We start from the raw sequence: 45,740 nt of genomic DNA, 5'->3' as shown, positions 1-45,740 counted from the left end.
CTCGGCCGCTTGCGGCCGAGACGCACGACCCCGCTCGTTTCACCTCGTCTTGCTTCACTCCCGACAGTCGATTGACCGCCGTGAGGAATGACAAATCAAGACACCCCCGTGCCCATAGCACTGCGGAACCACCCCACTCCATGCCGAACTGGGTCGTGAAACGCAGCCGCGCCAATGATACTCGGACCGCAGGGTCCCGGAAAAGTCGGTCAGCGCGGGGGTTTTTTCTATATCACCACCGCAACCCACGGGTTGCGTGCACAGACCGCGCCGCTTGCGGCGCGACCTGCGGGAGTAGCTCAGCTGGTAGAGCACTACCTTGCCAAGGTAGATGTCGCGAGTTCGAATCTCGTCTCCCGCTCCACATTCACCCCCCACCTCGAAAGGAGTGGGGGGCTTTTTCTTGCCGGCACCAAAAAGGGCCGCCACCTGGATCACAGGCGGCGGCCCTCCTTCTTTGGGGGGACGTTACTTGATCTCCACTTCCAGCGGATCAAAGGAAACGTGTGGGTACTGCGGATCCATGCTCTTCAGGGTATTCAGCAGGATGCGCGTGATCAGCAGATTGCGGTACCACTTGCGGTCCGCTGGGATCACGTACCACGGGGCGGCCGATGTGCTGGTGCCCAGGGCGGACTCGTACGCCTCGGTGTAGGCGTCCCACTTGGCGCGGGCTTCCAGGTCGCCGGGGTTGAACTTCCAGTGCTTGCTCGGATCGGTCAGTCGGTCCTGTAGGCGTTGACGCTGCTCGTCGGGGCTGACATGCAGATAGAACTTCAGGATCTGCGTCCCACTGTCCGTCAGCAGCGACTCGAAATTCTCGATGTGTTTCAGGCGGGCCTTGGCGGTCTTGTTGTCGATGATGCCGTCCACCCGCGTCACCAGGACGTCCTCGTAGTGGCTGCGGTTGAACACCACGACCTGCCCGGCGCGGGGCGCCTGCGCGTGCACCCGCCACAGGAAGTCGTGCGCGCGTTCCTCGTCGGTGGGCACCTTGAAGTTCGAGATGCGCACCCCGTTCGGATTCAACGCGCCAAGGACGTGCTTGACCGTGCCGTCCTTCCCTCCGGCGTCGCGGGCCTGCAGCACGATCAGGAGCGACTGTTTGCTCTCGGCGTACAGTCGCTCCTGCCACTCGGCGAGGCCTTCCAGCAGCTCGTCGGTGAGTTCCCTGCCCTCGTCCTTGCTGAGGCCGCCGTCGTCGTCGGTGTTCCAGTCCTTTAATCGGACGCTCTTGCCGGGTTTGACGCGGTACTGGTCAGGGTTCATACCCCGGAGCGTACCACCGGGCCCCCCGCGCTCAGCTTGAGGGCTCGTTCAGCAATCTCCTCCCACTCGACGGCGGTCTGGCGGCCCGCGTCGAACTCGGCGGTCAGGAACTCATTCAGGGCGCGCAGGCCCGCGTGGTCCTTGCCCAGTTCGGTGCCGGTGTGCTGGCGGATCAGGAAGATCAGGCCCGCCACGCCGCTGTCCTTCGTCAGGGACAGGTCGAGCGGGCGGCCCAGCAGGGCGGGCACGTTGAACGGCGCGTACATCGGCCAGAACTTGTTCAGTCCGTCCGCGTGGATACCCGCGCGGGTGCGGTGCGCGTCCCGACCGAACAGCGGGTACTTGGCGGGCACGCCCTGCCCCAGCTCCTCGTACAGGTCGTTCAGGTCGTTCAGCACCGTGAAGTCCGCGTCGCCGGTCAGGCCCAGGCCGCTCAGGTGCAGCAGCATGCCTTCCAGCGGGGCGTTCCCGGTGCGTTCCCCCTTGCCGAGCAGCGTCCCGTTGATCGCGGCGCATCCGGCCAGGACCGCCGCGAGGCTGTTCGCCACGACCAGATGCGTGTCGTTGTGCGGGTGGAACTCCAGCGACTGAGCACTCAGCCCGGCGGCGCGCAGTTCGCGGATCATGCGCGGCACGCTGCGCGGCCACGCCGCCCCCTCCAGCGGGAGGCCGACCCCCATCGTGTCGCACACCCGGAACTTCGGCGCCTGCGAGGCGGGGAAGGGCGCGGCTAGGGTCTGCACGGCCTCCACGAACGGGAGGATGAACTCGCGGGGCGCGCGGGTGGCGTCCTCCAGGTGCAGCCTCGGGCGCAGCCCCGCGTCGAGCACGGCCTGCACGGCGTCCAGGTACGTGCGGGCCGCCTGGGCACGGCCGCCCGGCGTGAACTTGTGGAAGGTGTGGTAATCGCTGGCACTGGCCAGCATGCCGGTCTCGCGCACGCCCAGCCCGGCGACCAGATCAGCGTCTCTGCGGGTGGCGCGGATCCAGGTGGTCGGCTCGACCGGGTGCCCGCCCCGCCAGTGGTCGAGTGCGCCTTCCAGCATGGCGCGGTCGGCGGGGCGGTAGACGAAGAACTCCGCCTGCCGCAGCGCGCCGCTGCCCCCCGTGAAGCGGCCCATCAGGTCGTAGATTCGCAGGCCATCCGCGGTGGTCAGGGGCAGGCCGCCCTGCTGCCCGTCCCGGTGGGTGGTCTCGGTCGTCCAGGCCTGCGCGGGCAGCGAGGCGGGCTGCTCGCCGTCCTCCCAGATCACCTGTGGGAAGGTGTCTGCCGGGAACGCGGTGGGGAAGAGGTCGGGCGTCGGCACGTCACGCACAGCGGGGGCGTCCTGGGTCATGCCTGCACGCTAGTCCCGCGCCATCAATGTCGTCAATCTTGATTCTGGAATCAATGTTAGGCTGGATGAAGTGAACACCTCCCTCACCACGTCGCAGGCCTGCGAGCAGCTGGGTGTGAAACCCGCCACGCTGTACGCCTACGTCTCCCGCGGCCTGATCCGCAGCGTCCCCGGCCCCGTCGGCACCCGGCAGCGACGCTACGACGCGGGCGACGTGCAGGCCCTCGCCGGGCGGCAGGCCACCCGCCGCGACCCGCAGGCGGGCGTGCAGGCCGCCGTGCAGGGCAGCCTCGACGGGCTGCGCGCCGGGGGAACCGGGGGCGTGACGCCCATCCTCGACAGCGCCCTGACCCGCATTGGGGACGGCACCCTGGCCTACCGGGGCGTGGACGCGCTGAGCCTCGCCGATGCGGCCACCGTCGAGGACGTCGCCGCGCTGCTGTGGACCGGCGACCCCGGCACGCGGCCCACGCTGCCGCTGCGCGCCCGGCTGAACCTCAGCCACCACCCCCGCGCCGACACGCCCCTGGAAGCCCTGGGCTACGCCCTGACGTACGCGGGCGCGCACGACCCGGACGCCCTCGACACCCGCCCGGAAACCGGCCCCCGTCAGGCCGCGCGCATCCTGACGCTGCTGCACGCCACCGCCGAACGGCACGCCCGCCTGCCCCCCGCGCCGGACCTGCCGCTGCACGCCCGGCTGGCCCGCACCTGGGGCCGCCCCGACGGCGCGGACCTGCTGCGCCGCGCGCTGATCCTCCTGGCCGACCACGAACTGAACGTCAGCGCCTTCACCGCCCGCGTCACGGCGAGTGGCGGCGCCAGCCTCGCCCACTGCACCCTGGCGGCGCTGAGCGCCCTGCAGGGACCCCGGCACGGCCTGGGCGCCCTGCACGCCCACGACCTCCTGAGTGCGGCCCTGAACGGCGACACCCGCGCGGCCATGCGCGACGCCACCCGCCGCGCCGGGCACGCACCCGGCTTCGGCCACCCCCTCTACCCGCACGGCGACCCGCGCGCCCGCGCGCTGCTGGACGCCCTGGAGGCGCAGTTCCACGGGCATCCCGTCACGCGCGCCACGCACGCGGTCATCCACGCGCACGCGGGGGACACCGCCGAGCCGCCCAACGTGGACCTGGCGCTGGCCGCGCTGACCCTCGTGCTGGGCCGCCCCGCCGGGGACGCCGTCACGCTGTTCGCGCTGGCGCGCACGACCGGCTGGCTGGCCCACGCCCTGGAAACCCGCGCCGGGGGGCAGTTCATCCGCCCCCGCGCCCGCTACGTCGGCCCGGCCTGAAGTCCGCGTTACCGGCGGATCAGGGCGAAGGCCCGCCCGCCGAGCAGGGTGATCAGCGCGGCGCTACCCAGCGCGATGCCCAGCGCCCAGCCGAGGCCGACGTGGTCGGCGACGAAGCCGATGGCGGGCGGTCCGAGGAGGAACCCGCCGTATCCGATGGCGGCGACGGCGGCGATGCCGCGCCCGGCGAGGGCGTGCCCGGCGGTGCCGTACATGACGGGGACGACGTTGCTCAGGCCCAGGCCCGAGAGGGCGAAGCCGAGGGTGGCGGGCACCGGGTCGCGCCACAGCAGGGCCACGGCGAGGCCGACGGCGGTGACCAGGGAGCCGATGCGGACGATCTGTTCGTCGCCGAGGCGGGCGCGGCCCAGGTCGCCGAACCAGCGGCCTAGGGTCATGGTGGCGACGAACGCGGCGTAGCCGAGTCCGGCGGCGCCGCCGGGGACGTTCAGGACGTCGCGGAAGTACAGCGCGGCCCAGTCGTAGTTGGCGCCCTCGGCGAGCATGCCCAGGAAGCACAGCAGGCCCAGCAGTAGGACCGGGAGGGTCAGCAGCGGGCCGGCGGGGGTGGAGGCGGTCTGGGGATCGTCCTGCGGGGTGTCCCCGGCGGGGTCGGGGATCAGGAGGCGCAGCGTGACGGCGGCCAGCAGGAGGGTCGCGGCGACGATCAGCCCGGCGTGCAGGGGGATGGACACGCGGCCGATCAGGAGGCTGCCGGCCCCGGCGCCGAGCAGGCTGCCGAGGCTGAAGTAGGCGTGCAGGCGGCTCATGATCGGGCGGCCCAGGGTGCGTTCGACCGTGACGCCCTGGGCGTTCATGGCGACGTCCATGACGCCGTTCGTGGCGCCCAGGATGGCCAGCGCGGCGATCAGGGCGGGGAGGCTGGGCGCGAGGACGGGCAGCAGCAGGCTGAGGAGGAACAGCACGGTGGCGACGCGGGTGACGGGCGCGCTGCCCCAGCGGGCGATCCAGCGGCCCACGAGGCTCATGCTGATCACGGCGCCGATGCCGCTGGCGAGCAGGGCCACGCCGATCTGCGCGGGGGTGAGGCCCAGTTGGTCGCGCACGCCGGGGATGTTCACGGCCCAGGTGGCGAACACGGCGCCGTTCACCATGAAGACGGTGTTCAGGGCGCGGCGGGCGGCTTCCGCGCGGGGCTGGGGGGTGGTGGCGGGGGCGGCGGTGGTCATGGGTGGGACCTCGGGGGGTGGGGGAGGTGCGGGTCGGATCTGAATCGTTTCAGATCAGGTGTCCATACGCTACCATTCAGGCATGCCCCCCGCCAAGCCAGTCCCCACCGGGCCGCGCGCCGCCAGCCGACCCACCCTGCGGGACGTGGCACGCACGCTGGGCGTCAGCGTCGCCACCGTCAGCAACGCCTACAACCGCCCCGACCAGCTCAGCGAGGACCTGCGCGACCGCATCCTGGCCGCCGCCCGTGACCTGGGCTACCAGGGCCCCGACCCCCTGGCGCGCAGCCTGCGCCGGGGCCGCACCGGTGTGCTCGGCGTCGTGTACGACGCGCCGCTGGACTACGCCTTCGCCGACCCGGCCGCCGCGCTGTTCCTCGGCAGCGTCACCCGCGCCGTGCAGGACCGCGACCTGAACGTCCTGCTGCTGGCCGCGCCGCACGACCCGCAGGCCGACGCGACCCTGGCCGTCCGGAACGCCAGCGTGGACGGCTTCATCGTGTACTGCGCCGCCGAGGGCAGCCCGCTGCTGCGCGCCGTGCTGGACCGCGCCCTGCCCACCGTGCTCGTCGATCAGGACCCGCAGGGGGGCAGCGCCCACGTCGGCATTGACGACGCCGGGGGCGCGCAGGCCGCCGCCGCGCACCTGCTGGACCTCGGGCACCGGCAGGTGGGCGCGCTGTGCCTGGAACTCGCCGGGGACCGCCACCCCGGCCCGGTCAGCCCCGCCCGTGAAGCGCAGGTCGCGTACCGCACCACCGCGCAGCGCATCCGGGGCTACCGCGCCGCCACGGCCGAGCACCCGGACGCCACGCTGCACCTGATGGAAGCCGGGCAGAACACCCCCGCCGACGGCGAGGCCCTGACCCTGGACCTGCTGCGCGCCCACCCGGAGGTCACGGGCGTCGTGTGCATGAGCGACGTTCTCGCGCAGGGCGCCCTGCGGGCCGCCGCCACCCTCGGCCTGAGCGTTCCCGGCGACCTGAGCGTGATCGGCTACGACGACCTGCCCAGCTCCGGCGCGCTGAATCTCACGACCGTCTGGCAGCCCACCCCCGACAAGGGCGCGGCGGTCGGCGCGGCCATCCTCGCCCTGCTGGACGGGCAGGAGCCTGCCCCGGTCACCCTCCCGACCCGGCTGGTCGTGCGCGGCAGCACAGCCCCACCCAGACCGCCCGCCGCCCCGACCCGCTGAAGCGCGCTACGCTGGCGCCCATGAAGATTCTGGTCGTGGGCGGAGCAGGGTACATCGGGTCACACACGGTACGGCAACTGCGCCGCGCCGGGCACGAGGTCGTCGTGTTCGACAACCTGTCGAGCGGGCACGCCGAGGCCCTCCCCGCCGACGTGCCCCTGGTGCGCGGCGACCTGCTGGACGCGGAGGCCGTGCGCGCCGCGCTGAACGCCCACCAGCCCGACGCCGTCATCCACTTCGCCGCGCTGATCGAGGTGGGCGAGAGCATGCGCGCCCCGGCCCGCTACTACCGCAACAACGTGGTGGGCAGCCTGAACCTGCTGCAGGGCATCGTGGAGACCCGCAAGATCCCGCTGGTGTTCTCCTCCACGGCCGCCGTGTATGGCACCACCGACCTCGTCCCCATCCCCGAGACGGCCGCCATGCAGCCCGAGAGCGTGTACGGCGAGACGAAACTCATGACCGAGAACATGATCCACGCCTTCCACACCGCGCACGGCCTGCCGTACACGATCCTGCGGTACTTCAACGTGTGCGGCGCCGCGCCCGAGGGTGATATCGGCGAGGCGCACGCCAGCAAGAGCCACCTGATCGAGATGGCCGCCCTGACCGCCCTGGGCCAGCGCGAGAAGATGCTGATCTTCGGGGACGACTACCCCACCCCGGACGGCACCTGCATCCGCGACTACGTGCACGTGCAGGACCTCGCCGACGCGCACGTCCTCGCCGTGGAGGCCCTGCTGGGCGGCAAACGCCAGGACGGCACTTTCAACGTGGGCCTCGGGCACGGCTTCAGCGTCAAGGAAGTCCTCGACACCGTGGACGAGGTCGTCGGCACGCCCCTGAACCGCGAACTGGCCCCCCGCCGCGCCGGGGACCCGCCCCGCCTCGTGGCGGACGCCACCCGCATCCGCGAGGAACTCGGCTTCACCCCGCAGTTCACGGACCTGAAGGACATCGTGCAGACCGCCTGGAACTGGCATAAAGGCCACCCGCACGACTTCAGGAAGTGAACTGAAGGGTCAGGGGGAGGCGTGGAGCCTCTCCCTTTTTCACGCCTCCTGTTCGGCACTCAGGCCGGTGATCAGGGCGGTCAGGGCGTCGGGCAGCGCGGTGTCCAGGCTGAGGTGCAGCGCGCCCAGCGGGGAGTCGCGCAGGGCCTCGCGCACGGCGGGCGAGGGGTCGCTCATGGGTTGCAGGCCCGCGATGAGCGCCTGGGTGTACGTCAGCAGGCGGACGGGGGCGTCGCCGCGCAGGCCAGGCAGCGCGCGCTGGAGCCGGGGCGCGGTGGCGTTCAGGTGCGCCGCGACGCGGGTCTTGTGGGCGTGGGCGCGTTCGGCGCTGACGTTGTGTTCCAGGATGCCCGCCAGGAGTGGGATCAGCCGCGCGAGGTCCGGGTGCGCCAGGGTGAGGCTGCCCAGGGTGCGGGCGAGGGTGGCGGGGGTGTGGGTGCCGCCCAGGTCGAGGTGGCGGTTCAGGTCGTGGAAGAACTCGTCGAGCAGCTCCTCGTACAGGCTGAGGAAGAGGTCTTCCTTGCTGGGGAAGTACGCGAAGAGGGCGGCCTTGGTGAGGTGGACCTGTTCGGCGATGGCGTTCAGGGTGAGGTCGGGGTAGCGGTGGGTGTGCCACAGGGTGCGGGCGGCGGTGAGGATCTGCGCGCGGCGTTCCTGTTTGGCGGTGTCGCTGCGGGCGCGCGTCGGGGTGACCATGGGTTAATTATATCCGATGGCGTGATCGATGGTGTTCTGGCTGATGTGATCGGGTGTGTTGATAAACTAACCGCCGGTAACTAATCTCTATTTACCGGCGGTCGCTTAGGCGTTCCGCCAGAGGAGCCCCCATGACCCAGCCCGCCCCCACAAACCGGCCTGCCCCCAGCACCGCGCTGATCACCGGCGCCAGCAGCGGCATCGGCGAACAGATCGCCCACGAACTCGCCGCGCGCGGCAGCCACCTGATCCTCGTCGCCCGCAGCGAAGGCCCCCTGCACGCCCTGGCCGACACCCTCCGCGCCCGGCACGGCGTGCAGGTCCACGTCCTCCCGCAGGACCTCACCCGGCCCCACGCCGCCCACGACCTCCTGACCCGCACCCAGGCCCTGAACCTGAACGTGGACATCCTCGTGAACAACGCGGGCTTCGCCGACTACGGCGAATTCAGCGAACTGGACGTCCAGAAGCAACTCGACATGATCCAGGTGAACATCACCGCCCTGACCGAACTCACCCACGCTTACCTGGGCGGCATGCGCGCCCGGGGCCGGGGCCGCGTGCTGAACATCGCCAGCACCGCCGCGTTCCTCCCGGGACCCCTCATGGCCGTCTACTACGCCACCAAGGCCTACGTCCTGAGCTTCAGCGAGGCCCTGAACGAGGAACTGCGCGGCACCGGCGTCAGCGTCACCGCCGCCTGCCCCGGCCCGGTCGAGACCGGCTTCCAGGCCGCCGCGAACATGGGCGGCAGCCGCCTGCTGCGCGACCAGTTGACCCGCGCCGCGATCCTCCCCGCCCGCGAGGTCGCCGCGCAGGCCGTCACCGCCATGCTGCGCGGCGAGGCCGTGCACGTCATCGGCACCGTCAACCGACTCCAGACGCTGCTGCCCCGCCTGCTCCCCCGCCGCGTCCTGCCCCCGCTGATCCGCCGCATCCAGGGCCAGCACTGAGCCCGTATTGACCCATACTGGCCGCCCCGCCCTCACGGAATCAGGAGGGGCGGGGCGGTCCGTATGTCATTCACAGCGGTTTTCAGTTTCATTGAAGGGCCAACAGCACGCCCCTGGGTTCCACGTCCAACCGCTGTTTTCCTCAGGTGCTCGCTTCGCTCGATTCAGAGGTATCGAGGGACACCCTCAATACCTATGAACTCTGCTGTCAGTACGTGGTGGCTTCCAGTTTGCCCAGGTTCACCCCGGCGCTGTTCGCGGTGAGGGTCACGGTCTTCGTCCCGGCGCCCACCCCGGCGAAGTCCACGGGGATCGTCTGCCCGGCGCCGATGGACAGCGGGACGCTCGTGCCGTTGAAGGTCACGGTGAACGCGCTGCTGCTGGCGCTGCTGGCGTTCGTGATGAGCAGGCGCACGTTGCGGGTCGCGCTCAGGCTCAGGTCGTACGAGCGGCTGGCCCCGCTGGCGATCACGCCGACGCCCGTGGTCACCACGCCGGGCACGGCCGTCGCGCCGCTCGACGTGGTGACGCTCAGGTCGCCCGTGAACGCGCCGACGTTCCCGGCGGTGTCCTTCGCGCGCACCTTGAAGGTGTAGGCGGTGTTCGCGCTCAGGCCGCTGACCGCGGCGCTCGTGCCGGTCACGGTGGCCTTCAGCGTGCCGTTCTGGTAGACCTCGTAGCTGCCGACGCCGCAGTTGTCGGTCGCGGCGCCCCAGGTGAGGGTCACGCTGGAACTCGTCTTGGAGGGGCTGGTCAGGGTGCCGGGCGTGCCGGGTGTGGTCGTGTCCGCCGCGCAGGGATCGGTGGGCGCGCTGAGGTTCGCGCCGCTGATCGCGCCCAGGGTCACGCCGTCGCTCTTGGCGGTAACCGTGATGCTCTTCGCGCCGGTCGTGACGTTCGGGAAGTCCGCGATCACCGTCTTGCCCGCGTCCACCGCCAGATCGTAGTTCGTCCCATTGAAGGCCACGTTGATCAGGCGGCTGTTCAGGCTGCTGGTGCTCGCGACCGACAGGCGGTACGTCCCGGCGGACGTGACGTTCACCGGGAACGCCCGGCTGGTGCCGTTGGCGATCGCGCCGCCACTGCTCGTCACGGTGCCCGGCAGGGTCGCGGCGGTGCTGGCCGCCTGGGTGGTGACGCTCAGGTCGCCCGTGAACGCACCCGCGTTCCCGGCGGCGTCCCTGGCGCGCACCCTGAAGGTGTACGCGGTGCTGGCACTCAGGCCGCTGACGGCCGCGCTCGTGCCGGTCACGGTGGCCTTCAGCGCGCCGTTCTGGAACACCTCGTAGCTGCTCACGCCGCAGTTGTCGCTCGCCGCGCCCCAGGACAGCGTCACGCTGCTGCTCGTGACGCCACTGCCGCTCAGGGCGCCGGGCACGCCGGGCGCGGTCGTGTCCGCAGAGCACGTGGGCGGCGGGGTGGTGCCTCCTCCCTGCGAGGACACCACCTGCCGCGCCGGAACGTTGAGGGTCTTCCCGTCCGAGAACGTCACCGTGATCGCGCTCGCCGTGGGGTTGAACGCTACATACGTGCGGGCCGAGCCCTTCCTGAACACCGCGTAGTTCGGAATGTCCGCCGTGACGCCCGTGTCCACCTGCCCCATGGCGTTCAGGCTGTGCAGGTACTGGTACGTGTGCGCCTTCGTCTCGCCGTCCTCCGGGGTGTACGCGCCACTGCCGAACTTCGCCAGGGCACCCGCCGCGTCATAGAACGCGTAGGTGCTCCAGAAGATGTCCTTCCAGCTGTTCGGTTCGCGGCCCAGGAAGTCGTAGTTCGTCTTCAGGTACGCCGGGTTACGCCCCAGGTACGCGCTGGCCGCCGTGATGGGCAGCAGGTTGATGCCCTGGATGGCCTCCTTCTCCCCGCTGAACCACGTGGAGTACGCGCCGCCGTCCCCCCACACCATGCCCACGGCGGGCTTGCCGAAACCAGCCGGGAACACCTGGGCGCTCTGGTTGAACCAGTACTGCTCGATGGCGGTCGTCTCGGTCGTGTACAGGTAGATGCCCAGGTCACGCACGGCGCTGTTCCCCGTCAGTGCGCCCCAGTTGACCAGCGCGGCGGCGAAGTTCATGTCCTCGCTGCTGGACTCCTGGTTGTTCCCGGCGGCGAAGCCCGCGTGCCCGGCCGCCCAGGAGTGCCCGGCGTACGGGTCGAAATTCCGGATGCGCGGAAACTGACCCGTGTTGGTCGTCGGGTTCGCGGCGTCCATGATCAGGTCGTTGATGCTCGCGCCCCAGGTGCGGCCCTGCGGGGTGGCGCCGCTCACCCAGGTCGGGCGGTACTGCGCGAGGGTCGCGGCGGCCTTGATGAAGTACCCCCAGTGGAAGTGGTGGTCGTTCAGTTCCTCCTCGCTGCCGTACCCCTGCGGGTAGCCGATGAGGGTGCCCCACGCCGAGTTGTACGCGAAGTAGTTGCTGCCCTGTCCGTCCAGCCAGTCCTGCAGGGTGCGCTGGATGGCGTCCAGGAACGCCGTCTGCGCCGCCGAGTTCCCAACCTGAGCGGCCAGCGGCACCAGTTCGGCCAGTTTGCCCAGGCCCTTGCCCACCCAGTACGAGTCCCCGGTGGGGTTCAGGGTGGCGCTGGTGTTCGCCTCGTTCACGTACGCCGCCAGTTGCGTCTTGTTCAGGGTGTTCGCCGCGCCGTTGTCCGGGAAGTAAGGCAGGACGCCCTGGAACTTCTGGGTGGTCGTGAAGCTGCTGACCCCCCTGGCGACCTTCATCTGCCCGCGCGGCGACACGTACGTGTAGGCGGTGTTCACGCTGCCGGAATTCATCCACTGGTGCGGGTACAGCGCCATGACCGACCCGCTGGCCGCGCCCTCCTTCGCGGCGGTGGTCAGGGCGTACGTGCTCGTCAGGGTGGCGTTGGCGGCGTTGTACGCCCAGCTGACCTGACTGCCCGTCACGAAGGTGTAGGCGTACGTCCTGAAGTCGTTCAGCGTGGCGACCGAGTTGTCCGGCAGCGCCGCCACTGAGTAGTAGTCCTTCCCGGCCAGCGTGCTCGTGGCGGTCGTGCCGCTCACCGTCCAGGTCGCGCCGGTGGGGGCGAACACGCCGTAGTGGTGGCCGTTCACGGTGACGCCCAGCACGTTGCCCTGGTTCGACCAGACGGTCGGCGCGGCGATGAACGTCACCTGCGCGTTCCCGCCGGTCTTCGTGGCGTACACGAACGGCAGGCCGTGCCCGAAGGTGGCTTTCAGGCTGCGGGTGCCGTCGCTCCAGGCGGCGGTGATCGTCCAGTCGCCCCAGTCGTCGGTCTTCGTGTCGGGCGAGTTCAGGCCAGAGACGCCCAGCGTGAAGTCCGGCGCGAACGGATACTGGTACTTCTCCAGGCCCGGCGCGCCCACGATCTGCATGGCCGTGGGATACCCGACCTCCAGCCCGCCCGCAGTGGCGTGCAGCGTGAGGGGATGGGCGAACATGTTCTCGCTGTACGCGTTCCCGGCGTTGCGTTTGAAGATGATCGACGACCAGAACTCGTTGGTGGGCGGTTTGCCCTTCGCGGCGGCGTTCGCCGTCCAGGCGGGGCTCAGCAGCGCGCCACTGGTGTTGGTGGGGCCGCCCTTGCTGCCCGGAGGGGCGCTCGTGCCGTAGTCCAGGGCGCCCAGCGTGGGCGGGGCCGCGGCGGGCGTGGAGTCGGGGGCGCGGCCGCAGGCGCTCAGGAAGGCGGTCAGGCACAGCAGGGCGGGAAGGGGAGAACGGACGTGCGACATGACAGACCTCCGGACGGCAGCGCAGGGCAGGCCGTCAGTAGAAAACGTTTGCAGGATGTGAGGAACCAGTCGGGTACGAAGCTCAGGGCATGGGCAGTCAGGGCTCCAGGGGACGTGATCCGGGACCGTGATCCGGGATCAGGGAGAACGGGCGAAGCGCACGGACTCCCGCACACTCAGCGTGATCGGCAGGTGTGGCAGCTCCACCGCGGCGTCCGGATCATTCAGGCGTGCCAGCAGGTGCCGGGCCGCCAGCTCCCCCATCTCCCGCGCCGGGTGATGCACGGACGTCAGGGGCGGCAGCGTGAACTGCGACCCCGGCAGGTCGTCGAAGCCCACCAGTGACACGTCCTCCGGGACGCGCAGGCCCCGCCGGTACAGGCCCAGCCCCACCCCGTACGCCATCTGATCGTTCGCCGCGAACACCGCCGTGAAGGGTGCGGCGCGCCCCAGCCAGTGCTCGACCGCCAGGATGCCGCTCCCCTCGTGGAAGTCTCCCTCGAACACCAGGGCCGGATCGAACGGCAGCCCCGCCGCCGCCAGCGCCAGCCGGTAGCCTTCCAGGCGGTCCACCGCGTCCCGCTGAGACGGAATGCCCGCCACGTGCGCGATCCGCCGGTGCCCCAGCTGGATCAGATGCGTGGTCGCCAGGAACGCGCCCTGCACGTTGTCCACGCTCAGGCACGCGCCGTCGAGGCCCGGCACCTGCCGACCCACCACGACCAGCGGCATGCGGGCGTGCAGGTCCCGCAGCTGACTGGCCTCCAGGCGGCCGCCCAGCACGATCAGGGCGTCCACCTGCCGCCGCGTCAGGGCCGTGATGGCCGCCGCCTCGTCCTGAATCTCCCAGTGGCCGTTCACGAAGATCGGCTGGTAGCCGCTGCCCGCCAGTTCCACGTCGATCCCGCGTGAGACCTCGCTGTAGAACGGACTGGCGATGTCCTGCGTCAGGATCCCGACGGTCATGGAGCGGCCCCGCACCAGCCCCTGCGCGGCGGCGTTCGGTTCGTACCCCAGGCGGCGGGTGGCGTCCAGCACGCGCTGACGCTTGTCCGGCGCGACCGGCACCTGCCCGTTCAGGGCGCGGGAGACGGTGCTGATCGACACCCCGGCCTCGCGGGCGATATCTCGGATGGTGACGTTGCGGGTCATGACGTGAGGCTCCTTGCGCTCAGGATACGGCCTGGGCCGCGCCCCCCGCACGGCTGCGGAGGAAGCTCAGAAACAGGTGTGGGGCTGTACCCGATACTTAACCCCTTCTTGAAAACGTTGTCAATAGCTGACCCGCACACCACCATCCCCGACCCTCCTCACGTCACCACCCCGCATCCCGTACGCTGCCAGGGATGACCCAACCCGACCTCACGGCCCACATCGAGCGCGGCCTGCGTGACCTCGCCGACCTCGTCGCCATTCCCAGCGTCTCCGCCCAGGGCCGCCATCTCCCGGACGCCGCCCAGGCCGTGCAGACCCTGCTCGAAGCCGAGGGCTTCACCGTCCGCCAGTACCCCGGACAGGTCGCCCCGATCCTCCTGGCAGAAGCGGGCGAGGGGCCCTTCACGCTGCTGATCTACAACCACTACGACGTGCAGCCCGAGGACCCCGCCGAACTCTGGGACACCCCACCCTTCACGCTGACCGAACGGGACAGCCGCCTGTACGGGCGCGGCGCGAGCGACGACAAGGGCGAACTCGTCTCCCGCCTCGCCGGACTGCGCGCCCTGAAAGAGCAGCGCGGCGGCCTGCCCCTGAAGGTCAAATGGCTCATCGAGGGTGAGGAGGAGGTCGGCAGCCCCAGCCTCGAAGCGTTCATTGAGGCGCACGCCGCCGAACTGAAAGCCGACGGCGTCTGGTGGGAATTCGGCAGCATCACCCCCGAGGGCCGCCCCGTGCTGTACGCGGGCCTGAAAGGCATCATCTGCGTGGAACTCCGCTGCCGCGTCGCCGCGAGCGACCTGCACAGCAGCAACGGCGCCGTCGTGGACAATCCCCTGTGGCGCCTCGCCGCCGCCGTCGCCTCCCTGCGCGGCCCCGACGGCACCGTCCTGATCCCCGGCTTCCACGACGACGTCCGCCCCCCCAGCCAGGCCGACCTGGACGCCATCGCCGCTCTGCCCGGCACCGGCGAGGCGCTGCGGGACACCTACGACGTGACCCGCACCCTGGGGGAGAGGAGCGAGTACCACACCCGCCTGAACCTCAAACCCGTCGTGAACGTCAACGGCTTCCACGGCGGGTACGACGGCCAGGGCAGCAAGACCGTCCTGCCCGCTGCGGGCATGGTGAAACTCGACTTCCGCCTCGTCCCCGACCAGCACCCCGACCGCATCGTGGAACTCCTGCGCGCCCACCTCGACCAGCAGGGCTTCAGCGACATCGAGATCGTCGAACTCGAAAGCCACCAGCACCCCGCCCGCAGCGACCTGAACCACCCCTTCGTGAAAACCGCCGTGCAGGTCGCCCGCGACGTCCACGGACACGACCCCATCCTCAACCCCAGCAGCGGCGGCAGCGGCCCCATGCACCCCTTCATGCAGCACGTCGGCGCGCCCGTCATCGCCCTCGGCATCGGCAACATCGGCGGCCGCGTCCACGCCCCCAACGAGAACATCCTCCGCCGCGACTTCGAAAACGGCGTCCGCTACGCCGCCGCCCTCATGGCCGCCCTCGCCGACGGATGAATGACGCCGTGACGCGCTGAACGGAAGGCTCAGCGCGTCACGGCCGTCCGGACTCAGGCGTCCGGCTCTCAGGTATCGGGGTAGACCTTGATCTCGGTGATGTGCGCCCGGTCGGGGCGGGTCAGGGCGTGGGCGACGCTCTTGGCGAGGCCGCGCGGGTCGATCATGCTGTCCCACGCCATCCCGGCGTCGCGGTTGCTGGGCGTGTCGATGGCACCCATGGGGTACAGGACCATGCCGCGCACCCCTTTGGCTTTCAGTTCGTCGTGCAGGCTCAGGACGTAGGAGGCGACGGCAGATTTGCTGGCGGTGTACAGCGCGGCCTTGGGGCCGCTGAGGTGCGCGGCCTGCCCGGCGCTGACGCCCATGATCAGGCCGTCCTTCTGCTTGAGCATGTTCGGCAGGACGCCCTGCACGGCGTGGAAGAGGGTGCGCATGTTCGCGTCGAACATGGCGTTGTAGTCGTCCTCGCTGGCCTTGTGGGCGTCCTGCATGGCCCAGGCGCCGACGGTGTGGATCAGGGTGTCGACCTTGACCTTGCGGAGCGCCTCGATGCTGGAGGGGTCGCGCAGGTCCAGGTCAAGGACCTCGGTGGCGGGGAAGCGGTCCGCGGCGCGCGCGAGGCTGTCGCCGCGGCCGACGAGGACCATCTGCGCGCCGGCGTCGTCGAGTTCCTGTGCGATGGCGGTGGCCAGCGCGCCGCCTGCACCCGTGAGCATGATCGTGGAGGAGCCGAGGTTCGCCATGCCCCCAGGGTAGCGGTTCAGGTGTGGGGGGCACGCGCAACCCTGAGCGAAGCTTTAAGGCCGACTCATGCGGCAGATGTGATTCAGTCCTGTCCGTACGCGCGGGCGCGGACCTGCGCCCAGTCCCCTTCGCCGAGGATGAACGGCGCGGCCTGCGTGTGCGGCGTGACGCGCGGCCCGGTCTGCGGGTCGAGGTACACGTCAATCTCGCTGCGGATGCCGAAGCCCTGCGCGGCGGGGTACGTGCCGGGTTCGATGGTCACGGCCAGTCCGGGCGTGAGGGTGCGGGTGTCGCGCGTCTCGTAGTCGTCGAGGTTCGCGCCCGCCCCGTGGATGCTGACGCCCAGGTCGTGCCCGGTGCGGTGCAGGAAGAACGGCTCCCATTCGGGGCCCATGGCGTCGCGCGCGGCACGGTCGGCCATCCAGCCCTGCACCTCGCCCCAGCCCGCGCGGGCGTACCCGTCCTGGATGGTGCGCAGCGCGGCGTCGCGCGCGGCGACCACGGCCGCCCAGGCGCTCTGGTACGCGGGCGTGGGTTGCCCGGCGAACCCCACCCAGGTGACGTCCGCGAAGGGGCGGCCCGGTTCCTGCGCCCACAGGTCGATCAGGACGCACTCGCCGCCCCTCAGCGTGGCGTGGCGTTCGGGGCTGGGTTCGTAGTGGCTGTCGGCGGCGTTCACGCCGAAACTCACGTTCACCGGGTGGCCGGCCTGCATGCCCGCCGCGTCAATCTGCCGCATGATCACCGCCTGTGCGTCCAGTTCCGTCACGGGCTGCCCGGCCCGCAGGCGGTCGTGAATCAGGCGGAACGCGTCGTCCTTCGCCTGCATCAGCACCGCCACGGCCCGCTCGTGCGCGGCCAGATCGTCGGCACTCCACGCCAGGAACGACTGCAGCAGATCGGCACTCGTGTGGATCTCGGCGGCCCCGGCGGCCCGCACCCGCTCGACGGTTCCGGCGTCCACGCGGCTCACGTACGGCACGGCGCCACTGGGGCTGTACTCCATGGCGATGGTCCGCCCGGCGATCACGGCGCGCAGCGCGGCGTCCAGTTCCGCGTGCGACCCGAACGCCTGCCGCTCGGCGTTCCAGCCGCGCGTGATCTCACCCCAGGTGCCGCCCTCGATGTGGTTGTGCAGCACGACCGCCTGCCCGCTGCGCGGCACCCACACGAAGAACCGCCGCGTCAGGAACGCCTCTTTCGGGAGGTTCAGCACGGTGCGGGCGTGCGGGTTGAGGCCCTGGAAGTCGTACACCAGCCAGCCGTCCAAGCTGGTCGCGGCGAGGGCCTGCTGCATGCGCGTGATCGGCGAGGTCATGCCGCCCAGGGTACCGCCCGCTGCGGGTCAGGCAGTCGGCTGGCGCGGACACCCGCGTGGGCAGTCGCGCGCCGCCCCTCCGGGAACAGGAGGCGCGGCGCTGAAAGGACCGAAGAGAAAGCGGGGTTGGGGTCTGGCTCGCGGTGGGGGATCACCCACCTGCCACCCGATACGCACTGTGCCCGGGAAAGGTTTCCGGCGTGTCAGCCCGTCGCCCCTCCCTTCGTGGTTACCGGTAGCGGGTGAAGGCGTCGCGGCTGGCGTAGTTCTGCCGCCCGCTGCCGTCCGTGAACTGCGTCAGCGACTGCACGTCCAGGCGGCCCCTGCCGAAGTTCAGGACCAGCGTGGTCGTCGCGAAGCCCTTGGCGTACACGGCGGTCGCCGTGAAGTGATTGCTGTCACTGACGGTCGTGCCGTACGTGATCAGGGGCGCGCTGCCCCAGTCGCAGTCGTTCGGGTGGCAGCGCCCGAAGACCTTCACGGTCATCTGCCCGCCGGCCGCGCGGGTCACGTTCACGCGGGTGATGCCGCTGGTCGTGACGTTGCTGTTCACCCAGGTGCCCGTCATGTCCGCCGGGGCGGCCAGCGCCCGCTGCGGGGCGATCAGCGCGCCCAGGCTCAGGGTCGCCAGGGCCAGCGCACTCAGGGAACGGGGGGCGAGGGAGCCGGAGGCGGCGGCGGTCAGGGTGCGGGTGGTCATGATCGGATCTCCTGTGGGTCGTGAGCGGGGCGGGTGACCGGGGGCGGGCAATCGAGGGTGAACAGGCGCGGGTGGATGGCCAGTCGGTCTCACCTCCTGCGGGTGGGGGTTCTGGCGTCTGGGACGCCTTCCCGTCTGGTGTCCCCACCGTACGCGCCCCCCCGTGAGCGGGCCATGATCGCCGCGCATCAGCCGGGCGTCAGGCATGATCGACACGTAAAACGCCCGCCTGGAGGCAACATCCAGGCGGGCCGGGGCAGGGGAGAGGCTCAGCCGGGCTGAGGTTCCGGCTGCATGTCCTGCATGGCGCGCAGCACCCGCGTCATGTGCTCGTCCAGGTCCACGCCCAGTTCCCGCGCGCCCTGCTCGACCTCCTCCCGGTTCACGCCCGCCGCAAAAGCGCGGTTCTTGAAGCGCTTCTTCAGGCTGCTCAGTTCCACCAGCCGCACATCCCGGTCCGGGCGGACGAGCGCGGCGGCCTGCACCAGCCCGGTCAGTTCATCCACCGCGAACAGCGTCCGCGACAGCCGCGACTCGCGGGGCGTCCCGGTGTACGCCGCGTGCCCCATGATCGCGTCCAGCACGGCAGGCGGCGTATCCGTGGTGTCTCGCAGGAACGTCACGCCCCAGGTCGGGTGCTCGTCCGGGTGCAGCTCGTAATCGAAGTCATGCAGCAGCCCCGCCACCGCGTACAGCTCCTCGTCCTCACCCCAGTGGCGGGCGTAGGCGCGCATCGCGGCCTCCACGTTCAGCATGTGCCGCTGCAACGACACGCTCGGCGTATGCGCCACCATCAACTCAAAGGCCTGATCCCGGTTCATGCCGCAGTTTATGGCGTATCAGCCAGGTTCACGGGTCAAACTGAAGTGTGCGCACCCATGACCACGATCTGGTTTTCCAAGGCGAACGGCCTGATTTTGCCGGGAAGGTCTTAGAACAGCTCGTAGGACAGGAGTACAGGACGCACGATCAGGTCTACTCGCCACATCAGGTCTTCGCGCGAGTGGAGGGACAGTGGTGGCGGATGTTTGCCGATGGCCCCATGCTGTACATCCAACGCTGGGAGAGGGGACCTGAAGCGTTCGCAGTTCCTGAGGACGGGATGTTCTGGCCGCTGCGTGATCTTGCCCGCGAACTGGATCTCTGGGGCGAGGTCCTTCACGGGTGGTCATACGGGGTGAGAAACGCGGTTCCCTGCCTCACACTCACTCTCGAAAGCGGACTTCAGATCACCTTCTTCTCCGGTAATGACCATGCTTGGTCAGATTTCGACGTCACCCGGTGGACCTTTTCCACGTTGCCACAGCGCACGGCGGGAGTTCCTGACACCACCTCGGCCGACACACCCTAGCGAGTCGAAGAGTCTGAACGTCTGAGGCAGTGCGCCTCTCAGACCCTCGACCCTCGTACCCCGCTTCAGCCGCCCAGGTAGCGGGTCCACTGGGGTTGCCAGTGGGCGAACTGTCCGTGGGCGTACACGCCGAAGGTGGGGGCGCGGGGGCGGGTGCGCAGGGGCATGGCGGCTTCCTCGGGGGTGCGGTTGCCCTTGCGCTGGTTGCAGGCGCGGCACGCGGTGACGACGTTCTCCCAGGTGTGCCGCCCGCCGCGCGAGCGGGGCAGGACGTGGTCCATGGTGAGTTCCTCCGGCGAGCCGCAGTACTGGCAGGTGAAGGTGTCGCGGCGCAGCACGTTGCGGCGGTTGAACGGCACGGGGTGCACGCGGGGGCGGCGGACGTAGCGGCGCAGGCGGATCACGCTGGGGACTGGCATGACCGTGCTGGGCGAGCGGACGACGTCGGTGCTGTCTTCCAGGATTTCCGCCACGCCGTACTGCACGAGCGTGATGGCCCGCTTGGCGCTGGTGACGTGCAGCGGCTCGTAGGACGCGTTCAGCACCAGCACCCGCGGCGCGTTCAGGTCAGCGGCGACCCGAGGTGTTCGGTTGGTGTCCGGCACGTCCTTTCTGGAAGTCATGCCCGGATTCTAAAACGTGGGGGTCAGAGGATTGTTGCGCTGACACGCTTAGTTTTCCCTGGGGATCGGGTGCGGCGAATGGCGTAGCGCCCCCGCGAGCGTCAGGCCAGTCCGGTGGCGCGCAGCAGGCCGAGGCCGGTCTTCAGGCCGCCTCGCAGCAGTTCCAGGACGCCGTCCGCGACGTACTGCACCGCCAGCGCGCCCAGCAGCACGCCCAGCACGCGCGTGACGACGTGCACGCCGGTCAGGCCGATCACGCGGGCGATCTGCCCGGACAGGCGCAGCGCGAGGTAACACAGCAGCAGCACCACGCCCGTCACCAGGAACACCGCCGACAGCAGCAGCGGCGAGCCGTGCGCGTCCCCCGCGAGGATCATGATGCTTGCTAGCGTTCCCGGGCCCGCGATCAGCGGAATCGCCAAGGGGAAGACGCTGATGTCCTGCCGTTCCTGCGCCTCCTGTTCCTCCTCGGCGGTTTCCTTGCTGCCGCTGGGGCGCGCGAACACCATGTCCAGCGCGATCAGGAACAGCAGGATGCCGCCCGCGATCCGGAACGAACTGAGGCTGATGCCCAGGTGCTCCAGCAGCGCCCGGCCGAACAGGCCGAACAGCAGGATGATGATCCCCGCGATCAGGCTGGCACGCAGCGCCATGCGCCGCCGCTCGAAGCTGGGGCGGTTCCCGGCCAGCCCGATGAAGATCGGCGCCAGACCGATCGGGTCCATCACCACGAGCATGGTCAGGAACGTCTGTAAAGCAATACTGGAGAGTTCCGCCACGTTCACCGTCCGAGCGTACCACCCGCCCCCCGCCGCGCACGCCCCCCGGCTGGACGGTCACCGCCCGCCGGGAGGGCCGCCCCTCAGGGCTGGCGGGGACGGACGTTCAGTTCCAGCGTGCCACTGGCTGGGATGCGCTTCCCGCCCTGCGTGATCACGGCATTCACGCCCGCCGTGTACGAGTTCACGGGCGTGTTCGGCAGAACCCGCACCGTCACCGTGAAGTCCTCACCCGCATGCACCTCCGTGCGGGAGGTCGTGACGACCACGCCGGGCGTGCTGGCCGCGCCACTCACCGTGAACAGCCCGGGGTGCGTCTGGCGGGTGTAGCCGCCCACGCGGGCCGTCAGGGTCCGCTCGGTCCCCGCCGCGAGGGCCAGCGTGCTGATGCTCTCGCCCCGCTGGCCGCTGACCACCTCGGAGATCACCACGTACCCCCCGGCGCAGCCGGTGCGGCGCAGGCCGCCGATGTCCTGCGCGCCCACGAACAGCGCGGGCATCAGGGACGCCACGACCAGCCCCAGGCCCAGCGCCGCGCGGGCCGGGCGCCGCCAGTGCAGCGCCGTGAACGCCAGCCCGCCCGGCCCCAGCAGCAGCGGCACCAGCAGTGCCAGGATCGTGTGCCCCTCGCACGGGTCGCTCAGCAGGGCGCCGCCCAGCCCCCGCACCGCGAACGTCAGCGCCGCGCCCAGCCCCCACCCCAGCAGGAACGTCGGCAGGAACGAACGGGCGGTGTACACCGGAAACTCCGGAGCGTCAGGCTGGGTGGGCGGCACGGTCACCCGCGCAGCCTACCGCCCGCCCCCCAGGCAAGGCGTCCCGCAACCCAGCGCAATGCTCCCCCTCGGCCTGCACGGAGCAGGGGAGGGGGGGCCGATCCAGTTCTTCAGTTCTGCGTCTGGCAGGCGGGGCAGACGCCCATGAATTCCAGGCGGACGTCCGTCACCTGGAACCCGGCGGGCAGCGCCGAGGCGGGCACGGCGGGCACGTCCCCGGCGTCCACGTCGAAGATCGCGCCGCAGCTGCGGCACACGGCGTGGTGGTGGGCGTCGCCCTCGCGCCAGTCGTAACGGGTGGCCTGCCCGGCGCGTTCCAGCGTCACGACCACCCCGTCACGCACCAGGGCGTCCAGCGTGCGGTACACGGTCCCCAGGCTCACGCTGGGCAGCTGCTCGCGCACCTGCGCGTGAATCCACGCGGCGTCCGGATGGGACCGGGCCGAGCGCAGCACGTCGATCACCGCTGCCCGCTGCTTGGTCTGCCGCACCATCGTCATGCGCGCAGTCTACCAAACGCCGCCTGACGCGCCGATGACGGGCGTGACAAAGGGGGTCGTGGGAAGTAGGCAGTGGGCTGAAGGGTGTCGGTCGGAAGCGGTTCTCTGGAGGCGAGCCTGGCCACCCGTCGGCGTGCCGGGTGAGGCCGCCGACCCACTTCCCACAACCCACTCCCTACTCCCCGTCGTCCCGTCATGCGGGTCGCTTCCTTGAACCGGGTTCATTGCTTTCGTTCAGTCAGGCGCGTACAACACTGAACGACCATGCCCGAGCGCCTCCTGCCCCTCCTGACCACGCAGCCCCAGACCGGGGACGCGCTGGGCGCGCGACTGGGCGTGAACCGCGTGACGGTCAACACCCTGGCCCGCCGCCTGCAGGAGGACGGGGTTCCCGTGCAGGTCAGCCGCGCCGGGTATGCCCTGCACCCCGACGCCCCCGCGCCCGCGCAGGTCACGCCGACCGGGCTGATGGGGGCCGCGCTCCGCTACCACGGCACCGTGACGAGCACCCAGGACGCCCTGCGCGCCTGGGCGGACGAGGCCCACGATCCCGCCCCGCACGGCGCGGTCCTGACCGCCGAACGGCAGACCGCCGGGCGCGGGCGGCGCGGGCGCGCCTGGGACACCACGCACGGCACGCTGGTGTTCAGCGTCCTGCTGCGGCACGGTCCCGGCGGCGGCCCGCTCAGCCTCCCGCACCTGGCGCTGCTGCCCCTGGCGGCGGGCGTCGCGCTGGCCCGCGCGGCGGGCATGGGGGGCCTGAAGTGGCCGAACGACCTGCTCGCCCCGGACCGCCGCAAACTGGCGGGCATCCTGCTGGAAGCCGACCTGCGCGGCGAGGAGGCCCGCCGGGCGGTGCTGGGCATCGGCGTGAACGTCAGCGCCGCGCCGGACGGGGCCGCGCACCTGCGCGAGTTCCGCCCCGACCTGACCCGCGCGGACCTCCTGACGGACCTGCTGCGGGAACTGCACACCTGGCTGGACGCCCCGCCGCACGAGGTGCTGCGCGCGTGGCGTGAGGCCAGCGTCACCCTCGGGCAGCCCGTGCGTGTGCAGACCCCGCACGGCCCCGTGGACGGCACCGCCCTCGACCTCGACCCCAGCGGCAGCCTGATCGTGCAGACGCCCGCCGGACCCCTCACCGTCGGTGCGGGCGACGTGCAGCTCATCGGCACCCTCACCTGACGCCCCCCACCCCCACACCGGAGGACCCCATGACCCTGACCCACCCCACCCTCGCCCGCCAGCTCGCCCCCACCCCCAGCCTCCTGCGCGACGTGCTGCTCGTCGTGGGCGGCGCCGCGTTCGTCGCCGTGCTCGCCCAGGCCGAGGTGCCCCTCAAGCCCGTGCCGCTGACCCTGCAGACGCTCGGCGTGCTGCTCGTCGGCGCGGCCCTCGGCTGGAAACGCGCGCTGGCGGCGCTGGCCGTGTACGTCGCCGCCGGGGCCGCCGGACTGCCCGTCCTGGCAGGCGGGTCCGCCGGACTGATGAACGCCGCCGGGACCGGCCTGCGCGCCAGCATCGGCTACCTGTTCAGCTACCCGCTGGCCGCCGCCCTCGTCGGCTTCCTGGTGGAACGCTACGCACTGGACCGCAAGTTCCTCGGCACCTGCCTCGCCATGCTCGCGGGCAGCGCCCTCATCTACGCCGTGGGCCTCCCGGTGCTGGGCGCGCTGACCGGCCTGAAGGGCGGCGCGCTCCTGACCGCCGGCCTGACCCCCTTCATCATCGGGGACACCATCAAACTGCTGCTGGCCGCGCTGCTGCTGCCCACCGCCTGGAAATTCATCCGCAAATAAACGGCAGTCCGGACACGGCCCCCACCTTCACCCGGGTGGGGGCCGTCACCATGCCGCGCGGGGCGCGTGGCGTGTCTCCCGTGCGGAGACCCGTGAGGCTGGCGTGCCTCCACTCTGCCGGGCGCGGGCCTGTGCGGGCATCCGCCGAAAGTGGCATCCGCGCGTAGGCCGGGCGGCGTACGCTGGAGCCGTGCGAAGGACGACGGTGGCGGTGTGGGCGGCCCTCCTGACCGGGGTGGTGGGCGCGCAGCCTGCCGCGCCGGTGCTGCGCGGCGTGGTGCCCGGCTGGGCGGACGGGGCGGGTTCGGTGGGGCTGCTGCTGGAGTTCCCCGGCGGGGACGACCGCCGGATTCAGGCGGCGCGCGGGACGCTCGGCGCGGCGGGGGACCTGACGCTGCCTCTGCCCGACCCGGCGCGGCTGGCGGGCTCGCTGGTGCCGCTCGCGGAGTGGCTGAACTTGGAGCCGCTGGGCTGCGTGACCCGCAGCGGGAAGATCACGCTGGGCGACCCGGCGGCGCAGGTGTTCCCACTGAACGAACTGCGGGTGGCCGCGGCCGGGCGGACGTTCCCCAGCGTGGGCAGCATCGTGGGTGAGGACCTGTGGCAACCCGCGATGGTCCTGAACACCGAGGCGAACCTGCTGGACGGCCAGCCGGACATGGACGGCCGCCTGCGGTTCCAGCGGGTGGTATTCAGCGCGGCGGACGTGACGGTCAACGGCGAGACCCGCTGCGTGCCAGAGCAGGCGATGCCCGAACGGCTCAGCGTCGAGTTGCCCCTGAAGACTGGGTGGAACGTCGTGCAGGAGGACGTGAACTACCCCGGGGAGGACGCGGAGCGCAGCCTGACGCTCGCCCCGGCGGACACCATCACCGTCTGGCAGACCCGCTAGGCGCATGGAAGAGGGGAGACCCGCAGGCCTCCCCCCTCCATTACCCATCAACTTTCAACGATCGACCTTACTCCGCGACGGTGGGCACGGCGGCCAGCGGGTCGCGGCCGTCCTTGATCGCGCCGAGGACGCGGGTGCGGATCTCGGCTTCCATCTCGGGGCGCTCGGCGATGTACGCGATGGCCTTCTCCTTGCCCTGGCCGATGCGTTCGTCGTTGTAGGAGTAGAACGATCCGGCCTTCTTGATGATCTCCATGTCGCTGGCGAGCGTCACGAGGTCTGAAAGTTGGTCGAAGCCCTTGCCGTACATCAGGGTCAGTTCGACTTCCTTGAAGGGCGGCGCGACCTTGTTCTTGACGGTCTTGACCTTGACGGTGTTGCCGATGGCGTCGTTGCCCATCTTGACGGGCTGGCCGATCTTGCGGACGTCCAGGCGGACGCTGGAGTAGAACTTCAGGGCGCGGCCGCCGGTGGTGGTTTCGGGGTTGCCGTACATCACGCCGATCTTCTCGCGGACCTGGTTGATGAAGATGGCGGCGGTGCCGGTCTTGCTGAGGATTGCGGTGAGTTTGCGCAGCGCCTGGCTCATCAGGCGGGCTTGCAGGCCGGGGAGGCTGTCGCCCATCTCCCCCTCGATTTCCGCGCGGGGTGTCAGGGCGGCCACGGAGTCCACGACGACGACGTCCACGGCGCCGCTGCGCACGAGGAGCTCCATGATTTCCAGCGCCTGCTCGCCGTTGTCGGGCTGCGAGACGAGCAGTTCGTCGGTGTTCACGCCCAGCGCGCGGGCGTACACGGGGTCCAGGGCGTGCTCGGCGTCGATGAACGCGCAGGTGCCGCCGGCCTTCTGGGACTGCGCGACGATGCTCAGCGCCAGGGTGGTCTTGCCGCCGGATTCCGGGCCGTAGATCTCGGTGACGCGGCCCTTGGGTACGCCGCCCACGCCCAGCGCGAGGTCGAGTGACAGGCTGCCGGTGCTGACGGCCTGCACGTCGAGTTTGCTCTCGGCGCCGAGTTTCATGATCGAGCCCTTGCCGAACGCCTTCTCGATCTGGCTCATGGCGGTCTCGATGGCCTTGGCGCGTTCCTTGGCGTCGGTGGGGGCGGCGGTGATGTCTTTTTCTTTGCTCATGGCGTCTCCTGGATAGCCTCGTCCGGGGCCGGTTCGGTCGCGGGGGCGGGGGTGGCGGGTGTGCCGCGCAGGCGGAAGGTGCTGACGGTTTCGTGAATGGGGCCGGTCTTGCGCAGGATGCTGCGGTGCAGCCCGGCGCTGCCGGCCGTCCAGTGTTTGGGGAAGAGGATCGGGGGGACGCGCGGCGCGGGGCCTTTCTTGCGGGCCAGCGTGACGTGCGCCTTGAAGGGGAGGTCGTCGGTGCTCAGGCCGAGTGCCTGGATTTCTGCGCGCAGCGCGGCGGCCAGTTCGTTCAGGCCCTCGGCTTCGACCTTCACGAACCACACGCGGGGGCTGCCCTCGTTGGGGAAGTACCCGGTGCCGCGCAGTTTCAGGTCCAGCGGCGCGGCGTCCGTGAAGAGGCGCGTGCCGAGCTTCTTCAGGTCGTCCACCCGGTCGTGCGGGACGGCCGGGAGGTACGCCAGCGTGACGTGCATCTGGTCTGCCGGGACCGAGCGCCAGTTGCCGCGCAGTTTCCCCTGCGCCGCGACGAGTGCGGGCGTGACGTCCGCCGGGACGGGCAGCGCGAAGAAGAGGCGCTGCGTGATGGGGGTGTGGGTGTCGGGCGCGCCGCGTCCCTTCCCGGCAGCTTTCGGGCCGGGCCGGGCGCCAGCTTTGGGTCCGGGCTGGCTGGTGGGACGGGCGGGGCGTTTCGGGCGGGGGTCGGTCATGGGGTCCATCCTGGCAGGGTGCGGGCCGCGAGGGCCAGCGCCGCTGCCGCGGCCCGCTCGCGCAGCTGGGCCGGATCGCCCGGCCAGTTCAGGCCCGCTGCGGCGACCCGCGCGCCGTCACTCAGCGCGACATGCGCCTGCCCGGCCCCCTCGCCACTGGTGCACACGACCACCGCGAGGCCCAGGTTGGCCCCCAGGTGCTCGCGCGCCCCGGCGGCCAGTTCCCGCGCGCCCGCCTCGCTGACCAGCCCGTCCCCCTGCAACGTTACGGGGGTCAGGCCCAGCGTGATCAGGCGGCGGTGATCCTGCGTGACCGCCGCGTCCAGAAATCCCGGCTGCTCGGCCAGCAGGGTGCACAGCACGCCCGCGCTGCCCGCCTCGATCACGCCCAGGGTCCGCCCGGCTAGGGCGGCCTGCACGGTGCCCGCCAGGGTCTGGTCGTCCTCGCCCCAGGTCCACTCGCGCAGCACGCCGCGCACCTCGTCCAGCACGGGGGTCAGCTGCGCGCGGGCCTCATCGGAGGTGGGGGCGCTGGCCGCCACGCGCACGTCCACGCCGGTCAGGCGGGCGTACGTGGCGACACTGGGGTTCGCCTGCCGGGTCAGGTGCCCCAGCCGCTCGGCGATCAGGCTCTCGCCGATGCCGTGCGTGTGGACGGTGACGTGCTCCAGCGCCGTTGTGGGCAGCGGCAGGCGCGACAGGACCTGCTCGGTCCACATGCGGCGCATCTCGCGCGGCGGGCCGGGCAGCGCCGCGATCAGTTTCGGCTGCCCGCCGCGAGTGGTGCGGACGAACCAGCCCGGCGCGGTGCCGACCGGGTTGGGCAGCGCCTCGGCGGACGGGATCAGCCACGCCTGCTTGCGGTTCGTGTCGGGCATGGCCCGGCCGCGCGCCTCGAACAGGCCGCGCAGGTGGATCAGCTGCGCCTCGTCCACCTGCGGCGTCTCGTTCAGTGCGGCGGCGATGGCCTCGCGGGTCAGGTCGTCGTCGGTGGGGCCCAGGCCGCCGCCTAGGATGAGCAGGTCGGCGCGGTCCAGCGCCCGTTCGATGGCCGCCTGAAGTCGACCGAGGTTGTCCCCGACGACGGATTTGTGGTGCAGCGTCAGGCCGCGCGCGCCCAGTTCACGGGCGAGGAACGCGGCGTTGCTGTCGACGATTTCGCCGAACAGCAACTCGGTGCCGACACTGATGATTTCTGCTATGGGCATAACAACCTCGCCGAAGTATAGGCCAAAGCGAAACTCGCGTCCACCCCTGACCACCCCGGCACACCCACCCCCACCGCCCACCTGACCCCGATCAGGAAGCCGGGTTCAGGCCGCCATCTTCCGGCATACTTCCGCGCACTGACGGCACGCCTCCGCGCAGCGCTGGCAGTGATCATGCTCATGCTGCCCGCACTCCGCCGCGCAGGCCTCGCACGCCTCGGCACACAGCGCACACGCCTGCATGTGCAGGTCACTGCCGCGCATCAACAGCCGCGCCGTCAACGCGCACACGTCCGCGCAGTCCCGGTCCAGCCGGACACACGCCCGCATTATGTCGAGATGCGGCTCGGCCAGGCACGCCGTCGCGCACGCCTCGCACGCCTCCACGCAGGCCAGACACGCGTCGATGCACTCCCGGATCATGGTTTCGGTCATACCCCACCGTGCCACCCCCACCCCAGCCCAGGATGGGAATGAAGTTCAGCGGCCCTTCAGACCCCCACGCCTGCCCCGGCGGGTCACAGCCGCCCCACGCCCGTCCCGGCCACCCGTTCCGAACGGTCCCGCACGACATCCAGAATCGTGCGCTGCAGGTCCAGCATGATCGCCTGCGTGAACCACGCCGCGTACCCATTGAACGGCGTCGAGACGCGCTGCGTGCTGCTCAGGTGCACCAGCGTCACGCCGGGCCGCAATTCCTCAAGGCGGTACGTGCCGCTCAGCACGTCAAAGAACCGCCCGCCCACCCGCACGTGCGGATCCAGCCCCCCCGGATCCTGCGCTTGAATCCGGAACGACAGCAGCCGACCCGGCACCCAGTCCGTCACCGTCTCCCGGAACGACAGCCCCCCGTCGAACGTCGCCACGCGGACCGCGCCCACCCCGTCCCGGTCCAGCACCGCCGCCCGCGGGCGGGGCAACCCCACCGCGTGCGCCCACCCGGCCGTCACCTCCCGGTCCTCGATGCGCGGCACGCTGCGAACCTGCGCCCACACCACCGCAGGCGACGCCTGCACCAGCACGGTGTTCGTCACCGTCCGGTACATGGTGGGCGGCGCCACCCGACCCTCCAGCGGCCCCAGTAGCGCCGGAAGCGTCGCCGACAGCAGCAGCGCCCCCGCCCGCCCCCGCGCCGCCCACAGCCGCGTCCAGAACGCGATCAACGCGCCCAGCCACGCCATCACGAACATCACCGGGGCCGCCACGAACGCGCACAGCACCCCCTCGAAGCCCAGCACCAGCGCCACTACCAGGAACACCCCTGTGCTCAGCGACGCCACCCCCAGCACGTTCAGCAGCGTCGGCCCCACAGGCCGCGCCAGCGGCTCCCCGAACGCGTCCGTACCGGCGGCGCCCGTCCCCTCTGCGTCCTTCCCTTCCTCGTCCGAACGCTCCGGCCGGTGCGCCTGCCGGAAGGTCAGGGTCACCGACAGCAGCCCCAGCACCAGCGGCACCAGAAACAGGTACGACGCCACCATCACGCCCGCCCCGGCCTCCTGCGGGCCGTTCAGCACGTGCAGCCACACGTACACCAGCAACCCGTACAGCACGCCCGCCGCGGCCCCCACCGCCGCCCCTCGCGCCCCCGGCTTCACGAGAGTCCCCGCCGCTGAACCCGCCCGCCCCGACCACCCAGTCGCGTCATGCGAGCACCATAGCAACGCCGCCCAGGTCCCCGAGTGCGGACCCGGTCGGCATGTGGGCCGTCACCCCACGATCAGTTCAGCTTCCCACTCGCTGGCGGGGGTACGGTCATCGCGGCTCTGTCCGGCCTGACTGGCGTGTTGCGTGAAGCGTGACAGGGTCCAGCTGCGCCCGGCGGCGCGCAGGGTGTACGTACCGTGCTCGCCGGGGCCGGTCACGCGGCGGCCACTGTCCTGAAAGGCCACCTCGACCGCCGTGCCCACTGGGAGCGCTTCCAGATCGGATCTGGACACCTCGCCCTGAAACGACCGCTGCGGATCCGTCGACTCGCCACGCCACGCTCCACTGAGACACACCACATTGCCCAACCCGCTGGAGTTCGTCATGCCTCATCACGACACACCCGCCCCCGCACGGGGTGAGGACACCCCCACCCCCCCTTCACCCACCGCGCCACCTCAGGTCAGGAAGAGCCGGTACGCCGGATTGGCCGTCATGTCCACCGCCGGGTACCCCACCCCCGCCAGAAACGCCGCGAACTCCGCCGCATCACCGGGCGGCACCTGCACGCCCGCCAGCACCCGCCCGTGCGCCGACCCGTGATTCCGGTAGTGGAACAGACTGATGTTCCACCGCCCATGCAGGTGCGTCAGGAACTCCAGCAGCGCCCCCGGCCGCTCCGGGAACGTGAATGAATACACCCGCTCATCCGTCGCCTCCGGCGCCCGGCCCCCCACCATGTGCCGCACATGTACCTTCGCCAGCTCGTCGTCCGTCAGGTCCAGCACCGCGTACCCACGCGACACCAGCTCGCCCCGCAACTCCGCCCGCTGCCCCGGCGCCGCCAGCTGCACCCCCACGAAAATCTGCGCCTGCGCACGCGGCGCGAACCGGTAATTGAACTCCGTGATCGCCCGCGCGCCCACCACCTCAATGAACTCCCGGAACGCCCCAGGCCGCTCCGGGATCGTCACCGCGAAGATCGCCTCCCGCCGCTCCCCGATCTCCGCCCGCTCCGCCACGTGCCTGAGCCGGTCAAAATTCACGTTCGCGCCACACGTCAACGCCACCAGCGTCTCGCCGCGCACGCCCCGCTCCTGCACGAACCGCTTCAGGCCCGCCACCGCCAGCGCCCCCGCCGGCTCCATCACCGCCCGCGTGTCATCGAACACGTCCTTGATCGCCGCGCACACCTCATCCGTATTCACCCGCACCCAGTCGTCCACGTACCGGCGCGTCAGATCGAACGTGAACGCCCCCACCTGCTTCACCGCCACGCCATCCACGAAAATCCCCACCGACTCCAGCCGCACCCGCTCCCCGGCCTGCACCGACTGGAACATCGCGTCACTGTCCTCCGGCTCCACCCCCACCACCCGGATATCCGGCCGCAGCGCCTTCAGCACCCCCGCCACCCCCGCGATCAACCCGCCACCCCCCACCGGCACGAACACCGTCAGCGGCCCATCCACCTCCACCTGCCGCAGCACCTCCAACGCCACCGTCCCCTGCCCCGCCAGCACCAGCGGATCATCATACGGATGCACGAACGTCAGCCCCAGCTCGCGCTGCAACTCGAACGCCCGCGCCTCCGCATCACTGAAACTATCCCCGAACAGCACCACCTCCGCCCCCCGCGCCCGGCACGCCCCCACCTTGATCTCCGGCGTCGTCGCCGGCATCACGATCACCGCCCGCACCCCCAACCGCTCCGCCGCGAACGCCACCCCCTGCGCATGATTCCCCGCCGACGCACAGATCACCCCCCGCGCCCGCTCCACCGGCGTCAACTGAGCCATCTTGTTGTACGCCCCCCGCAACTTGAACGAGAAGATCGGCTGCTGATCCTCCCGCTTCAACAACACCCGGTTCCCCAGGCGCGCACTCAGACGCGGCGTCTCACTCACCGGCGTCTCCACCGCCGCCCCATACACCTTGCTCGTCAACGCCAACCGCAACACATCCATCGCGTCCAGCTCACCCGGCTTGAAATCCCGAACCTGCGTCACACCCGATCACCCCTCTGTCTGAATCCGAAAAGAAAAACCCCCACCGGACGGCGGGGGACGAATGGCAGCGCGCAGGCCGTCAGGCGTTCACCCCTGACCAACCCGTAATTCGCGCATCTCTCATGACCGACAGCTTAGGCGTGGGGGTCGTCGCGTGGTGGGGAAGGGGTAGACAAGGGAGCTGTGGGCTGCAGTTCGCGGCGGGCGGCCCCACCCCCCAGCCCCCTACCCCAGGGGGGCAGGGGGGGCCTACGTTGCACTGGGCAAGAGTTTTGACTCGTGCGGCGGAGGTGTGGTGGGCGGTGATGTGTCCGGCTTCGACGCCATCCTCCGCCACCCTCTCAGGCCCGCGCGCTGCGCGCACGACGGCCAGTGGCAGTCGGCGGTGACTCGGTGTGGTGGGACGCTTCGGGCGGCTGAGCGACTTTTCTCGCTTCGGCAGAAGCAGGGGGTGAGGCTCCCCTTCAAGTGGAGCTGTCAGCGCAGCTGACTGAGGAGTTGCCCTTCCCACTTCCCACTCCCTACTGCCTACTTCCCCCCGCGATCTCCCGCGCCAGTGCGTCCGCGGTCCAGAGTCCGAGGGTGTCGGCGTGGGGGCCGCCGAGGAGGAGGTGGGTGTGGTCGTCGAGGCGCTGGTGGGTGGGTGGGGCGTCGGGTTGTCCGTGGGGGAGGGCGAGCCACGCGCCGGGAATGTCGGCGAGGCTGCGGCCCAGGTGCAATTCACTGGTGGCGAGGGCGGGGACGGCGTCCATGAGGCCCACGAGGTCCTCCAGGGTTTCGCGGCGCAGGCCAGTGGGCACGCCGGTCAGGTGACCGCCCTGCGGGGTGTACCCGTGCGGGTCGCGGTGGTGGATGGTGGGGATGAGGGTGTACGCGCCGTGCTGGGGCCTCAGCGTGAGGCCGCGGGCGTGCAGGACGGGCGCGTCAGGGGTGCTGGGCGCGTCGAGGTGCGGGGTCTGCCGGTACGCGCGGGCGTGGCGGGTGTGGAGGCCCAGGTGGTGCTCGGCCTGCGCGGGGGCGCTCGCGCCGGTGGCGAGGACGACCAGGGGCGCGTGGAGGGTGTGGGTCTCGTGCGTGACGATCTGATGGGTGTTCGTGACGGTCAGGCGTTCCAGCGTGACGCGCCCGCCGGGGTGGGGGGTGGCGCGGGTGTTCAGCATGAGGTCGGTGCCGCGCCGGATGGCCGTCTGCGCGGCGGTCTGCGCGAGGGTCCCGGGGCGGTACAGGTGCGCCTCGTGCGCCTCGGCGTGCGGGAGGAGGTCCGGGTCGAGCAGCGCGAGGCTCTGTGGGTGCGTGGCGAGCAGGTCGCGGGTGGGCTGCGTGCCGGGGGTGGGCCTGTCGTGCAGGTTCAGGTACGGACGGGCCTGAAGGTCGTCCCCGAGCAGGTCCCGCAACCGGTTCAGGGTCCAGCGGGCGGCGTCGTGCTGCGCGTCGGGCAGGTGGGCCAGCGTCCAGAGGCCGGGGGCGAGGATGGTCGCGCCGTCCTCGTTCGGCAGGCCGCCCTCCTCGACCAGCAGGGTGCGGAGGCTGGGCGCATGGTCGTGAAGGGCGAGGGCCAGGGCGCTGCCCATGCGGCCCGCGCCGAGGATCAATACGTCGTAGGGCGCGTCAGGCGCGAACGGCTGGCCGACGTGGGCCCACACGCGGCCAGGGGTGGGGGTGGTCATGCGGGCATGATCGCCCGTTCTCACGCGCCTGTCAGGCGGGCGGGGGTGGGGGTGCGTATACTCGGCGTTGATCATGCGTTCATGTCTGCGTGTTGGCGCTGCGGTGTGCGGCGGGGTGCTGCTGGGCTCTGGGGCGTCAGCGCTGAACGTGCGGGTGCTGGTGGCCAGCGCGCCGCAGCTGACGGTGCGCGTGGCTGCGCCCGCACCGGCCACCGGAGCGCTGAACGTGCCGGGGCCTCCCGCGACCACGCCGCTTCCGGTGCAGGCCTGGACGGTCGGAGCGGCGGGCGCGCAGCTCACCCTAAACGGGCAGTCGACGGGCAGCGCCACGCTGTACCTGCCGCCCAGCGCGGGCAGCGCCGTGGAGATCGCCGGGAAGACCTACCGCGGCGGGGTGCAGCTGCGCGCTGAGAAGGGCGGCGTGCAGGGCATCAACGTCGTGGACCTCGAGGACTACCTGCGCGGTGTCGTGCCGGCCGAGATGCCCGCCTCGTGGCCGGCGGCGGCGGTGCAGGCGCAGGCGGTCATCGCGCGGACGTACGTCACGGCGCGCATCAACCCCGCTACACCGTTCGACACCTGCGCCACGGACGCCTGTCAGGTGTACGGGGGTGTGGCGGCCGAGAAGCCGCAGGCGGACGCGGCAATCGCGGCGACGCGCGCGCAGGTCGTCGCGTTCGGCGGGAAGCCCGCCAGTACCTTCTTCAGCAGTGACAACGGGGGGTTCACGGCGTCCAGCGGTGAGGTGTGGGGGAAGGATCTCCCGTACCTGCCCGCGAAGGCGGACCCGTTCACGGCGGGCGGCCCGCGCGCCCGCTGGCAGCTGGAGGTCCCCCTGACCCGCGTGCAGGAGGCCGCCGGGAACGCCGGGGTGCGCGTCGGCGCCCTGCGAGGCGTGACCGTCACGCGCGTCAGCGAGTCGGGCCGCCCACTGGAGATCACGTTCGTGGGCGCCACCGGCAGCGGGAAACTGACGGGCGCGAACGCCGGGGGCTTCGTGAGAGCCCTGGGCGCCCCCGCGACCCGCGTGACCCTCTCGGGCCTGAATCCGCTGGTCCTGACCGGCAGCGGCAGCGGGCACGGCGTGGGCCTGTCGCAGTACGGGGCGCTGGGCCTGGCGAACGCCGGGTACAGCCACCTGCACGTCCTGGGCTTCTACTACCCGGGCACGCAGCTGGCCACCCTGACCGCCGACGCCGGGGAGCAGCGGCCCGCGCTGGGCGTGCAGGCGGCACTCCCGACTCCTGCGCTGACGCCCACGCCGGTGTGGGGATCGGCGCCGCAGGACGTGGTCGCGGCCGGGCGCGGGGCGACGCCGTGAGCCGCGCGGGCAGCAGGGCGGGTCGTCGCCGGGGAGCGCGGGTGCGCGCGGCGCTGCTGGCGCTGGGCCTGCTGGCGCTGGGCGGCGCGCAGGCCCGCACGGTGAAGATCGTCTCGGCGGACACGCTGGAACTGCGGCAGGTGGACGGCCAGGAACTCGTGGTCATCAGCGGCGAGAACGTGGAACTGCGCGTCGATGACGACGTGGTCCGCGCAAAGCGGGTGGAGTTCAACCGCACGCGGCGCACCCTGACCCTGATCGGCGCGGCGTCGTACCGCAGCGCGAAGGACGGCGAGGACATCCGCGGCGAGAACCTCGTCGTGGAACTCGGCAAGGAGCAGGTCAGCGGCGAGGACGTCCTGATCAGCGACGCCCGCCTGGAGATCCGCGGGCAGGAGGTGGACCGCATTCCGGGGCAGCTGCGCGCCACCGGCGGGTACTTCACGACCTGCGCCCGCTGCGGCCGCACCCCGAACGACTACGCGTTCCGCGCCGAGCGGCTGATCGTGTACCCCGGCGACCGGCTGATCGCGTACAACGCGCAGCTGCTGCTGGCCGACATTCCCGTGCTGTTCCTGCCCGTGCTGGTGCTGCCCCTGAACGACAAGGACCGCCAGCCGCGCCTGGAGGTCGGGCGGGACGCCGTGGACGGCCTGACCGTCCTGGCCGACCTGCCGTTCAGCGTGGGCGGCAACACGCTGGGCACCACCCGCCTGCGGTACTACGAGAACCGCGACCCCAGCATCGGGGTGGGGGTGGCGCTGCGGTCATACGCGCCGGTACCGTTCGTGGACCGCGTGAACCTGGACCTGCTGGCCGAACCGCGACCCGTGGGGCAGACGGGCCGGGACGTGAACCTGGACTTCAGCGTGAAGGGCCGCGTGCCGCTGACGCTGGCGGTGCGTGACCTGGACTACAGCCTGAGCGTCACGCAGCGCGATATCGGGCGCGGCGCCACCGACCCGCAGCGGGGCGTGACGACCGTGGAGTTCGGCGCGAACGTGGAGTACCCGCTGTTCACGGCGGCGCTGAACTACGTGGACCGCTTCGGACCGGCTCCCACCGGGGCGCTGGACCGCACGCTGAAACGCCCCGAGGTCATCGTGGACCCCAAGCCGTACACCAACGGGCCGTTCAGCGCGGACGTGAAGGTCACGGCGGGCACCTACACGGCGGCCAGCAACCCCCGTTCACCCAGTGCCACGACGCAGGGGCCCAATGTCACCACCAGTCGCCTGGAGGAGCAGCACAGCCTCGCGTACACCGTCAAACCCTGGAGGGACGCGGACCTGAGCCTGAGCAACACCTTCACCGGGCGGTACTACGGCACCGGGGCGCGCACCGTGGACCTGAACCTGACCGGCACCCTCACGCAGCGCTGGGCGGGCTCGAACTCGGTCAGTCTGACCGCCAAGTACCTGCGGATCGAGGGCACCAGCCCCTTCGCGTTCGACGCGCTGGGCGGCCGGGTGCTGTCCGCGCCGATCACCCTGAACCTCTCGACCGTTCCCGCCCGGGACGTGAGTTTCGGCGTGTCCTACACCCGCGACCTGTTCCTGAGCAGTGAGCAGCAGGGCAACGCCACCTTCAGCCTGGGCGTGAACCGTCGCCCCCTGAGCCTGACCGCCAGCGCGCAGGTGAACCCCGACAAGCGCACCCTGGAAGACGTGAGCTTCAGCGCCACCCTGGCCGACCCGGACAGCGGGAAGGTCACGGTCACGCCCGCGCAGCCCGCCACGGCCACCACCCCTGCCCGCCCGGCCACCGCGACCCGCAGCAGCGCCTGGCCCGCACCGAGCCTCAGCCTGAGCGCCTCGGGCGGGTACACCCTGGCGACCGGCCCGCGCCCCCTGACCGTCACGGCCGCCGTGACCGGCGACGTGCGCACGAACACGTTCAGCGTGTCCGCCACGCACGCCCTGCGGGAACCGGGCCTGACGTCCGTGACGCTGAACTACAGCCTGGCCCGCTCTCAGGACACCGTGCTGAACGCCCTGACCGTCAGCGGCAGTGAAACCCTGACCCCCACCACCGGCCTGTTGAGCGGCAACCACACCCTGCGCTGGCGCGGCCAGTACGAACTGAAGACGTCGCACAGCCTGCTGCTGCAACGCCCGGACGCAGCCACCAGCAGCGGCAATCTGGACTTCAGTGTCGGTACGGTCGGCGGCAGCCGCGACAGCTGGCTCATCAAGTACGGCGGCGCGTACGACCTGCGCCGGGGCGGCTTCACCGCTCCGCAGCTCAGCGGCGAACTGAACCTGACCCGCACCGGGCAGAGCCTGGCCGTCGCCGCGACCGTGAACACCCCTGGGCTGGATCAGAAGCGCACGGAGCTGATCCGCGCGCAGCTCAGCGGAACGGCGCAGTTCGGCAGCCGCTTCTGGGTGTCCGGCAGCGCCCTGTACACCCGCACCCGCAGCGGCACGTACCCGGACGACGTCGCCACCGACCTCCTGCAGCTGAATCCGCTGCGCGTGAACCTGGGCCTGGGCCGCGCGGGCGAGAGGCCCGGCGCGTACCTGACCGGCACCCTGAAACAGGACTTCAAGTGGATTGACGGCGTGCGCCAGACGCCCGGCCCACTGACGCCTGTCATCGGCCTGACCATCGACCGCTGCTGCTGGGCGCTGCAGGCCGAGGCGGACCTCGTGAACCGCCGCTACCGCGTCGCGGTGGGCCTGCCCGGCCAGACCGGGTACCCGCTGTTCGAACTCACGCCCACCGGTGCGAGCATCCCCCTGATTCCCACCCTGCCCTGACCCCGGAGGTTTCCCGTGCGCCGACGCATCCCTGCCCTGCTTCTCTCTGCCCTGCTTCCGGCCCTCGTGACGGCCTGCACCGGAACCGAGGAGGTGCAGTACGCCGTGCAGCTGGGCGTCCTGACCAACACGGACGTCACGGGCCGCGCCACGCAGCTGCGGGCCCTGAACACCGACGGCGGCAGCGTGAACACCGTGGCCCTCACGGGCGGCGTGGACGTCCTGCCCGCCAGCGGCGCGCGGCGCCTGATCACCGTCCGCAGTGACGGCGCCGAGACGCGCGACCCGGGCGGCACGAACGCCCAGCCGTTCGCGGAGCCCGGCTTCACGCCCTGCTACACGCAGGCCGCGCAGGACGCCGCGCGCACCCGGCTGCTGCTGCTCAGCGAGTGCAGCGGCGTGCAGCGCGCCGCGCTGTTCAGCAGCGACACCCGCACGCTGATCTGGTCGGCGCTGCTGCCCACTTACCTGCCGCCCGTGGTCACGAACGACACCCCCCCCACCCGGCTGGCCGTGCAGGGCGACGTGGGCCTGATCACCCGCGCGCGCCTGAACGGCGGCAGCGAGGTCATCCGCGTGGCGGTCCCCAGCGAGGCGACCACGCCCGAGGTCAGCGCGCCGGCCGCCATCCCGTCCGTGTTCGACCTCGTGCCGTACGGGGGGCGCATCCTGGCCGCCACCCCGACCGGCATTCAGGCCCTGAACGGTAGCGGTGAGCCCGACAACGCCACCACCCTCGCCGCATTCGGCGCGGCCCGCTTCGACCGGTTGTGGGTGGGCGGCGCGAACAACACCCTGCTGGCCGCGTGGCGCAGCAACGTCCTGACAACCACCGCCGACAGTCCCCTGCGGCTGTGGGACGGCGCCGCCACAACCGCCGCCACCGTGGCGAACCTGGCGGACCTGCGCGACCTGACCCTGCCCAGCGACGGCAAGGCGTACGTTCTGGCGGGGCAGAACCTCAACCGGTACGACGTCACGCTGGGCCTCTCGACCGGCAACTGGTCCCCAAAGACCCTGACCACCCTGACCACGCCGCTGAGCATCGCCTGGACGGTACCGGTCACGGCCCCCTGACCCGGAAGGGTCAGCGTCTGGCGGGGACCGGCACGTCTTCCTGCGGGTCGGTGACTGGTTCGGTCGGGACGGGCAGGCGCAGCGCGGCCTGACGGGCGCGGGTGTACGCGAGCGTCCAGGTCCTTGGGTCGCGCGTTTCCGCGTACTGGTTCCGCAGGTATCGGGTCAGCGAGGAGGCCCCGATGCACTCCGGCACGCCGCTCGCGCCGGGGTTCGACGTGCAGTCGGTCAGGACGTCCAGATGCGCCGTGATGACGGGCACGGCCCCGGCGCCCAGGCGTAGCAGTTCGCCCGCGTTCGCCCGCTGCGGCTCGGTGCGCTGGGCGTTCGTGACGCCCGACAGGTCGCGTGCGATGTTCACCCGCGCGATCAGCTCGGCCGGGTTCAGCGCCGTCGTGACGAGCAGCGTGCCCAGGCCCAGCAGCAGCGCCGGGTACGCGAAGCGGCTCGCCCGGTCCCGCCAGAGGGTCACGGCCAGCCACGCCAGGGTCAGCGTCACCCACACGAGGAACGCGGCGCCCAGTACGCGCGTCTCGCTCAGGCCGTACGCTTGCGTGTAGAGCACCCAGCGCTGCGCGGCGGACGCCAGGATCACCGTCAGCGGCAGCAGCACGGCGGCGTTCAGCGCGTGGAAGGCCGGGCGGCGGCGGGCGTCGGGGGTGCTCAGGGCGTACGCGACGCGCAGCACGGCCGCCGTCAGCAGGGCGACGGTCATCAGCTGCCCGAAGCCCTCGCGGATGAACGCCGCGTACGTCTGTCCGCCCGGCAGCGCACCGCCCAGCAGCAGCGGCAGCTGCCGCGCCGCGAACGCCGTGAACAGCAGCGCCAGCGCGCCCAGCGGCACGCCCGTCTCGATCAGACCCAGCCGTCCGTCACGCGGGGCGGGGGGGAAAAGGCTGGGCCGCGCGGCGAGCAGCGCGCCGTACACCAGCCCGCCGGTCAGGATCAGCCAGCCGATCAGGTGCCCCAGGGTGCTGATGGACCGCTCAAAGTTCACGTTCAGGTTCAGCAGCGCCTCCAGCGCCCGCGCGAACGACGCGTCCGCTCCGGCCAATAGCGGCGCGAACACCGCGAGCAGCGGCACGGTCAGCAGCGCGCCCACGCCCACCCGGCCCCAGGTGCGCGGCGCGGCAGAGGCGGGTTTCAGGTGCGCCCAGGGGAAGCGGTCGAGCAGCACGGCCAGCCCGTAGATGACGCGAAGGCCGCTGCTCAGCGCCGCGCCCAGCCCGTCCAGCACGCCCGCCCGCGCCAGCCCCGGAAAACGTAGCGCCGCCGAGCCCAGCCCCAGGCACAGCGTCAACGCCAGTGCGTTCAGGAACCCCAGGTCGGGCGTGGGCGCCCACAGCGTGAACGTCACGCCGAACAGGGCCGCCAGTGCCAGCAGCGTCACACCTTCACGGCTGGGCATCTGGGGGCTGGGGGGCTGGCCCTCGCGCCGCGCCCGCCACGTCACCACGCCCAGGTACAGCGCCGTCCACACCGCCAGATTCAGCCCGAACGCGCCGCCCGCGCCCTCGGTCAGCAGCAGTGCGGCCAGGGCCAGTCCGGCGGCGGTCAGCAGCGGCCACGCGAGTCTCGGTGCCGGGGAGGGGGGCTGGGGGACATCGGCGGGCGCACCGGGGAGGGTCATGCCCGCACCGTACTCACCCTGCCCTCACGCGGCGTCCACCGGACGGACTACAGCGAAAGGAGGAGAAGCCCCCTCCTCCCGACCGGGCCGCGCGCTACCCGCCGCGGGCGAAGCGGCGTTCCAGCACGCGCTGCACGACCTCCAGCAGGCTGCTGACCGCCCAGTAGATCAGCGCCGCCGCCAGGTACGGCCCGAACGGTTCGAAGGTCCGCGCGATGACCAGCTGCGCGCTGCGCAGCAACTCCACGACCGTGATCACGCTGACCAGCGACGTGTCCTTCACCAGTCCGATCAGGGTGTTGCTCAGGCTGGGCAGCGCCACGCGCGCCGCCTGCGGCAGGATGATCAGCTGCATGGTCTGCGCGGGGCTCAGGCCCAGGCTGGTCGCCGCCTCCCGCTGCCCCTTCGGGATGCTGAGGATCGCGGCGCGCATCGTCTCCGACAGGTACGCGGCGGCGTTCAGTGTCAGGGCGATCACGCCGCCCGCCACGGGGTTCAGGGTGACTCCCAGGCTGGGCAGACCGTAGTAGATGACGAAGATCTGCACGAGCAGCGGCGTGCCGCGCATGAACGACACGTACAGCCCGCTCAGGCCCCGCACCCAGCCCAGCCGCGACAGCCGCGCCAGCGCCACCAGGAAACCCAGCGGGAGGCCCAGCACCATCGCGCCCAGCGCGAACCCCAGCGTGACGGGCAGCGCGCCCAGCAGGGTCGGCAGGGACGTCCAGGCGCTCTGGAGGACGAGTTGCAGCTGTTCGGTGTTCATGGGGTCTCCAGGGGAGGTGGACGGCCGGGCAGGGAAAGAGCTGTGGGCGACAGGTTCCGAGGATCACAGCCTCGCACGTTGTCGCTCACAGCTCACGCCTCTGAGCTTAAGGCTTGCTGACGTCCTGACCGAACCACTTGCGGCTGATCTTCGCGTACGTGCCGTCGGCCTTGAGTTGCAGCAGGGCCTTGTCCACCGCCGCCTTCAGGCTGGTGTTGGTCTTTTTCATGGCGATGCCGACCGCTTCGGGGTCACCGATGACGCCCGCGCCGCGCACGGGGAGGCTCTGGGACTTGATGAGGTACCCGACGAGCAGGCGGTCGTTGTACGCCGCGTCGAGGCGTCCGGCGGCGAGGTCCGCGAGGTACTCGGGCGCGCCGGGGTACGTGACGACGTTGATGCCGCCCGCGTCGCGCAGGCTCTTCTCGAAGTTGCTGCCCAGGCCCACGCCCACGCGTTTCCCCTTCAGGTCCGCGAGGGTCTTCGGCGCGAAGCTGCCGGTCTTCTTGACGATGATCTGCGGGCTGGAGTACGCGTAGGGTTTACTGAAGCCGATGGTCTTCTGGCGTTCGGTGGTGATGCCGACCTGGTTGACGATCACGTCGTACTTGTTCGCCTGGAGTCCGGCGAGGATGCCGCTCCATTCGGTCAGGACGAACTCGGCCTTCAGGCCCAGCTTGGCGGCGACGGCTTTGGCGATGTCCACGTCGAAGCCGGTGAGAGTGCCCGACGCGTCCCTGTACGTGAAGGGGGCGTAGGTGCCTTCCATGCCGATCTTCAGCACGCCCTTCTGCAGGGTGCTGGGGGTGGCGGCGTGGGCGGTGCCGAGGCCGAGGGTCAGGGCGAGCAGGGGCAGGGTGACGCCGGTGATGTGCTTGGTCATGGGACTCCTTGGTGGGCTGCCGGGGCAGCCGGGTGGGTGGGGGAGGGGGTGTGGAAGTCCAGCCTCCACACCGATTCCAATAAGATACAACTTCGGTCAACTAATAGATAGTGTCGCGTCTACACTATCCGGCCAGGGCCGCCCGACCGTTCCTGCGACCACCGGGGGAAACCTCGTGCGCGGGTACGGTTGCCCCGCCCCCCGCCCTCTACACTCGGCGCATGGCCTTCCCGGACATCCAGAGTTTCATGCGCCTCCTCGAGCAGCGCGGCGAACTGCTCCGCGTCACGACCCCGGTCAGCCGCGAGCTGGAAATTACCGAGATCGCCGATCGCATGGTCAAACAGGGCGGCCCGGCCCTGCTGTTCGAGAACGTCGTCGGCAGCGACTACCCCGTCGCCATCGGCCTGCTGGGCACCAAGGAGCGCGTGGCGCTCGCCCTCGGCGTGGACGACCTCGACGGACTGGCCGAGAAGGTCCGCGCCCTGATCGACCTGTCCGGCGGCGGCAGCAAACTGGGCCTGCTGAGCAACGTCACGAAGCTCCGCGACGCGATGAACCTCCCCCCGCGCCGCGTCCGCAACGCCCCCGTGCAGGAGGTCGTGTGGCGCGGCGACGAGGTGGACCTCTCGAAGATCCCGGTCCTGAAGTGCTGGCCGCTCGACGGTGGGCCGTTCGTCACGCTGCCCCTCGTGATCACGAAGGACCCGGAGACCGGCGAGCGCAACATGGGCATGTACCGCGTGCAGGTCATGAGCAAAAACAGCACCGGCATGCACTGGCAGCGGCACAAGACCGGCACCAAACACCTGGAGAAGGCCAGGAAACTGGGGCAGAAGCTGGAGGTCGCGGTCGCCATCGGCGGCGACCCGGCCCTGATCTACGCCGCCACCGCGCCCCTGCCGCCCGTGCCGGGCCTGGACGAATTCGCCCTGGCCGGGTACCTGCGCGGCCAGCGCTACCCCGTGGCCAAGGGCGTCACGGTGGATCTGGACGTGCCCGCCAACGCCGAGTTCGTGCTGGAAGGCTACGTGGACCCCAGCGAGGACTGGGTGATGGAAGGACCGTTCGGGGACCACACCGGCTTCTACACCCTGCCGGACCTGTACCCGCACTTCCACGTCACGGCCGTCACCATGCGCCGCAATCCCGTGTACCCGGCGACCATCGTGGGCCGCCCGCCCATGGAGGACGCGTACCTGATCGAGGCGTCCGAACGGCTGTTCCTGCCCGCCGCGCAGCTGATCATCCCGGAGATCGTCGATTACCACATGCCGCCGGCCGGGGTCGCGCACAACCTCGTGTTCGTCAGCATCAAGAAGTCGTATCCGGGGCAGGCGTACAAGGTCGCCAACGGCCTGTTCGGTCTGGGCCAGATGATGTTCGCCAAGGTCATCGTCGTCGTCGACGAGGACGTGACCGTCACCGACTTCGACGCCGTCTGGCACGAGGTGACGCAGAAGGCCGTGCCGGGCCGCGACACGCTCACCACGCGCGGCCCCATCGACGTGCTCGACCACAGCAGCCGCGGCTGGGGCTACGGCGGCAAACTCATCATCGACGCGACCACCAAACGCCCCGAGGAGGTCGGCAGCGCCGCCAGCAGCCGCCCCGACCAGGCCGGGGACACCCTCGCCCCCGAAGGCTTCACGCCGCGCGCCGCGCACGACCTCCCCACCTTCGACGGCGTCCTCGCCCAGCGGCAGACCCCGGACGGCTACTGGCTGGTCGCGCTGCACAAGACCCGCGCCGGACAGGCCCGCGACCTCGCCGCCGCGTTCGCCGCGCACCCCGCCGCGCACGGCATCCGCCACCTGCTGATCTGCGACGACCAGACCGACGTGACCGACCTCCAGGACGTCTGGTGGACCATCCTGAACAACATCGACGCCGAACGCGACGTCTGGGTGCAGGGGGAACTTCTCGCCTGGGACGGCGCGCAGAAACTCCCACAGGAAGGCTTCGTCCGCGAGTGGCCGCCCAAGATCGTCATGGACAAGGACATCGTGGACCGCGTGGACCGCCTGTGGAACGTGTACGGCCTGCCGGAAACCCTGCGGTAGGGAACAGCGGAACAGAGCAGCAGCGGCCACGATTGACGCTCTGGCCGCTGCTCTGCCGTCGGAGGCGTTGAGTTACAGCCGCACCAGCGCCGGGGTCAGGTCCTCGATCCGCGCGGCGCCGCACAGGGCCATGGCGAGGCGGAATTCGTCCTCCAGCAGTTCCAGGGTGCGTTCGACGCCGCGCTGTCCTCCGGCGGCGAGGCCCCACAGGGCGGCGCGGCCGAGGAACACGGCGCGGGCGCCGAGCGCGACGGCTTTCAGGACGTCGGTGCCGCGTGTGACGCCGCCGTCGAGGTAGATCTCGGTGCGGCCCGCGACGGCGTCCACGATCTCGGGGAGGGCCTCGAAGCTGCTGATGGCGGTGTCCAGCTGCCGTCCGCCGTGGTTGCTGACCCAGACGTGGCAGCCGTGCTCGGCGGCAAGGTGGGCGTCCTCGGCGGTCAGGATGCCTTTCAGGATGATGGGGAGGGGTGTCTGGCGGCGCAGCCAGTCGAGGTCGTGCCACGTGAAGGTCTTGTCGGCCAGGTCACGGAAGTAGTTGGCGAGTTGCGAGCCGCGGTCCGTCTCGGTCTGCGCGAGGTCCTCACGGCTGGCGACGTTCGGGGCGCCCAGGTGCGCGGGGAGCGCGAAGCGGTGGCGTTCGTTCGCCTCGCGGCGCCCGAGGAACGGGGCGTCCACGGTGAACACCAGCGCTCGGGCGCCGGCGGCCAGGGCGTGGTCCAGGATGCTGCGGCTCAGGTCCCGGTCCCGCAGCAGGTACAGCTGGAACCAGAAGCGGCCCTGCGCGTCCGCGCCGACCGTCTCGATGGGGGTGTTGCTAAAGGTGCTCAGCGTCATGACGCTGCCCCTCGCAACGGCGGCGCGGGCGGTGGCGCTTTCTGCGTCTGGGTGCGCGAGGCCATGGAAGGCGCTGGGCGCGATCCCGATGGGGCTGCTGATGGGTAGGCCCAGCACGCTGGTGCCCGTGTCGACGCTGGAGACGTCCACGAGGACGCGGGGGCGCAGGCGGGCGCGGGTGAACGCGGCGCGGTTCTCGCGCAGGGTGTGTTCGTCGTTCGCGCCGCTCGCGTAGTACTCCAGGGCGTTGCGGTCCAGCGCGGCGCGGCCCAGTGCCTCGATATCGGCGAGGTTCACGGCGTGGTGCAGGGGTTCACTGGGGGTGGCCTGAACGTCGGGCGTCATGGGTCAGCGTACCGCGCCTGCCTCCAGTCGATCCGGTCAGAACGCCCACAGCGTGTCCCGGCGGGGGAGGGGAGACTGCCCGTATGCCTCAGCGTGTCCGTCCGCAGCCCGTGCCGCCCGCCCCCGGTCAGGAGAGCGTCTGGGACTATCCGCGCCCCCCGCGACTGGAACGCACGCCCGCGACCCTGGAGGTCTGGCTGGGCGGCGAGCGGATCGCCTGCACGACAGAGGGCTTCCGGGTGCTGGAGACCAGTCACCCGCCCACCTATTACCTGCCGAAGGCGGCCTTCGCGCCGGGCGTGCTGGAGCGTGCCCCGGGTGGCAGCGTCTGCGAGTGGAAGGGCGAGGCGACGTACTGGACGCTCCGAGGGGGTGGCCGGGTGCAGGAGGGGGCGGGCTGGAGTTACGAGCAGCCCACCGCGCCCTTCGCGCCGATGGCGGGCTTCTTGGCGGTGTACGCGGGCCGGATGGACGAATGCCGCGTGAACGGCGTGCGGGTCACGCCGCAGCCCGGCGGGTTCTACGGGGGCTGGATCACGCCGGACGTGGCCGGGCCGTTCAAGGGCAAGCCGGGCACCTGGGGCTGGTAGAGGTCGTCCGGGAGGGCTTTTTTCGGTTCTAGGCGTTTCTTGAATGGGGCTTGAGGTGGGGCACATCCGCGCTTAGTGCCGGGGGGTGTTGACAGTTCTGGGCTGCGGGCATATAGTTCTCTTCGCCCGAGAAGAAGGGCGAGGCGGAAAAGCTGAAAGGCACCGCTGGGACGCATGAAAATCTGGTGATGATGACGATGACAGGCCGATCCGACAGGGTCGGGTGAGCGGCACGCCCCCCGGTGTGCTCCAGACTCACGAAACA

40 protein-coding genes, 1 tRNA gene and 1 rRNA gene are annotated in these 45,740 nt (G+C 71.0%); 16 read left to right on the top strand and 26 right to left on the bottom strand.

Features of this window, described 5'->3' with window-relative positions; all coding sequences use genetic code 11:
- Nucleotides 1–104 precede the first annotated feature (104 nt).
- Both rrf and IEY69_RS19165 read left to right on the top strand, forming a co-directional pair.
- A 5S ribosomal RNA gene (gene rrf, locus IEY69_RS19170) occupies nucleotides 105–221 on the top strand.
- Nucleotides 222–288: 67 nt separating this feature from the next.
- Nucleotides 289–364 (top strand) — tRNA-Gly (locus IEY69_RS19165).
- A 104-nt stretch (nucleotides 365–468) separates the two neighbouring features.
- Here the strand turns inward: IEY69_RS19165 and IEY69_RS19160 are convergent.
- Nucleotides 469–1,269 (bottom strand): polyphosphate kinase 2 family protein, encoded by an 801-nt coding sequence (locus IEY69_RS19160; protein ID WP_189074742.1) that lies wholly within the window; start codon nucleotides 1,267–1,269, stop codon nucleotides 469–471.
- The gene (locus tag IEY69_RS19155; RefSeq protein WP_189074741.1) at nucleotides 1,266–2,606 is read right to left on the bottom strand and encodes a hydroxymethylglutaryl-CoA lyase-like TIM-barrel protein; all 1,341 of its coding nucleotides are present in this window, start codon (nucleotides 2,604–2,606) and stop codon (nucleotides 1,266–1,268) included. Before IEY69_RS19155 ends, IEY69_RS19160 begins: the two co-directional genes overlap by 4 nt.
- Nucleotides 2,607–2,676: 70 nt before the next feature.
- On the opposite strand from IEY69_RS19155, the gene IEY69_RS19150 reads away from it, so the two are divergent.
- Nucleotides 2,677–3,903: a citrate synthase family protein gene (locus IEY69_RS19150; protein ID WP_229784131.1), complete on the top strand. Its 1,227-nt coding sequence runs from the start codon at nucleotides 2,677–2,679 to the stop codon at nucleotides 3,901–3,903.
- 8 nt (nucleotides 3,904–3,911) lie between these two features.
- Here IEY69_RS19150 and IEY69_RS19145 read toward each other — a convergent pair whose 3' ends face one another.
- Nucleotides 3,912–5,093 carry an MFS transporter gene (locus IEY69_RS19145; RefSeq protein ID WP_189074740.1) on the bottom strand — a complete coding sequence of 394 codons (1,182 nt, stop codon included), beginning with the start codon at nucleotides 5,091–5,093 and terminating at the stop codon, nucleotides 3,912–3,914.
- Between the two features lie 82 nt (nucleotides 5,094–5,175).
- Here IEY69_RS19145 and IEY69_RS19140 point away from each other — a divergent pair, with 82 nt between their 5' ends.
- Entirely contained in the window at nucleotides 5,176–6,288 is a 1,113-nt protein-coding gene (locus IEY69_RS19140) for a substrate-binding domain-containing protein (protein WP_189074739.1), read from the top strand.
- Between the two features lie 20 nt (nucleotides 6,289–6,308).
- Nucleotides 6,309–7,301, top strand: a complete 993-nt coding sequence (galE, locus tag IEY69_RS19135) for a UDP-glucose 4-epimerase GalE (RefSeq protein ID WP_189074738.1) — start codon at nucleotides 6,309–6,311, stop codon at nucleotides 7,299–7,301.
- A 39-nt stretch (nucleotides 7,302–7,340) separates the two neighbouring features.
- Here the strand turns inward: galE and IEY69_RS19130 are convergent, their stop codons facing one another.
- Nucleotides 7,341–7,997 (bottom strand): TetR/AcrR family transcriptional regulator, encoded by a 657-nt coding sequence (locus IEY69_RS19130; protein WP_189074737.1) that lies wholly within the window; start codon nucleotides 7,995–7,997, stop codon nucleotides 7,341–7,343.
- Between the two features lie 131 nt (nucleotides 7,998–8,128).
- Here IEY69_RS19130 and IEY69_RS19125 point away from each other — a divergent pair, with 131 nt between their 5' ends.
- Entirely contained in the window at nucleotides 8,129–8,950 is an 822-nt protein-coding gene (locus IEY69_RS19125) for an SDR family NAD(P)-dependent oxidoreductase (protein WP_189074736.1), read from the top strand.
- Between the two features lie 208 nt (nucleotides 8,951–9,158).
- Here IEY69_RS19125 and IEY69_RS19120 read toward each other — a convergent pair whose 3' ends face one another.
- Nucleotides 9,159–12,665 (bottom strand): glycosyl hydrolase, encoded by a 3,507-nt coding sequence (locus tag IEY69_RS19120; RefSeq protein WP_189074735.1) that lies wholly within the window; start codon nucleotides 12,663–12,665, stop codon nucleotides 9,159–9,161.
- 138 nt (nucleotides 12,666–12,803) lie between these two features.
- Nucleotides 12,804–13,817: a LacI family DNA-binding transcriptional regulator gene (locus IEY69_RS19115; protein WP_189074734.1), complete on the bottom strand. Its 1,014-nt coding sequence runs from the start codon at nucleotides 13,815–13,817 to the stop codon at nucleotides 12,804–12,806.
- Between the two features lie 194 nt (nucleotides 13,818–14,011).
- On the opposite strand from IEY69_RS19115, the gene IEY69_RS19110 reads away from it, so the two are divergent.
- Nucleotides 14,012–15,346 carry a M20/M25/M40 family metallo-hydrolase gene (locus IEY69_RS19110; RefSeq protein WP_189074733.1) on the top strand — a complete coding sequence of 445 codons (1,335 nt, stop codon included), beginning with the start codon at nucleotides 14,012–14,014 and terminating at the stop codon, nucleotides 15,344–15,346.
- 68 nt (nucleotides 15,347–15,414) lie between these two features.
- On the opposite strand, the gene IEY69_RS19105 is transcribed toward IEY69_RS19110, so the two are convergent.
- The 4 genes from IEY69_RS19105 to IEY69_RS19090 form a co-directional block, all read right to left on the bottom strand.
- The gene (locus IEY69_RS19105) at nucleotides 15,415–16,092 is read right to left on the bottom strand and encodes an SDR family oxidoreductase (protein WP_189074732.1); all 678 of its coding nucleotides are present in this window, start codon (nucleotides 16,090–16,092) and stop codon (nucleotides 15,415–15,417) included.
- A gap of 83 nt (nucleotides 16,093–16,175) precedes the next feature.
- The gene (locus IEY69_RS19100; protein WP_189074731.1) at nucleotides 16,176–17,411 is read right to left on the bottom strand and encodes a M24 family metallopeptidase; all 1,236 of its coding nucleotides are present in this window, start codon (nucleotides 17,409–17,411) and stop codon (nucleotides 16,176–16,178) included.
- Between the two features lie 229 nt (nucleotides 17,412–17,640).
- Nucleotides 17,641–18,111: a hypothetical protein gene (locus tag IEY69_RS19095; protein ID WP_189074730.1), complete on the bottom strand. Its 471-nt coding sequence runs from the start codon at nucleotides 18,109–18,111 to the stop codon at nucleotides 17,641–17,643.
- 269 nt (nucleotides 18,112–18,380) lie between these two features.
- Complete coding sequence (locus IEY69_RS19090; RefSeq protein ID WP_189074729.1) at nucleotides 18,381–18,932, bottom strand: HD domain-containing protein; 552 nt, start codon at nucleotides 18,930–18,932, stop codon at nucleotides 18,381–18,383.
- 47 nt (nucleotides 18,933–18,979) lie between these two features.
- Between IEY69_RS19090 and IEY69_RS19085 the strand changes: the two genes are divergently transcribed.
- On the top strand, nucleotides 18,980–19,462 hold the full coding sequence (locus tag IEY69_RS19085) for a hypothetical protein (protein WP_189074728.1): 483 nt from the start codon (nucleotides 18,980–18,982) through the stop codon (nucleotides 19,460–19,462).
- A 65-nt stretch (nucleotides 19,463–19,527) separates the two neighbouring features.
- Here the strand turns inward: IEY69_RS19085 and IEY69_RS19080 are convergent, their stop codons facing one another.
- The 4 genes from IEY69_RS19080 to IEY69_RS19065 form a co-directional block, all read right to left on the bottom strand.
- Nucleotides 19,528–20,085, bottom strand: coding sequence for an HNH endonuclease (locus IEY69_RS19080; RefSeq protein WP_174367598.1), 558 nt, complete (start codon nucleotides 20,083–20,085; stop codon nucleotides 19,528–19,530).
- A 101-nt stretch (nucleotides 20,086–20,186) separates the two neighbouring features.
- Nucleotides 20,187–20,870 (bottom strand): MarC family protein, encoded by a 684-nt coding sequence (locus tag IEY69_RS19075; RefSeq protein WP_189074727.1) that lies wholly within the window; start codon nucleotides 20,868–20,870, stop codon nucleotides 20,187–20,189.
- 77 nt (nucleotides 20,871–20,947) lie between these two features.
- Nucleotides 20,948–21,646, bottom strand: a complete 699-nt coding sequence (locus IEY69_RS19070) for a hypothetical protein (RefSeq protein WP_229784129.1) — start codon at nucleotides 21,644–21,646, stop codon at nucleotides 20,948–20,950.
- A 104-nt stretch (nucleotides 21,647–21,750) separates the two neighbouring features.
- Nucleotides 21,751–22,140: a Fur family transcriptional regulator gene (locus IEY69_RS19065; RefSeq protein WP_189074726.1), complete on the bottom strand. Its 390-nt coding sequence runs from the start codon at nucleotides 22,138–22,140 to the stop codon at nucleotides 21,751–21,753.
- Between the two features lie 264 nt (nucleotides 22,141–22,404).
- On the opposite strand from IEY69_RS19065, the gene IEY69_RS19060 reads away from it, so the two are divergent.
- From IEY69_RS19060 to IEY69_RS19050, 3 genes are all read left to right on the top strand, one after another.
- Nucleotides 22,405–23,325: a biotin--[acetyl-CoA-carboxylase] ligase gene (locus IEY69_RS19060; RefSeq protein ID WP_189074725.1), complete on the top strand. Its 921-nt coding sequence runs from the start codon at nucleotides 22,405–22,407 to the stop codon at nucleotides 23,323–23,325.
- A 29-nt stretch (nucleotides 23,326–23,354) separates the two neighbouring features.
- Entirely contained in the window at nucleotides 23,355–23,939 is a 585-nt protein-coding gene (locus tag IEY69_RS19055; RefSeq protein ID WP_189074724.1) for a biotin transporter BioY, read from the top strand.
- Between the two features lie 190 nt (nucleotides 23,940–24,129).
- On the top strand, nucleotides 24,130–24,831 hold the full coding sequence (locus tag IEY69_RS19050) for a hypothetical protein (RefSeq protein WP_189074723.1): 702 nt from the start codon (nucleotides 24,130–24,132) through the stop codon (nucleotides 24,829–24,831).
- A gap of 67 nt (nucleotides 24,832–24,898) precedes the next feature.
- On the opposite strand, the gene recA is transcribed toward IEY69_RS19050, so the two are convergent.
- The 8 genes from recA to IEY69_RS19010 all read right to left on the bottom strand — a co-directional run bounded on the left by recA (nucleotide 24,899) and on the right by IEY69_RS19010 (nucleotide 33,201).
- On the bottom strand, nucleotides 24,899–25,963 hold the full coding sequence (gene recA / locus IEY69_RS19045; protein WP_189074722.1) for a recombinase RecA: 1,065 nt from the start codon (nucleotides 25,961–25,963) through the stop codon (nucleotides 24,899–24,901).
- Nucleotides 25,960–26,673 carry an RNA 2',3'-cyclic phosphodiesterase gene (thpR, locus tag IEY69_RS19040; RefSeq protein ID WP_189074721.1) on the bottom strand — a complete coding sequence of 238 codons (714 nt, stop codon included), beginning with the start codon at nucleotides 26,671–26,673 and terminating at the stop codon, nucleotides 25,960–25,962. The genes recA and thpR overlap by 4 nt, the downstream gene beginning before the upstream one ends.
- Nucleotides 26,670–27,881 carry a CinA family nicotinamide mononucleotide deamidase-related protein gene (locus IEY69_RS19035; RefSeq protein ID WP_189074720.1) on the bottom strand — a complete coding sequence of 404 codons (1,212 nt, stop codon included), beginning with the start codon at nucleotides 27,879–27,881 and terminating at the stop codon, nucleotides 26,670–26,672. Before IEY69_RS19035 ends, thpR begins: the two co-directional genes overlap by 4 nt.
- 105 nt (nucleotides 27,882–27,986) lie before the next feature.
- The gene (locus IEY69_RS19030; protein ID WP_189074719.1) at nucleotides 27,987–28,316 is read right to left on the bottom strand and encodes a four-helix bundle copper-binding protein; all 330 of its coding nucleotides are present in this window, start codon (nucleotides 28,314–28,316) and stop codon (nucleotides 27,987–27,989) included.
- A gap of 83 nt (nucleotides 28,317–28,399) precedes the next feature.
- Nucleotides 28,400–29,449 (bottom strand): SRPBCC family protein, encoded by a 1,050-nt coding sequence (locus tag IEY69_RS19025; RefSeq protein ID WP_189074718.1) that lies wholly within the window; start codon nucleotides 29,447–29,449, stop codon nucleotides 28,400–28,402.
- 138 nt (nucleotides 29,450–29,587) lie between these two features.
- Complete coding sequence (locus tag IEY69_RS19020; RefSeq protein WP_189074717.1) at nucleotides 29,588–29,818, bottom strand: hypothetical protein; 231 nt, start codon at nucleotides 29,816–29,818, stop codon at nucleotides 29,588–29,590.
- 165 nt (nucleotides 29,819–29,983) lie between these two features.
- The gene (gene ilvA, locus IEY69_RS19015) at nucleotides 29,984–31,492 is read right to left on the bottom strand and encodes a threonine ammonia-lyase, biosynthetic (RefSeq protein ID WP_189074745.1); all 1,509 of its coding nucleotides are present in this window, start codon (nucleotides 31,490–31,492) and stop codon (nucleotides 29,984–29,986) included.
- A 563-nt stretch (nucleotides 31,493–32,055) separates the two neighbouring features.
- Entirely contained in the window at nucleotides 32,056–33,201 is a 1,146-nt protein-coding gene (locus IEY69_RS19010) for an FAD-dependent oxidoreductase (protein WP_189074716.1), read from the bottom strand.
- Nucleotides 33,202–33,274: 73 nt separating this feature from the next.
- Here IEY69_RS19010 and IEY69_RS19005 point away from each other — a divergent pair, with 73 nt between their 5' ends.
- Genes IEY69_RS19005 through IEY69_RS18995 form a run of 3 tightly spaced genes read left to right on the top strand, consistent with a single transcriptional unit; the run spans nucleotide 33,275 to nucleotide 38,361 of the window.
- Nucleotides 33,275–34,522: a SpoIID/LytB domain-containing protein gene (locus IEY69_RS19005; protein ID WP_189074715.1), complete on the top strand. Its 1,248-nt coding sequence runs from the start codon at nucleotides 33,275–33,277 to the stop codon at nucleotides 34,520–34,522.
- Nucleotides 34,519–37,284, top strand: coding sequence for a hypothetical protein (locus IEY69_RS19000; RefSeq protein WP_229784127.1), 2,766 nt, complete (start codon nucleotides 34,519–34,521; stop codon nucleotides 37,282–37,284). Before IEY69_RS19005 ends, IEY69_RS19000 begins: the two co-directional genes overlap by 4 nt.
- A 15-nt stretch (nucleotides 37,285–37,299) precedes the next feature.
- Nucleotides 37,300–38,361 carry a hypothetical protein gene (locus tag IEY69_RS18995; RefSeq protein WP_229784126.1) on the top strand — a complete coding sequence of 354 codons (1,062 nt, stop codon included), beginning with the start codon at nucleotides 37,300–37,302 and terminating at the stop codon, nucleotides 38,359–38,361.
- A gap of 10 nt (nucleotides 38,362–38,371) precedes the next feature.
- On the opposite strand, the gene IEY69_RS18990 is transcribed toward IEY69_RS18995, so the two are convergent.
- From IEY69_RS18990 to IEY69_RS18980, 3 genes are all read right to left on the bottom strand, one after another.
- A complete protein-coding gene (locus IEY69_RS18990) occupies nucleotides 38,372–39,991 on the bottom strand; it encodes a DUF4153 domain-containing protein (RefSeq protein ID WP_189074714.1) in 1,620 nt (539 codons plus the stop codon).
- A 94-nt stretch (nucleotides 39,992–40,085) separates the two neighbouring features.
- A complete protein-coding gene (locus IEY69_RS18985) occupies nucleotides 40,086–40,757 on the bottom strand; it encodes an amino acid ABC transporter permease (RefSeq protein ID WP_189074713.1) in 672 nt (223 codons plus the stop codon).
- Between the two features lie 106 nt (nucleotides 40,758–40,863).
- Nucleotides 40,864–41,640, bottom strand: a complete 777-nt coding sequence (locus tag IEY69_RS18980; protein WP_189074712.1) for a transporter substrate-binding domain-containing protein — start codon at nucleotides 41,638–41,640, stop codon at nucleotides 40,864–40,866.
- A 221-nt stretch (nucleotides 41,641–41,861) separates the two neighbouring features.
- Between IEY69_RS18980 and IEY69_RS18975 the strand changes: the two genes are divergently transcribed.
- Nucleotides 41,862–43,703, top strand: coding sequence for a menaquinone biosynthesis decarboxylase (locus IEY69_RS18975; RefSeq protein WP_189074711.1), 1,842 nt, complete (start codon nucleotides 41,862–41,864; stop codon nucleotides 43,701–43,703).
- Between the two features lie 72 nt (nucleotides 43,704–43,775).
- Here the strand turns inward: IEY69_RS18975 and IEY69_RS18970 are convergent, their stop codons facing one another.
- Nucleotides 43,776–44,885, bottom strand: a complete 1,110-nt coding sequence (locus IEY69_RS18970) for an alpha-hydroxy acid oxidase (RefSeq protein WP_189074710.1) — start codon at nucleotides 44,883–44,885, stop codon at nucleotides 43,776–43,778.
- Between the two features lie 83 nt (nucleotides 44,886–44,968).
- Between IEY69_RS18970 and IEY69_RS18965 the strand changes: the two genes are divergently transcribed.
- Nucleotides 44,969–45,475, top strand: coding sequence for a DUF427 domain-containing protein (locus tag IEY69_RS18965; protein ID WP_189074709.1), 507 nt, complete (start codon nucleotides 44,969–44,971; stop codon nucleotides 45,473–45,475).
- Nucleotides 45,476–45,740: the final 265 nt, after the last annotated feature.

Origin of the sequence: Deinococcus sedimenti, assembly GCF_014648135.1 — a bacterium.
Lineage (GTDB): Bacteria > Deinococcota > Deinococci > Deinococcales > Deinococcaceae > Deinococcus > Deinococcus sedimenti.
Note: the sequence above shows the minus strand (reverse complement) of the source record. Positions and strands in the feature narration are given on the sequence as shown.

Bases quoted from the DNA above. Each gene is read 5' to 3' on its own strand.
- IEY69_RS19160 (WP_189074742.1), bottom strand. From the start codon at position 1,269: ATGAACCCTGACCAGTACCGCGTCAAACCCGGCAAGAGCGTCCGATTA.
- IEY69_RS19155 (WP_189074741.1), bottom strand. From the start codon at position 2,606: ATGACCCAGGACGCCCCCGCTGTGCGTGACGTGCCGACGCCCGACCTC.
- IEY69_RS19145 (WP_189074740.1), bottom strand. From the start codon at position 5,093: ATGACCACCGCCGCCCCCGCCACCACCCCCCAGCCCCGCGCGGAAGCC.
- IEY69_RS19140 (WP_189074739.1), top strand. From the start codon at position 5,176: ATGCCCCCCGCCAAGCCAGTCCCCACCGGGCCGCGCGCCGCCAGCCGA.
- galE (WP_189074738.1), top strand. From the start codon at position 6,309: ATGAAGATTCTGGTCGTGGGCGGAGCAGGGTACATCGGGTCACACACG.
- IEY69_RS19130 (WP_189074737.1), bottom strand. From the start codon at position 7,997: ATGGTCACCCCGACGCGCGCCCGCAGCGACACCGCCAAACAGGAACGC.
- IEY69_RS19125 (WP_189074736.1), top strand. From the start codon at position 8,129: ATGACCCAGCCCGCCCCCACAAACCGGCCTGCCCCCAGCACCGCGCTG.
- IEY69_RS19120 (WP_189074735.1), bottom strand. From the start codon at position 12,665: ATGTCGCACGTCCGTTCTCCCCTTCCCGCCCTGCTGTGCCTGACCGCC.
- IEY69_RS19115 (WP_189074734.1), bottom strand. From the start codon at position 13,817: ATGACCCGCAACGTCACCATCCGAGATATCGCCCGCGAGGCCGGGGTG.
- IEY69_RS19110 (WP_189074733.1), top strand. From the start codon at position 14,012: ATGACCCAACCCGACCTCACGGCCCACATCGAGCGCGGCCTGCGTGAC.
- IEY69_RS19105 (WP_189074732.1), bottom strand. From the start codon at position 16,092: ATGGCGAACCTCGGCTCCTCCACGATCATGCTCACGGGTGCAGGCGGC.
- IEY69_RS19100 (WP_189074731.1), bottom strand. From the start codon at position 17,411: ATGACCTCGCCGATCACGCGCATGCAGCAGGCCCTCGCCGCGACCAGC.
- IEY69_RS19095 (WP_189074730.1), bottom strand. From the start codon at position 18,111: ATGACCACCCGCACCCTGACCGCCGCCGCCTCCGGCTCCCTCGCCCCC.
- IEY69_RS19090 (WP_189074729.1), bottom strand. From the start codon at position 18,932: ATGAACCGGGATCAGGCCTTTGAGTTGATGGTGGCGCATACGCCGAGC.
- IEY69_RS19080 (WP_174367598.1), bottom strand. From the start codon at position 20,085: ATGACTTCCAGAAAGGACGTGCCGGACACCAACCGAACACCTCGGGTC.
- IEY69_RS19065 (WP_189074726.1), bottom strand. From the start codon at position 22,140: ATGACGATGGTGCGGCAGACCAAGCAGCGGGCAGCGGTGATCGACGTG.
- IEY69_RS19060 (WP_189074725.1), top strand. From the start codon at position 22,405: ATGCCCGAGCGCCTCCTGCCCCTCCTGACCACGCAGCCCCAGACCGGG.
- IEY69_RS19055 (WP_189074724.1), top strand. From the start codon at position 23,355: ATGACCCTGACCCACCCCACCCTCGCCCGCCAGCTCGCCCCCACCCCC.
- recA (WP_189074722.1), bottom strand. From the start codon at position 25,963: ATGAGCAAAGAAAAAGACATCACCGCCGCCCCCACCGACGCCAAGGAA.
- thpR (WP_189074721.1), bottom strand. From the start codon at position 26,673: ATGACCGACCCCCGCCCGAAACGCCCCGCCCGTCCCACCAGCCAGCCC.
- IEY69_RS19035 (WP_189074720.1), bottom strand. From the start codon at position 27,881: ATGCCCATAGCAGAAATCATCAGTGTCGGCACCGAGTTGCTGTTCGGC.
- IEY69_RS19030 (WP_189074719.1), bottom strand. From the start codon at position 28,316: ATGACCGAAACCATGATCCGGGAGTGCATCGACGCGTGTCTGGCCTGC.
- ilvA (WP_189074745.1), bottom strand. From the start codon at position 31,492: ATGGATGTGTTGCGGTTGGCGTTGACGAGCAAGGTGTATGGGGCGGCG.
- IEY69_RS19010 (WP_189074716.1), bottom strand. From the start codon at position 33,201: ATGACCACCCCCACCCCTGGCCGCGTGTGGGCCCACGTCGGCCAGCCG.
- IEY69_RS19005 (WP_189074715.1), top strand. From the start codon at position 33,275: ATGCGTTCATGTCTGCGTGTTGGCGCTGCGGTGTGCGGCGGGGTGCTG.
- IEY69_RS18990 (WP_189074714.1), bottom strand. From the start codon at position 39,991: ATGACCCTCCCCGGTGCGCCCGCCGATGTCCCCCAGCCCCCCTCCCCG.
- IEY69_RS18985 (WP_189074713.1), bottom strand. From the start codon at position 40,757: ATGAACACCGAACAGCTGCAACTCGTCCTCCAGAGCGCCTGGACGTCC.
- IEY69_RS18980 (WP_189074712.1), bottom strand. From the start codon at position 41,640: ATGACCAAGCACATCACCGGCGTCACCCTGCCCCTGCTCGCCCTGACC.
- IEY69_RS18975 (WP_189074711.1), top strand. From the start codon at position 41,862: ATGGCCTTCCCGGACATCCAGAGTTTCATGCGCCTCCTCGAGCAGCGC.
- IEY69_RS18970 (WP_189074710.1), bottom strand. From the start codon at position 44,885: ATGACGCCCGACGTTCAGGCCACCCCCAGTGAACCCCTGCACCACGCC.
- IEY69_RS18965 (WP_189074709.1), top strand. From the start codon at position 44,969: ATGCCTCAGCGTGTCCGTCCGCAGCCCGTGCCGCCCGCCCCCGGTCAG.